At 73.5% G+C, this 56128-nt stretch carries 53 protein-coding genes and 2 pseudogenes (1 of these 55 cut by a window edge); 18 read left to right on the top strand and 37 right to left on the bottom strand.

Annotated elements, in window-relative coordinates; translation table 11 throughout:
• The 3 genes and pseudogenes from ABZU53_RS24960 to ABZU53_RS24950 form a co-directional block, all read right to left on the bottom strand.
• Window positions 1-209, bottom strand: a pseudogene (locus ABZU53_RS24960) (alpha/beta hydrolase); its annotated part reaches 712 nt to the left of the window's first position; the annotation flags it as partial.
• Between the two features lie 9 nt (window positions 210-218).
• Entirely contained in the window at window positions 219-1430 is a 1212-nt protein-coding gene (locus ABZU53_RS24955; RefSeq protein WP_355067805.1) for a cytochrome P450, read from the bottom strand.
• 67 nt (window positions 1431-1497) lie between these two features.
• Entirely contained in the window at window positions 1498-2775 is a 1278-nt protein-coding gene (locus tag ABZU53_RS24950; protein ID WP_355067824.1) for an SGNH/GDSL hydrolase family protein, read from the bottom strand.
• A 310-nt stretch (window positions 2776-3085) separates the two neighbouring features.
• Here ABZU53_RS24950 and ABZU53_RS24945 point away from each other — a divergent pair, with 310 nt between their 5' ends.
• The 3 genes from ABZU53_RS24945 to ABZU53_RS24935 all read left to right on the top strand — a co-directional run bounded on the left by ABZU53_RS24945 (window position 3086) and on the right by ABZU53_RS24935 (window position 7029).
• Window positions 3086-4651 (top strand): AMP-binding protein, encoded by a 1566-nt coding sequence (locus tag ABZU53_RS24945; RefSeq protein ID WP_355067803.1) that lies wholly within the window; start codon window positions 3086-3088, stop codon window positions 4649-4651.
• Window positions 4648-5871 (top strand): MFS transporter, encoded by a 1224-nt coding sequence (locus ABZU53_RS24940; RefSeq protein WP_355067801.1) that lies wholly within the window; start codon window positions 4648-4650, stop codon window positions 5869-5871. Before ABZU53_RS24945 ends, ABZU53_RS24940 begins: the two co-directional genes overlap by 4 nt.
• 234 nt (window positions 5872-6105) lie before the next feature.
• Window positions 6106-7029 carry an aminoglycoside phosphotransferase family protein gene (locus ABZU53_RS24935; protein ID WP_355067799.1) on the top strand — a complete coding sequence of 308 codons (924 nt, stop codon included), beginning with the start codon at window positions 6106-6108 and terminating at the stop codon, window positions 7027-7029.
• Window positions 7030-7063: 34 nt separating this feature from the next.
• Here the strand turns inward: ABZU53_RS24935 and ABZU53_RS24930 are convergent, their stop codons facing one another.
• Window positions 7064-7639 (bottom strand): hypothetical protein, encoded by a 576-nt coding sequence (locus ABZU53_RS24930; RefSeq protein WP_354860695.1) that lies wholly within the window; start codon window positions 7637-7639, stop codon window positions 7064-7066.
• 301 nt (window positions 7640-7940) lie between these two features.
• Here ABZU53_RS24930 and ABZU53_RS24925 point away from each other — a divergent pair, with 301 nt between their 5' ends.
• Complete coding sequence (locus ABZU53_RS24925; RefSeq protein ID WP_354860697.1) at window positions 7941-8897, top strand: exo-alpha-sialidase; 957 nt, start codon at window positions 7941-7943, stop codon at window positions 8895-8897.
• A 9-nt stretch (window positions 8898-8906) separates the two neighbouring features.
• The gene (locus ABZU53_RS24920; protein WP_355067797.1) at window positions 8907-9578 is read left to right on the top strand and encodes an SGNH/GDSL hydrolase family protein; all 672 of its coding nucleotides are present in this window, start codon (window positions 8907-8909) and stop codon (window positions 9576-9578) included.
• Between the two features lie 71 nt (window positions 9579-9649).
• Here the strand turns inward: ABZU53_RS24920 and ABZU53_RS24915 are convergent, their stop codons facing one another.
• The 12 genes from ABZU53_RS24915 to ABZU53_RS24860 all read right to left on the bottom strand — a co-directional run bounded on the left by ABZU53_RS24915 (window position 9650) and on the right by ABZU53_RS24860 (window position 20926).
• Window positions 9650-11014 (bottom strand): hypothetical protein, encoded by a 1365-nt coding sequence (locus tag ABZU53_RS24915; protein WP_355067795.1) that lies wholly within the window; start codon window positions 11012-11014, stop codon window positions 9650-9652.
• Complete coding sequence (locus ABZU53_RS24910) at window positions 11011-11979, bottom strand: transketolase C-terminal domain-containing protein (protein ID WP_355067794.1); 969 nt, start codon at window positions 11977-11979, stop codon at window positions 11011-11013. The genes ABZU53_RS24915 and ABZU53_RS24910 overlap by 4 nt, the downstream gene beginning before the upstream one ends.
• 28 nt (window positions 11980-12007) lie before the next feature.
• Window positions 12008-12979 carry a thiamine pyrophosphate-dependent dehydrogenase E1 component subunit alpha gene (locus ABZU53_RS24905; protein ID WP_354860703.1) on the bottom strand — a complete coding sequence of 324 codons (972 nt, stop codon included), beginning with the start codon at window positions 12977-12979 and terminating at the stop codon, window positions 12008-12010.
• The gene (locus tag ABZU53_RS24900; protein ID WP_354860704.1) at window positions 12976-13767 is read right to left on the bottom strand and encodes a DUF3050 domain-containing protein; all 792 of its coding nucleotides are present in this window, start codon (window positions 13765-13767) and stop codon (window positions 12976-12978) included. The genes ABZU53_RS24905 and ABZU53_RS24900 overlap by 4 nt, the downstream gene beginning before the upstream one ends.
• A 1-nt stretch (window position 13768) precedes the next feature.
• Window positions 13769-14698 carry a phytanoyl-CoA dioxygenase family protein gene (locus ABZU53_RS24895; RefSeq protein ID WP_355067792.1) on the bottom strand — a complete coding sequence of 310 codons (930 nt, stop codon included), beginning with the start codon at window positions 14696-14698 and terminating at the stop codon, window positions 13769-13771.
• Entirely contained in the window at window positions 14695-15786 is a 1092-nt protein-coding gene (gene hppD / locus ABZU53_RS24890) for a 4-hydroxyphenylpyruvate dioxygenase (RefSeq protein ID WP_355067790.1), read from the bottom strand. The genes ABZU53_RS24895 and hppD overlap by 4 nt, the downstream gene beginning before the upstream one ends.
• 71 nt (window positions 15787-15857) lie before the next feature.
• Window positions 15858-17096 (bottom strand): beta-ketoacyl-[acyl-carrier-protein] synthase family protein, encoded by a 1239-nt coding sequence (locus ABZU53_RS24885; RefSeq protein ID WP_354860709.1) that lies wholly within the window; start codon window positions 17094-17096, stop codon window positions 15858-15860.
• Window positions 17097-17118: 22 nt separating this feature from the next.
• Window positions 17119-18735, bottom strand: a complete 1617-nt coding sequence (locus tag ABZU53_RS24880; RefSeq protein WP_355067789.1) for a class I adenylate-forming enzyme family protein — start codon at window positions 18733-18735, stop codon at window positions 17119-17121.
• Entirely contained in the window at window positions 18732-19226 is a 495-nt protein-coding gene (locus ABZU53_RS24875) for a beta-ketoacyl synthase chain length factor (protein ID WP_354860712.1), read from the bottom strand. Before ABZU53_RS24875 ends, ABZU53_RS24880 begins: the two co-directional genes overlap by 4 nt.
• Before the next feature lie 98 nt (window positions 19227-19324).
• Entirely contained in the window at window positions 19325-20422 is a 1098-nt protein-coding gene (locus tag ABZU53_RS24870; RefSeq protein WP_355067787.1) for a beta-ketoacyl synthase N-terminal-like domain-containing protein, read from the bottom strand.
• Window positions 20415-20660, bottom strand: coding sequence for an acyl carrier protein (locus ABZU53_RS24865; RefSeq protein ID WP_354862636.1), 246 nt, complete (start codon window positions 20658-20660; stop codon window positions 20415-20417). The genes ABZU53_RS24870 and ABZU53_RS24865 overlap by 8 nt, the downstream gene beginning before the upstream one ends.
• A complete protein-coding gene (locus ABZU53_RS24860; RefSeq protein WP_354862635.1) occupies window positions 20660-20926 on the bottom strand; it encodes an acyl carrier protein in 267 nt (88 codons plus the stop codon). Before ABZU53_RS24860 ends, ABZU53_RS24865 begins: the two co-directional genes overlap by 1 nt.
• Before the next feature lie 30 nt (window positions 20927-20956).
• On the opposite strand from ABZU53_RS24860, the gene ABZU53_RS24855 reads away from it, so the two are divergent.
• Window positions 20957-21679: a 4'-phosphopantetheinyl transferase superfamily protein gene (locus ABZU53_RS24855; RefSeq protein ID WP_355067822.1), complete on the top strand. Its 723-nt coding sequence runs from the start codon at window positions 20957-20959 to the stop codon at window positions 21677-21679.
• Here ABZU53_RS24855 and ABZU53_RS24850 read toward each other — a convergent pair.
• Window positions 21577-22968, bottom strand: a complete 1392-nt coding sequence (locus ABZU53_RS24850) for a class I adenylate-forming enzyme family protein (RefSeq protein ID WP_355067785.1) — start codon at window positions 22966-22968, stop codon at window positions 21577-21579. The two genes, ABZU53_RS24855 and ABZU53_RS24850, sit on opposite strands and share 103 nt — an antisense overlap.
• A gap of 299 nt (window positions 22969-23267) precedes the next feature.
• Window positions 23268-23945: a TetR/AcrR family transcriptional regulator gene (locus tag ABZU53_RS24845; protein WP_355067784.1), complete on the bottom strand. Its 678-nt coding sequence runs from the start codon at window positions 23943-23945 to the stop codon at window positions 23268-23270.
• Between the two features lie 73 nt (window positions 23946-24018).
• On the opposite strand from ABZU53_RS24845, the gene ABZU53_RS24840 reads away from it, so the two are divergent.
• Genes ABZU53_RS24840 through ABZU53_RS24830 form a run of 3 tightly spaced genes read left to right on the top strand, consistent with a single transcriptional unit; the run spans window position 24019 to window position 25289 of the window.
• Window positions 24019-24219: a hypothetical protein gene (locus ABZU53_RS24840; protein WP_355067782.1), complete on the top strand. Its 201-nt coding sequence runs from the start codon at window positions 24019-24021 to the stop codon at window positions 24217-24219.
• An 18-nt stretch (window positions 24220-24237) separates the two neighbouring features.
• Complete coding sequence (locus ABZU53_RS24835) at window positions 24238-24897, top strand: hypothetical protein (protein WP_355067780.1); 660 nt, start codon at window positions 24238-24240, stop codon at window positions 24895-24897.
• Window positions 24894-25289, top strand: a complete 396-nt coding sequence (locus ABZU53_RS24830; RefSeq protein WP_355067779.1) for a DoxX family protein — start codon at window positions 24894-24896, stop codon at window positions 25287-25289. Before ABZU53_RS24835 ends, ABZU53_RS24830 begins: the two co-directional genes overlap by 4 nt.
• Window positions 25290-25447: 158 nt before the next feature.
• Here ABZU53_RS24830 and ABZU53_RS24825 read toward each other — a convergent pair whose 3' ends face one another.
• Genes ABZU53_RS24825 through ABZU53_RS24790 form a run of 8 tightly spaced genes read right to left on the bottom strand, consistent with a single transcriptional unit; the run spans window position 25448 to window position 33367 of the window.
• Entirely contained in the window at window positions 25448-26698 is a 1251-nt protein-coding gene (locus tag ABZU53_RS24825) for a beta-ketoacyl synthase N-terminal-like domain-containing protein (protein WP_355067777.1), read from the bottom strand.
• Window positions 26695-27969, bottom strand: coding sequence for a beta-ketoacyl-[acyl-carrier-protein] synthase family protein (locus tag ABZU53_RS24820; RefSeq protein ID WP_355067775.1), 1275 nt, complete (start codon window positions 27967-27969; stop codon window positions 26695-26697). The genes ABZU53_RS24825 and ABZU53_RS24820 overlap by 4 nt, the downstream gene beginning before the upstream one ends.
• A complete protein-coding gene (locus ABZU53_RS24815) occupies window positions 27966-28370 on the bottom strand; it encodes a cupin domain-containing protein (protein ID WP_354862623.1) in 405 nt (134 codons plus the stop codon). The genes ABZU53_RS24820 and ABZU53_RS24815 overlap by 4 nt, the downstream gene beginning before the upstream one ends.
• Complete coding sequence (locus ABZU53_RS24810; RefSeq protein ID WP_355067773.1) at window positions 28363-29145, bottom strand: SRPBCC family protein; 783 nt, start codon at window positions 29143-29145, stop codon at window positions 28363-28365. The genes ABZU53_RS24815 and ABZU53_RS24810 overlap by 8 nt, the downstream gene beginning before the upstream one ends.
• Window positions 29142-30584 carry an acetyl-CoA carboxylase biotin carboxylase subunit gene (locus tag ABZU53_RS24805; protein ID WP_355067771.1) on the bottom strand — a complete coding sequence of 481 codons (1443 nt, stop codon included), beginning with the start codon at window positions 30582-30584 and terminating at the stop codon, window positions 29142-29144. Before ABZU53_RS24805 ends, ABZU53_RS24810 begins: the two co-directional genes overlap by 4 nt.
• A gap of 19 nt (window positions 30585-30603) precedes the next feature.
• Window positions 30604-31266: a biotin/lipoyl-containing protein gene (locus ABZU53_RS24800; RefSeq protein WP_355067769.1), complete on the bottom strand. Its 663-nt coding sequence runs from the start codon at window positions 31264-31266 to the stop codon at window positions 30604-30606.
• Window positions 31263-33032: an acetyl-CoA carboxylase carboxyltransferase subunit alpha gene (locus ABZU53_RS24795; RefSeq protein WP_355067767.1), complete on the bottom strand. Its 1770-nt coding sequence runs from the start codon at window positions 33030-33032 to the stop codon at window positions 31263-31265. Before ABZU53_RS24795 ends, ABZU53_RS24800 begins: the two co-directional genes overlap by 4 nt.
• Window positions 33029-33367, bottom strand: coding sequence for a TcmI family type II polyketide cyclase (locus ABZU53_RS24790; RefSeq protein ID WP_354862797.1), 339 nt, complete (start codon window positions 33365-33367; stop codon window positions 33029-33031). Before ABZU53_RS24790 ends, ABZU53_RS24795 begins: the two co-directional genes overlap by 4 nt.
• Before the next feature lie 446 nt (window positions 33368-33813).
• On the opposite strand from ABZU53_RS24790, the gene ABZU53_RS24785 reads away from it, so the two are divergent.
• The 5 genes and pseudogenes from ABZU53_RS24785 (at window position 33814) to ABZU53_RS24765 (ending at window position 38681) form a co-directional block, all read left to right on the top strand.
• The gene (locus ABZU53_RS24785; protein WP_354862796.1) at window positions 33814-34617 is read left to right on the top strand and encodes a BTAD domain-containing putative transcriptional regulator; all 804 of its coding nucleotides are present in this window, start codon (window positions 33814-33816) and stop codon (window positions 34615-34617) included.
• Between the two features lie 102 nt (window positions 34618-34719).
• Window positions 34720-35067, top strand: a complete 348-nt coding sequence (locus ABZU53_RS24780; protein ID WP_354862794.1) for a TcmI family type II polyketide cyclase — start codon at window positions 34720-34722, stop codon at window positions 35065-35067.
• 25 nt (window positions 35068-35092) lie between these two features.
• Window positions 35093-35733 (top strand): annotated as a pseudogene (locus tag ABZU53_RS24775) (NAD(P)-binding protein); the annotation flags it as partial.
• A gap of 396 nt (window positions 35734-36129) precedes the next feature.
• Window positions 36130-37182, top strand: coding sequence for a hypothetical protein (locus ABZU53_RS24770; protein ID WP_355067765.1), 1053 nt, complete (start codon window positions 36130-36132; stop codon window positions 37180-37182).
• Window positions 37183-37475: 293 nt separating this feature from the next.
• Complete coding sequence (locus ABZU53_RS24765; protein ID WP_355067763.1) at window positions 37476-38681, top strand: low temperature requirement protein A; 1206 nt, start codon at window positions 37476-37478, stop codon at window positions 38679-38681.
• Between the two features lie 43 nt (window positions 38682-38724).
• On the opposite strand, the gene ABZU53_RS24760 is transcribed toward ABZU53_RS24765, so the two are convergent.
• A complete protein-coding gene (locus ABZU53_RS24760) occupies window positions 38725-39552 on the bottom strand; it encodes a hypothetical protein (RefSeq protein WP_355067761.1) in 828 nt (275 codons plus the stop codon).
• 252 nt (window positions 39553-39804) lie between these two features.
• Between ABZU53_RS24760 and ABZU53_RS24755 the strand changes: the two genes are divergently transcribed.
• Complete coding sequence (locus ABZU53_RS24755) at window positions 39805-40011, top strand: hypothetical protein (RefSeq protein WP_007460667.1); 207 nt, start codon at window positions 39805-39807, stop codon at window positions 40009-40011.
• Between the two features lie 230 nt (window positions 40012-40241).
• Here the strand turns inward: ABZU53_RS24755 and ABZU53_RS24750 are convergent, their stop codons facing one another.
• The 4 genes from ABZU53_RS24750 to ABZU53_RS24735 all read right to left on the bottom strand — a co-directional run bounded on the left by ABZU53_RS24750 (window position 40242) and on the right by ABZU53_RS24735 (window position 47118).
• Complete coding sequence (locus ABZU53_RS24750) at window positions 40242-42335, bottom strand: amino acid transporter (protein WP_355067759.1); 2094 nt, start codon at window positions 42333-42335, stop codon at window positions 40242-40244.
• Between the two features lie 100 nt (window positions 42336-42435).
• Window positions 42436-42825, bottom strand: a complete 390-nt coding sequence (locus ABZU53_RS24745; protein ID WP_355067757.1) for a hypothetical protein — start codon at window positions 42823-42825, stop codon at window positions 42436-42438.
• Between the two features lie 490 nt (window positions 42826-43315).
• Entirely contained in the window at window positions 43316-44086 is a 771-nt protein-coding gene (locus ABZU53_RS24740; protein ID WP_354862756.1) for a DUF5995 family protein, read from the bottom strand.
• Between the two features lie 134 nt (window positions 44087-44220).
• The gene (locus ABZU53_RS24735; RefSeq protein ID WP_355067756.1) at window positions 44221-47118 is read right to left on the bottom strand and encodes an AAA family ATPase; all 2898 of its coding nucleotides are present in this window, start codon (window positions 47116-47118) and stop codon (window positions 44221-44223) included.
• A gap of 192 nt (window positions 47119-47310) precedes the next feature.
• Between ABZU53_RS24735 and ABZU53_RS24730 the strand changes: the two genes are divergently transcribed.
• Entirely contained in the window at window positions 47311-49566 is a 2256-nt protein-coding gene (locus ABZU53_RS24730) for an adenylate/guanylate cyclase domain-containing protein (RefSeq protein WP_355067754.1), read from the top strand.
• 3 nt (window positions 49567-49569) lie between these two features.
• Here ABZU53_RS24730 and ABZU53_RS24725 read toward each other — a convergent pair whose 3' ends face one another.
• Both ABZU53_RS24725 and ABZU53_RS24720 read right to left on the bottom strand, forming a co-directional pair.
• Window positions 49570-50115 (bottom strand): YciI family protein, encoded by a 546-nt coding sequence (locus ABZU53_RS24725; RefSeq protein WP_355067752.1) that lies wholly within the window; start codon window positions 50113-50115, stop codon window positions 49570-49572.
• A 59-nt stretch (window positions 50116-50174) separates the two neighbouring features.
• On the bottom strand, window positions 50175-50993 hold the full coding sequence (locus ABZU53_RS24720; RefSeq protein ID WP_355067751.1) for a class I SAM-dependent methyltransferase: 819 nt from the start codon (window positions 50991-50993) through the stop codon (window positions 50175-50177).
• Between the two features lie 21 nt (window positions 50994-51014).
• Between ABZU53_RS24720 and ABZU53_RS24715 the strand changes: the two genes are divergently transcribed.
• Window positions 51015-51212, top strand: coding sequence for a hypothetical protein (locus ABZU53_RS24715; RefSeq protein WP_354862749.1), 198 nt, complete (start codon window positions 51015-51017; stop codon window positions 51210-51212).
• Window positions 51213-51235: 23 nt separating this feature from the next.
• Here ABZU53_RS24715 and ABZU53_RS24710 read toward each other — a convergent pair whose 3' ends face one another.
• The 4 genes from ABZU53_RS24710 to ABZU53_RS24695 form a co-directional block, all read right to left on the bottom strand.
• On the bottom strand, window positions 51236-51802 hold the full coding sequence (locus ABZU53_RS24710; RefSeq protein ID WP_355067749.1) for a dienelactone hydrolase family protein: 567 nt from the start codon (window positions 51800-51802) through the stop codon (window positions 51236-51238).
• Between the two features lie 55 nt (window positions 51803-51857).
• Window positions 51858-52964: a nucleotide disphospho-sugar-binding domain-containing protein gene (locus ABZU53_RS24705; protein ID WP_355067747.1), complete on the bottom strand. Its 1107-nt coding sequence runs from the start codon at window positions 52962-52964 to the stop codon at window positions 51858-51860.
• A gap of 63 nt (window positions 52965-53027) precedes the next feature.
• Entirely contained in the window at window positions 53028-54335 is a 1308-nt protein-coding gene (paaK, locus tag ABZU53_RS24700; protein WP_354862246.1) for a phenylacetate--CoA ligase PaaK, read from the bottom strand.
• Between the two features lie 78 nt (window positions 54336-54413).
• On the bottom strand, window positions 54414-54863 hold the full coding sequence (locus tag ABZU53_RS24695; RefSeq protein ID WP_238660760.1) for a MarR family transcriptional regulator: 450 nt from the start codon (window positions 54861-54863) through the stop codon (window positions 54414-54416).
• A 136-nt stretch (window positions 54864-54999) separates the two neighbouring features.
• Here ABZU53_RS24695 and ABZU53_RS24690 point away from each other — a divergent pair.
• The coding region (locus ABZU53_RS24690; RefSeq protein ID WP_355067744.1) for an MFS transporter at window positions 55000-56128 on the top strand (1129 nt) is incomplete at its 3' end.

Below are 56128 nucleotides of genomic sequence, written 5' to 3'. Positions count from 1 at the left end.
GGCCGGTACACCCGGATCGGCAGGTCACCGCCCGGCCCGGGGATCCGCTCGTCGCGTACCTCGGCGACCTGCTCGACCGCGCCGCCGCCGGCGCGGATCGCGGCCAGGTCGGCGGCGCGCGCCTCGCCGAGGGTCTGCGTGTAGAGCGGCGGCGTGCCGGCGGCGACGCGGGCGGCGCGGTAGGCCGCCACCTCCGGGTGCAGGGCCATGCGGGTCTCCTATCCGCCGGTGCTGACCAGCAGCTTGTCGATGCCGCGCAGGAAGAGGCTGCCGCTGTACGTCGGGGTCTCGGTGACCGCGAGCCGGGGGAACCGGGCGAACAGGCGGGGCAGGGCGAGGCGTCCCTCCAGCCGGGACACCGCCGCGCCGAGGCAGAAGTGCAGGCCCACACCGAAGGCCAGCGACGGCGGGCCGGGGCGGGTGGGGTCGAAGACGTCCGGGTCGGGAAACCGCGCCGGGTCCCGGTTGGCGGCCCCGATGATGATGAGCACGTTGTCGTCGCGGGCGACCGGCACGCCGGCCAGCACGGAGTCCTGCGGCGCGGCCCGGGCGAGGAAGTGCACCGGGCTCTGCAGGCGCAGCACCTCGTCGACGCAGCCCCGGGCGAGGTCGTCGTCGGTGGGCAGCGCGGTGACCGCCCCCGGGTGGGCCAGCAGCAGCGGCAGGCCGTTGCTGAACATGTAGACGGTGGTGACGAAGCTGGCGTTGAACAGGACGATCAGGTTGCTGATCAACTCCTCCTCGGTCAGCTCCACCTCGCCCGAGCCGACGGCCTCGACCAGAGCGCTGATCAGATCCTCGCCGGGCGTGCGGCGGCGGTGGGCCAGCAACTCCCGGTAGAACGCCCGCAGCTCCTGCGCCGCCGTGTTCGCGGCGGCCAGCCGCTGCGGGGTCTTCCCGGCCACGTCCAGGAACTCGTCGATGCGCTCCACCCGGTCCCGGTACCAGGGCAGCTCCCCCGCCGGGATGCCGATGAACTCCGCCATCACCAGGGCGGGGATCGGGTACGCGAAGTCGGCCACGAAGTCGACGACGCCGCCACCGGCGTCGGCCATCCTGTCCAGCAGCTCGTCGACGACCCGCAGGATCACCGGCTCCAGCGCGCCGAGGCGGCGCGGCGTGAAGGTACGGGAGAAGACGTGCCGCATCCGGGTGTGATCGGGCGGGTTGATGAACATCATCGAGGTCTGGAAGGTGCGCAGGATCTCGTGCTCCTCCCAGCCCGGCGGCGGCTGCTTGGTCCACTGCGGATCGCGCAGCAGCCCGTCGATCAGGTCGTACCCGACCGCCACCGCCGCCACCGTGCGGTGCTCGGCGCGGGGCGGCACCGCGCTGACCGGCCCGAGCCGGTGCAGCTCGGCGTACCACGGGTACGGGTTCTGGCGGCCCTCTTCGCTGTAGAGGCCGGTGAGCAGGTCCTGCACCGTCACGACGTTCTCCTCCCCAGGATGTCGGCGCCCGGGGGCGGCGGGATCGGCCGCCGCCCCCGGGCCGGTGTCACAGGTTGAGCAGCCGCAACGGGACGGCGTCGGCCATTGCCTGGTTGCCGGCGTCGTTCGGGTGGATGTGGTCCCCCGAGTCGTACGCGGGCAGCAACTGGCTGGGCCGGGCCGGGTCACGCAGCACCCGGTCGAAGTCGAGCAGCCCGTCGAACTCCCGGCTGCCGCGCAGGTACGCGTTCACTGCCTGCCGGGTGGCCTCCTTCTCCGGCGTCCACACACCCGGGGCGCCGTGCCCCTCGTACGGGGTCAGCGTGGCCACCAGGCTGGTCAGCCCGCGCTGCTGGAGCTGCTGGTTGATCTGCCGGAGGGTGGCGATGATCGCCTCCGGCGGGTCGTTGGACATCCAGATGTCGTTGATGCCCAGGTGCGTGACGACCGTACGGACCCCGGTCTGGGGAAAGACGTCCTCGTTGAGGCGGGCCGCCGCGTTCGGGCCGAGCTGGAAGTAGCCGGGGTAGTCGCCGGCGCCCGGCTCGGTGCCCTCGTGGTTGAGGCGGTTGCCGGCCAGGCTCAGGTTGAGCACGCCCGGGGTGCGCCGATCCGGACGGTCGGCGAGCAGCCGGTCGGCGAGCAGGTCGGGCCAGCGCCGGTTGGCGTTGACCGTGCTGCCGTTGCCGTCGCCGATGGAGTCGCTGAGCACGACCAGCGCCCCCGGACTGCCCTTGCGCTGCACGTCGATGCCGGACAGGAAGAACCAGCAGCAGGTGGGTCGGATGGTGAACCCGCCGCCGTCGGCGGCCCCGGTCAGGTCGCCGGCGCCGATGAAGTTGGTCTGCTGGGACTGCCCGTGAAAGGTGGTCGGCCCGGTCGGCGTCGGGAAGTGCAGGGTGACCACCAGGTCGCTGTCGTCCGCGACGGTGAAGGTCAGGGGGTCGCTGAGCAGCTCGGCGCCCCGGTTCATGGTGGCCGAGGCGGCGCCGGTGAACGTCAGCGCGCGCAGCGAGGCCGGGTCGATGTCGGAGACGTCGTCGACGGTCGCGGTGTTCGGCCGGGCGACGGTGGCGCGGCCCACCCGGACCGCCTGCTCGCCGTAGAGGTTGCTCAGCCGTACGCGCAGGGCCGGGCCACCCACGGAGACGTGCACGACCATCCGGACGCTCTGGTTGTTCAGGCCGGTGTTGGTCAGGCCGACCGAGTTGCCCCGGGTGACCGCGGCGGCCCAACTGCCCGCCCACTCGCCCCGGTCCGGCCGGGCCGCGGCGGTCGGGGATCCGCCGGCGCTGGCGACGACGGCGGGTGTTGCCGTGACCAGCAGCGCCGCGGCCGCGGCGATGACATGCCATCTCTTCGGGGTCGACATTGAACCTCCATCGTGTGGCAGCCCAGGGCCGTCCGCTGACGGCTCCCGCCTGGACGATGGTCCAGAAACCTAGCCGCCGCCGATGACGGGCGTCAATCAACCTGATCGACGCGATCAAATGTCCACCGGGCCTGCCGGATCGCCCTTCGGCCCGGTCCCGCCGCGCCCTCGCCGGCCTAGGCTCGCAGGCGGCGGCGGTGCGGTCGCCGAACGCGCGCCCACCGCCCGCGACGTCACCGGGAGCTGCCCGGAGACCGCCGCTTCTCGGATGGGGGTTTGCCGGATGACTGACGGACCCGGGCACGCGACCTATGTGGACAGGGCACTGGATCTCTTCGCCGACTTCGGCGACCGGGAGGCGCTGGTCGGCGGTGGCCGCCGCTTCACGTACACCGAGGCCGCCGCGCTGGTGCGTGCGATGGCCGCGGCGCTGACCCGGCACGGCGTACGGCCCGGCTCGGCGGTGCTGGTGACCGTCGCGAACGCCGTGGAGGGGCCGCTGCTCCAACTCGCCCTGCACCTGACCGGCTGCCGGACGATGTGGGTCGCCCCGGTCACCGCCCGCCGGGAGGTCGACGAGTTCATCCGGCTGGCCCGCCCCGACGCCCTAGTCTACGACGCCCGCGACCCGGCCAGCCTGGGGCCGGAGCTGGCCGCCGCGCTGCCCGGCGTACCGGTGTGCTGCCTGGGCCCCGGCGGCGCCGGCCCGGACCTCACGGCCGACGCCGAACCGAACCCGGCGCTGGCGCTGCCGGCGGCCGTCCGCGCGCCGGAGTCGTTCCTGCAGACCAGCGGCACCACCGGCACCCCCAAGCTGGTGCACCACACCGAGAGCTTCTACGCCCAGATCCGCACCCTCGCGGCCGACTTCCGCGCCGCCGGGTTCCCCGTGCTGCGGCACCTGTCGCACTCGCCGATGTGGCTGGCCAGCGGGCAGATCACCACCCTGTTCAACCTGTTCACCGGCGGGGTGCTGTACCTGCGCGACGACTGGGACCCGGCGGCGTTCGTGGCCACCGTGCAACGGGAGCGGATCAACTCGACCTTCGTCACCCCGCCGATGCTCTACGAGCTGCTGGACCATCCGGCGCTGGTGGGCGCCGACTTCTCGGCCATGTTCATGTTCAACGTGGGCGCCGGGCCCGCCGCGCCCGCCCGGCTACGCCAGGCCATCGCGCGCTTCGGCCCGGTACTGCGCATCGTGTACGGCCTCAGCGAGGCCGTGGTCATCACCGCTCTGCCCGGACTGACCGACGATCCGGAGCACCCGGAGCGGCTGCGCTCCTGCGGGCGGCCCTACGGCGACGTGCGCATCGAGATCCGCGACGACGACGGCACGGTGCTGCCGCCGGGCCGCGACGGCGAGGTGTGGGTGCGTACGAAGCTGAGCTTCGCCGGCTACCACGGCCAGCCCGAGTTGACCGCGCAGACGCTCGTCGACGGGTGGGTCCGCACCCGCGACATTGGCCATCTCGACGGCGACGGCTTCCTCTATCTGGTCGACCGGGCGCACGACATGATCGTCACGCACCGGCGGAACTGGGCAATCTTCTGCCGCCCCATCGAGGACGTCCTGGCCGGGCACCCGCAGGTGCGGGCCGCCGCGGTGATCGGCGTGCCGGACGAGACGGTGGGCGAGGTGCCGTACGCGTACGTGGTGACCGCGCCCGGCGCGACGGTCACCGGGGCGGAGCTGATCGACCTGGTGACCGCCGAGCTCAACGAGATGTGGGCGCCGGCCGGGGTGGAGTTCGTCGACCGGTTGCCGGTGAACCGGTCGGTGAAGGTGGACAAGCGGGCGCTGCGCGCGCAGTACGCCGCGCGCCGGGCGGCGGCGGTCGGGACGTGACCCCCCGCCGGCAGCTGGTCGTCCTGGTCAGCGCGGACCTGGTCTCCAACCTGGGCACCCGCATCTCGGTGGTGACCATCCCCTGGCTGGTGCTGGTCACCACCGGCAGCCCGACCAAGATGGGTCTGGTCGCGTTCGCCGAGACGCTGCCGTACCTGCTGTCCAGTGCCCTGGGCACGCCCTGGGCGGACCGGATCGGCCTGCGCCGGACGTCGATCCTGTGCGACGCGGGCAGCGCGGTGGCCATGGTGGTCGTCGCGTTGACCCCGTGGCTGGGCTTCGCCCCCCTGGTGGCGCTGGTCGCGGTGGCCGGCGCGCTGCGGGGCATCGGGGACCGGGTCAAGCACGTCATGTTCCGGCCGGTCGCCGAGGCCGCCGGGGTGCCGCTGATCCGCCTGACCTCGGCGTACGACGGGTTGAGCCGGGTGGTGACGCTGTTCGGCGCCGCCGTGGGCGGCCTGTTGATCGCCGCCTTCGGGGTGAGCCAGGCGATCCTCATCGACGCGGTCAGCTTCGCGATCTGCGCCCTGCTGATCGGCCTCCTGGTCCGACCCCCGGCCGCCCCGGCGCAGCCCACCGCCCCGGTCGGCTACCTGCGCGCGCTGCGCGACGGGTTCGGCTACCTCGGTCGGGACCGGCCGCTGCTGGGCATGCTGGTCGTCGTCTCGGCGCTGAACATGGTCGCCAACGCCAGCGTGGCCGTCTACATCCCGTTCTGGGTCGCCCGAGAGCTGCACGGCCCCAGCGGGCTCGGCCTGGTGCTGGCGGCGTTCTCGGCGGGCGCGCTGCTGGGCAACGTGCTGTTCACCGCGCTCGGTCCCCGGCTGCCCGGCCGGCTGACGTTCCTGCTCGGGGCGACGGTCGCCGGCACGCCTCGACTGGTCGCCCTGGCGATCAGCGACGAGTTGCCGGTCGTGCTCGTGGTGACGTTCCTGTCCGGCATCGGCATCGCGGCGGTCAACCCGCTGCTCGGGGTGGCGCTCTACGAGCGGGTGCCGGCGGATCTGCAGACCCGGGTGCTCGGCATCGCCGGATCGCTGGCCTTCGTCGGCCTGCCGGTCGGCGCGTTGCTCGGCGGCTGGTCGGTGGACGCGCTCGGGCTCACCCCGGCGCTGCTGGCCATGGCCGTGGCGTGCCTGCTCGTCACCGCGTTCCCGCTGGTGGCGAGGGCGTCCAACCCGAAGGCGCCGACGCGGCCCACACCTGCCGCCACCGCCTGATGCCCTGCTGCCCAGCGGCTCGCAACCGTCTCGTGCGCCCCCTTTGCTCTGCTTACACCCACGCAACACTTTCGGGGCGTCGGTGTTGCGGCGGTTGAAGCAGAGCAAAGGAGGCAGTTGAGGTACGGCCAGGCCCGCACCTCCCGGACACCTGTCCCGAGCGCTGGCCCGGCCGGTTCCACTGTCGGCGCAAATCGGTTGCGGGCGGCCGGCGGAGCCCGCAGGCTCGGGCGGATGAGCGCACAGCCCGCACCCGACGTGCCGGACGTTGACGAGACGACGGCCCGGCGCATCGACGTGGGCCTGGTCCGCCGACTGGTCGCCGAGCAGTTCCCCCGGTGGGCCGAGCTGCCGGTACGCCCGGTCGAGGTCGGCGGCTGGGACAACCGGACCTTCCACCTGGGTACGGAGATGACCGTGCGGCTGCCCAGCGGGGAGGGCTACGCGTTGCAGGTCCCCAAGGAGCAGCGCTGGCTGCCGGTACTCGGCGGGCAGCTGCCGCTGGAGATCCCTACCCCGCTGGCCCACGGGCGACCCGGCGCCGGCTACCCGTACCCGTGGTCGGTCTACGGCTGGATCGACGGCCGGACCGCGCGACCCGAACGGATCGACGACCCGACCCGGTTCGCCACCGACCTCGCCGCCTTCCTGTGCGCCCTGCGCGCCGTCGACACCACCGACGCCCCGGCGGCCGGCCCGCACAGCGCCTGGCGCGGCGGTCCGCTGTCCACGTACGACCCGGAGACCCGGGCGGCGATCGAGACGCACCGCGACCGGCTGCCCGTCGACGTGGTCACCGACATCTGGCAGGCCGCTCTCGATGCCACCTGGTCCGGGCCGCCGGTCTGGTTCCACGGCGACGTCGCGGAGGGCAACCTGCTGGTTCGCGACGGTCGGCTCGCCGCCGTCATCGACTTCGGCTGCTGCGGTGTCGGCGACCCCGCCTGCGACACGGTGATCGCCTGGACCCTGCTGCGCGGCGCCGCCCGGGCGGCGTTCCTCGACGCGCTCGACGTCGACACGGCCACCTGGGCGCGCGGGCGCGGGTGGGCGCTGTGGAAGGCGCTCATCACGCTGGACGCCCCGGAGCCGGCCACGGCGGCCTGGGCCCGGCGGGTGCTCGACGAACTGCTCGCCGAGCACGCCGTGTGCCGCTGATCCCCTCCGCACCGGGCCGGGCCGGGGCGACTCGTCAGGGACCGGTTCGGATCGGGGTGGAGTGTTCGGTCCGGCAGCGCGGGCAGCGCAGTTTCGCCCCGGCGGCGGCGCTCGGCACGCGCAGTCGCTGCCCGCAGCCGCAGGTGAACTCCCGGGCCGAGCGCAGGTACTCGGCGCGGTCGCGGCGTGGCCAGCGGCCGTGGCAGCGGGCACACCACTTCGGCGGGTAGCTGTGATACCAGGCCAGCCCGAACGCTCCCCCGACCATCAGGCTGCCGGGAACCAGCAGGCCCAGCGGCGCGAGCAGGGCAGGCCACAGGGCGCCGACGCCGTCGGACAGCACCGCGCCGACCACGACCAGCACGACCACCGGCACGCCGAGCAGGGTGAACCCGAAGCCCCACGCGAAGGCCAGCAGCGACAGCAGGAACACCGCCCACATGCCGCCGGGCGCCCACCGCCGGACGCCGTACCCGCCGCAGCGTGGACAGTTCGGCGAGGCACGGTGCGGTACGGCCCGCAGCGCCTTCGGTGCGAGCCACTCGGTCAGTTTGCCGAGGATCGCCTCGACCAGCTTGCTCGCCAGGGCCTGCAGAAAGGCGCTGAGCATCGACACCTCCCTCCGACCGGCACGCCAGCCCAGGTCGGCTGGCCCCCGCCATCGTGGCGGACCCGTGCCAGCGCACCGCCCCACCGCGCCGACGCTGCGCCTCGATGACGCCGATCCGACAGGGTCAACGGACCTCGTCGTTCGTCGTCCGTTCTTCTGCTGGCCGCGCGGGCGTCGGCCGGGGCGGCTAGCGTCGGCCCGTCGCGGCCGCGTCGGAGCCCGTCGGGCCGGAGAACGGCCGACCCGGCCGCGCGTCGGCCCCGGGAGTACCGCTCTTTCCGCAGCCAGGAGGCCGCCGCGCATGACGTCGTCGTCACCCACCCACCGCCGCACCGCCGAGGTCACCGCCGTGCGGCGGATCGGCGACAGCGCGCCGCACAGCGCGTTCACCGACCTCGTCCGGTACGCCGGCATGTGGTTCTGCGCCTTCCGTGAGGCGCGGACGCACCTCTCCGGTGACGGCGTGATCCGGGTGCTGACCTCGGCGGACGGTCGGGCGTGGAACTCCGCGGCGGTCATCCGGCAGGACGGCGTCGACCTGCGCGATCCGCGGTTCGTCGTCCGGCCCGACGGACGCCTGCAACTGTTCGCGGCGGCGGCGACCGGAGAGACGAGCAAGACGTTCGACACGGTGACCTGGCTCTCCGGGGACGGGCGCAGCTGGGGCGACCCGGTTTCCGTCGGCGAACCGGGCGTCTGGGTGTGGCGGGCCGCCTGGCACCACGACGCGATGTACGCCGTCGGCTACGCCACCCGGGGGCCACGGTTCGCCCGGCTCTACCGCAGCGTCGACGGCGTCGACCTGCGCCAGTGGGTGCCGACGCTGTTCGAGGGCGGCTACCCCAACGAGTCGGGTCTGGCCTTCGCCCCGGACGGCACCGCCCACTGCCTGCTGCGCCGCGACGGCGACAGCGCCACCGCGCAGCTCGGCCGGGCCCGACCGCCGTACCGGGAGTGGACCTGGACCGACCTGGGGGTGCAGGTGGGCGGGCCGGCGCTGCTCCGGCTGCCCGACGGACGGCTGCTGGCCGGCGTACGGCTGCTCGACGGCGACGTCCGCACCGCGATCTGCGCCGTCGACCCGGAGCGCGGCGCGCTGACCGAACTGGTCGCGTTGCCCTCCGGCGGCGACACCAGCTACCCGGGCCTGGTCTGGCACGACGATCTGCTCTGGGTCAGCTACTACTCCTCCCACGAGGGGCGTACGTGCGTCTACCTGGCCGAGGTCAGCCTGGCCGAGGAGGCGGCGGTCGGTTAGCGTGCCGGCATGCCATCGACGCTCGACGAAGCGACCGATCCGTACTGCCTTCGCCCCGGGGAGGCCGGCGAACTGCTGCGCGGGCACCCGTGGCGGCGGTTCGTGGCGATCGGCGACAGCGTGGTGGAGGGCATGTGCGAGCCGACGCCGGGCTACCCGGACGTGCAGTGGGTCGACCGGGTCGCCGCCGAGCTGGCCGCCGTCCGCCCCGAGCTGGCGTACCGGAATCTGGGTCGGCGCGGGCTGCGCGCGCACCAGGTGCGGGCCGCGCAGCTCGCCCCGGCGCTGGCCTTCGAGCCGGACCTGGCGCTGGTGGTCTGCGGCGGCAACGACGCCTTTCATCCGGCGTACGACGCGGACGCGGTGGACGCCGAGCTGACCGCGATGATCAGCGCGCTACGGGACACCGGCGCGGACGTGATCACGGTGGGCATGTTCGACGTGTCGCACAGCCCGGCCGTGCCCGAGCACGTGCGGGCCGGCCTCGGGGAACGGATGCGACGCCTCTCCGCGCACACGGCGCGGCTGGCCGAACGCCTGGGAACGGTCCACGTGCACCTCACGGACCACCCACTGACGGCCGACCCCACCCTCTACAGCACCGACGGCCGCCACGGCAGCGCCCGCAGCGACGCGGTAGCGACAGCCGAAACCCTCCGCGCCCTCCGACCGCGACGGTGATCATGAAGTTATTGCCGTCCCCCGCGGCGTGTCGGGGCAATAACTTCATGATCAACCGGTGGGGGCCGGGGTCAGGGTCGGTCGGACAGGAGGATTCCCGTCAGGAGGACTCCGTGGGCCAGGTTGAGGATTCCGTCGCCGCCGGGAAAACCGACCCTCGCCAGGCCGCCGGAGGCGCGGCGGCCGAACAGGTAGGGGGCCAGGGAGTACGGGACGTCGGCCGTCACCGTCTCGCCGGTCTCGATCTGCACGAAGTCCATCGGCACCCGGTCGGCCGGCAGATACCGCTGCAGGATGTTGCCGCCCCGGTCGACGGCCGCGCGCAGGCCGTCGGCCCAGTCCGTCGGGCTCAGCTCGGGGCCGATCAGCACACCGTGCCCGGCTGAGCCGTCCGCCGGTTTCGCCACCAGCTCGGCCTGCTCGGCGATCGCCCCGTCGAGCACCGCGACGGTCAACGGCACCGTGTACGGCACGTGCCGGCGGATCAGCGTCTGGTCGTCGGCGGGCAGGGCGTCCACGTCCTCCCACAGCCAGGCGAAGGTGGTCTTGTTGCCGAGCAGCCAGGCCGCCGCCGACACGAACATCGGCAGCGTGCCGGCGGCCAACGCGCCGGCCACCGCGTCCAGGCCGGCGGTCGGGGTGACCCGGTTGGGCACGAAGAGGCGGAACAGCGCGTCGACCGGCGCGCCGTCGACCACGAGCCGGTCGTCGGCGGCCAGGGTGGCGGTGGACAGGGGCGCGATGACCAGGTCGATGCCGAAGTCCCGGGCCCGTACGGCGAGCGGGCTGAGGATGCGGATGAACGTCTCCGGGTCGTCCAGGCCCGGATAGTCGGCGTCGAAGTCCATCAGCAGCGCCAGCCGGGCGCCGTCGGGCAACCCCAGCTCCTCGCGGATCGCCACGAAACGCTGGTCCAGCAGCGACGGCGCGGCGCGTACCGGCAGCTCGTCGAGGATGCCGTGCTCGGCGTAGAGCTGCGCGAACCGCTGGATGACGGTGTCGGCGTCGAATCCTCCCCCGAGGCTGCTGTCGATGTTGTACTCGACGAACTTCGGCACGCCCTCGGTGAAGATCACATCGGGCCGGTACGCGGCCAGCAGCGCCTCGGTCAGCGGCTCCGACTCGTCCAGCAGTCGGGTCTCCCCCGCCGGGACGCCGAGCAGCCGGCGCAGCTCACCGGCGGTGTCCACCCGCCGCCGGCAGGCGTTCAGGATGAGTTGGGCCAGCCGGTCGCAGACCTCGTTCAGCTCCCGCCAGGCGTCGGCGGTCAGGACCGGGGGGCGGGCCAGCCGCCACTCTTTGTTGTAGGTCGCCCGCCCGTGGAAGACGCGTTCCCAGGCGGCCGCGCCGCTGGCCACCATGGCCCGGCGGGCCGGCTCCGGCAGGTCGGTCCAGGCCCCGTCGGCCGACGGCCACGGGTAGTTCGGGTCGATCATGATGAGTCCTTCATGGTCAGGTGGATGGCGGTGGCGAGCTGCTCCCGGGACGGCTGCACGGCGCGGTCCAGGGCGGGGGCGAACGGCAGCACCGCGCCGTCCGGGCGGGTGACCCGGCGCGGCGGGGCGAGCAGCCGGACCCGCTCCACCACCGAGGCGATGATCTCGGCGGCCATGCCGCAGGAGCGGTTGGCGTCGTCGAGCACCACGAGACGCCCGGTGCGGGCCACCGACTCGGTCAACCCGTCGATGTCGAAGGGGTACAGGGTGCGCGGGTCGAACACCTCCACCGAGACCTGGTCGGCCACCTCCTCGGCGACCGCGAGCGCGTCGTGCACCAGGTGCCCGATCGCGACCACCGTCACGTCGTCGCCGAAGCGGTGGATGCGGCCCCGGCCCAGCGGCACCGGCTCCAGATCGGACACGTCGTCGCGCCTGTCCATCGCCCCGGCCGGGGCGAACACCACCACCGGGTCGTCGTGCCGGATCGCGCTGACCAGCAGCCCGTACGCGTCGGCCGGGGTGGCCGGCACGACGGTGACCACGCCGACGTGGGCGAAGAGGCTGTACGGGTGGTCGGAGTGCTGCCCCGCCCAGCCGGTACGCGACCCGGAGCCGGGCACCAGGTAGGTGACCGGCACCGCGCACTGCCCGCCGGTCATCAGCGGGAACTTGTGCGCGTGGTTGACGATCTGCTCGAAGACCAGGAACAGCAGCGACGGGATCTGGAACTCGATCACCGGCCGGAGCCCGGCCAGCGCCGCCCCGGTGGCGAAGCTGGTGAACGCCTGCTCGGACAGCGGGGTGTCGCGGACCCGGTCGACGCCGAACCGTTTGGCCAGCCCGGTGGTCACCAGCGACGCGCCGACCTGGATGTCCTCGCCGAGCAGGAACACCGCCTCGTCGCGGGCCAGCTCGTCGGCCAGCGCCCGGGTCAACGCCCGGCGGTACGACAGTCGGGGCACCTCAGCCACCTCCGGTGCGCACGGTCATTCAGCCACCTCCGGTGCGGGCGGTCAGGCCGCTGGCGTACAGGTACGCCAGCGCGTCGGCCGGGTCGGGATGCGGGCTGTCCAGGGCGAAGCGCACCGCCGCGTCGAGGGTCGCCTCGACCTCGGCGTCCACGGCCGCGCGCTCGGCGTCGGAGAGCCGTTCGCCCTGGATGCGCACCGGGTCGCGGGCCCTGCCCCGGCTCACCTCGTCGGGCGGGCGGTAGTCGAGGCGTACCGCGTGTTCGAAGGTGTGGTGGGCGTCGAAGCGGTAGGTCCGGGCCTCGATCAGCTCGGGGCCGCCGCCGGCGCGCATCCGGTCGACGGCGGCGGCCGACGCGTCGCGTACCGCCTCCGGGTCCTGGCCGTCGACCTCGACGGCCCGGATGCCGAAGGCGGCGGCGCGGCCGGCGATGCTGCCGGCCACCGCGCCGGCGACCGGCATGGTGGTGGCGTAGCCGTTGTTCTCGCAGACGAACAGCACCGGCACCCGCCACAGCGCGGCCAGGTTGAACGCCTCCAGCAGCATCCCCTCGTTGACCGCGCCGTCGCCGAAGAAGCTCACCCCGACGGTGTCGCGGCCCTGCCGTCGGCGGGCCCACACCGCGCCCGTGATGATTCCGCCGGAGGCGCCGACGATGGCGTTCGCGCCGAGCACGCCGATGCTGAGGTCGGCGGCGTGCATCGAGCCGCCCCGCCCGGCGTTGAGGCCGGTCAGCCGGCCGCACAGCTCGGCGAGCATCCGGGCCGGGTCGGCGCCGCGGGCCAGCACGTGCCCGTGCCCGCGGTGGGTGCCGGCGAGCACATCGTCGGCCCCGAGCGCGGCGCAGACGCCGGCAGCGATCCCCTCCTGACCGAGGTACGGGTGGATGCCGCCGACGATCTGCCCGCCGTGGACCAGCTCCACCGCACGCTGTTCGAACCGGCGGATCAGCCGGACCGTGCGGTAGAGCCGGACCGGGTCGGCGTCGGTCACGCCGGCCCCTTGACCGCTGCGAGGATGTCGTCCCAGAGCCGGGCGCGGGCGGCCAGGGCGGTGTTGACCGTGTCGGCGCACTCCTGCCACTTCGTGTCGTCGTCGCCGCACAGGTCGGCGAGCATCTGCATGGCCATCGGGGTGTGCTGCTCGCCGTCGACCTCGATGTGCCGTTCCAGGTAGTCGACGAAGGTGTGCAGCCGGTTGCTGCGCTCGTTGACCGCGACGACCTGCGTGAACATGTCCGGGATCAGGTCCTCCCGGCCGAACGCGAAGGCCGCCGCCTGACAGTGCACCGGGGTGGACTCGATGATGTGCCAGGTGGTCGCGGCGAACCGCGCGGACGCGGCCGGCGCCCCCGCCTCGGCGAGCGCGTCGGTCACCGGCCGGCCGGCGCGCAGCAGGTCGACGAGGGCGTTCACGGCGGTGGTGTCCGCGCCGGCCTCGGCCATTCCCCGCACGTACAGCTCGAAGTGACTGATGTAGCCCTCGCCCAGCTCGTCGCTCTCCTCCACCATGACGATGTCGTTGATGAGGCGGCGGCTGCCGGTCGGGCCGGTCGGAATCCAGGGGACGGTCACGCAGGTCAACTGCCGCTGCAACGACTTGAGCAGCGACATGAAGTCCCAGACCGCGAAGACGTGGTGCTCCATGAAGGTGACCAGCGCCTCGTGGGTGTCGAGGTTGGCGTAGAGCGGGTGCTTGACCACGGCGTCGCGTCGCTCGGTCACCGCCTGTTCCAGCCGTTCGATGCCCGGGTGCGTCCTACCCCAGTCGTACCGTGACATGTCAGCCTCCCTGCTGGGCGCGGTGGCGCCAGATGACCGGGCAGTAGTCGGGGTCCGCGTAGTCCGGCCGCCCGTCGTGGGTGCGGCGGACCAGCACGTCGTGGTTGTACGCGGCGAGCGAGCCGTCGGAGAGCGGGTACGCCCGCCAGGCGTTGTCGCCGTCCTGCAGGTGCAGCGAGATCGCCTGTCGGGGGCGACCGCTGACGTTGGGGCCGCTGCCGTGGTAGGTGCGGCAGTGGTGGAAGCTCACGTGTCCCTTGGGGATCACCATCGGGATCTTGCGGATCTCGGCGCCGTTGTGTGCGGCGTTCTCGGCCAGCATCTCCTCCAGCTGGCTGCGGTCGCGGTCGGCGAAGTGCCGCACGACTGTGTCGTCGGCGCCGATCTCGGACCACCGGTGCGAGCCGTCGACCATGGTGATGGTGCCCATCTCCTGGCCGCAGTCGTGAAAGGGGATGAACGCGGTGAGCATCTTCTCCGACGACGACGACGCCCAGTAGTGCTTGTCGAAGTGCCAGGGCACGATGTTGCTCGGCTCGCCGGAGATCGGCGGCTTGTAGATCAGCGTGGACTGGAAGACGCGGATCTCGTCGGCCTCGGCGAGCCGGGCGGCGACCGCGCCGATCAGCGGTTTACGCAGGATCGCGCCGAGGCCGTCGTGCTCGTGGTGGACGTAGTCGTTGTGCCGCTGCACCGGCCCTTTCGCGGGCTCCCAGTAGGCGAGCTTCGGTGGACGCACCGGCAGCCGCCGGTCGCGTTCGCCGTCGTAGTAGCGCTGTGCGGCGGCGGCGAGCGCGTCCACCTCGTCGTCGGTGAACAGCTTCTTCGACAGGTACCAGCCGTGCTCGGCGTAGTGCCGCACGTCGTCGTCGGAGGGCAGCAGCGCCCTCTCCTGGGCGGTCAGCGTCGGTTCGTACTCGGTCGCGGTCATGCCCCCACCCCCTGTGGTGTGGCCGCCGCGGCGGCCAGTTCCCGCTCCTTGGCCTCGTACAGCGCCTTGATGTTGCCGCTGCCGAAACCGCTCGCGCCCCGCCGCTCGATCAGCTCCAGGAACAGCGTGCGGCGCACGTGCATCGACTCGGCGAAGATCTGCAACAGCTGCCCGCCGTGATCGGAGTCGACCAGCACTCCCAGCTCGCGCAGTCGTTCCAGCGGGGCGTCCACCCGACCGACCCGCGCCTCCAGGGCGTCGTAGTAGCTGGCGGGGGTGCCGGCGAAGCGGACCCCGCGCCGGCCCAGCGACTCCACGGCGGCGACGATGTCGTCGGTACGCAGCCCCAGGTGCTGTACTCCCCCACCGGCGTGCTGGTCGAGGAACGCGTCGATCTGCCCCGGCCGGCGGGCCCGGTCGGGCTCCAGCAGCACCACGGTGACCTGCCCGGACGGGCTCTGCACCACCTTGGAGTTCATCCCCTGCCCGTCGACCTCGATGTGCTCCTCGAAGATCTGCGCGAAGTCGAACAGCCCCTCGAAGTGCCGGACCGTCTCGTCCAGCTCGCCGGACGGCACGCAGACCGCCAGGTGGTCGACCTCGGCGAGGACCGGCTTCCCCTTCTCCGCCGTGAACGGCGTCGGCGTGATCACGCCGGGCAGGAAGTCGGCCCGGCTCCCCCGGCGCTGCACCAGGCGGTGCCGCACGTCGGCGAAGCCCGCCACCTCGGCGGTCACCACCTCGGCGTCCGCGCCGGTCAGCGTGGTAGGTGGCGTCACGCCGGTCGCGCCCCGGCCCACCAGCTCGGCGTACGCCTCGACGACGTCGTCGACCTCGACCGCGACGACCGCGATGCCGTCGCCGTGGCGCTGCACGTACCGGGCCGCCGGATGCTCGGCGCTCAGCCCGGAGGTGAGCAGCAGGCGGATGTCGCCGTGGCAGAGCAGCAGTGAGCGCTGCCCGGTCAGGCCGGTCTCCGGGCCACCCTGGCCGCAGATCTGAAAACCGACGGCGGTGCTGAAGTAGAAGGCCGCCTGCCGGGCGTCACCTACGTAGAGTTCGATGTGGTCGATCCCACGGATGTCCATGTTTCAGTGCCCTTCCCCATGCTTCCCCCGTGTTGCCGTCCGGACGCCCCCCGTCCGGGATGCCGCGTCGCTCACCTCCTCGGCTCGGCGACCCGCGCGAGCAGCAGGCTCACGTTCTGGCCGCCGAACCCGAACGAGTTGGTCAGCGCGTACTCCGGGTCGGCCTTGCGGGGGGTGCCACGGATGTGGTCCGCCGGGCAGGCCGGGTCCGGGTCGTCGAGGTGGTACGTCGGTGGCAGCAGCCCCCGACCGAGCGCCAGCGCGGTCGCCGCGGCCTCCAGCACCCCGGAGGCGCCGAGCAGGTGGCCGGTGAGCGCCTTGGTGGAGCTGACCGGCACGCCGCCGTCGCCGAAGACGTCCGCGAGGGCGGTGGCCTCGGCGATGTCGCCGAGCTTCGTGCCGGTGCCGTGCGCGTTGACGTAGCCGACCGCGGCAGCGGGCACGCCCGAGCTGCGCAGCGCGCCGCGGATGCACGCGGCCGCGCCGGCGCCGTCGGGGCGCGGGGCGGTCGGGTGGTACGCGTCGGTGGTCGCGCCGTAGCCGGCCACCTCGGCGTACCCGGTGGCGCCGCGTGCGGCGGCGTGCTCGGCACGTTCGAGCACCAGCAGCGCCGCGCCCTCGGCCAGCACGAACCCGGAGCGGGACGTGTCGAACGGCCGGCTCGCCCGGGACGGGTCGTCCCCGGCGCGGGCCAGCGCCCGCGCGTTGCCGAAGGTGTCGGCGAAGGTGGGGAAGAGCGGCGCCTCGCTGGCCCCGCAGACCACCACGTCGGCCTCCCCCGCCCGGATCAACCGGACCGCGTCGGCGACCGCCTGCGCGCCGGACGCGCAGGCCGTGCCGACCGACGAGCTGTAGCCCCGGATACCGTGCGCGATGGCGATCCGCGCCGCCGGCATGTTCGGCAGGATGCCGGTGAGCAGGTACGGGCTGACCGCCGCGCGGCCCCGGGCGGCGCGGGCGAGCACCTGGGTCTCCAGGGTGGCCATCCCGCCGACCCCGCCGACGATCACGCCGATCCGGGACTCATCGACGTCGCGGCCCACCTCGATGCCGGCGTCGGCGAGCGCGTCGGCGGCGGCGAGCAGGGCGAGCACCACGATCCGGTCCAGCACGCGGCTCTCCGGCCCGGACACGACGCTGCGCGGGTCGATGTCCGGCAGCAGACCGGCGACGTCCAGCGACTCGCGCGCCGGATGCCCGTCGGGCGGCCGAGTCAGCCCGGAACGGCCGGTGGTCAGCGCGTCGAAGGTCTCCTCGGCGCCCCGCCCGACCGGGGTGAACAGGCCCATCCCGGTGATCAAGGCCGTCACGACGGCGCTCCGGATCGCCCGCTCACGACGACGCCTCGCTCAGGTAGCGCTCGCGCAGGGCCACCTTGCGGACCTTGCCGGTCACGGTGACCGGGATGTCGTCCGAGCGCACCGGCACCACCCGGCGCAGCGTGGCGCCGACGTCCGCGCCGAGCGCGGCGCGGACCCGTTCGGTGCGGTCCTCGGCCTCGTCGGCCCCGGCCGCCAACTCCAGCAGCACGTCGGTGGCCACACCGCCGGCCTCTGCGACGATCACCACAGTGCAGTCGGTGACGTCCGGGCAGGTGGCGAGGATCTTCTCCTCGGACAGGGCGGTGAAGAACCGCCGGCCGTCTCCGGCGTCGACCGAGTCGACGGCCCGGTCCAGGTGGTAGTAGCGGCCGTCGGCGTCGGCCCGGACCAGGTCACCGGTGAGGTACCAGCCGCGCTGGCGGAACCGGTAGGTGGTGACCGAGTCGTTCCAGTAGCCCCGGAACAGCGACGGCGAGTCGACGCCCAGGAAACCCACCTCGCCGACCGGCACCGGCTCGCCCTCGGCGTCGAGCACCGCGACCCGGGCGAACTCGTACGGCCGGCCGATGCAGCGGCCGTACCGGTCGGTGTCGGCGCGGTGGGTGACGTGGAACATGGAGTGCCCCATCTCGCTGGAGCCCAGCCCGTCGATGAAGACCGAGCCGGGCACCCGGGCCACGCCGTCGCGGGTGACGGTGTCCCGCCAGCCGGTCGCGACCAGCCGGCGGATGTGCGGCTCGTGCGAGCAGTCGCCGGTGTTGAACCACAGCCGCACCGAGTCCAGGTCGTACCCGGACAGGTCGAAGCGGGCCAGCTCGGCCCAGGTGACCGAGAAACCGAACACCCCGTCGGGGCGCCAGCGCTGGATGGCGTCGAGCACCCGCTCGCCGCCCTGCTCGGACAGGAGGAACATCTCCGCGCGGTTGCCCAGCGCCTGGTTGACCATCAGCACGGTGGCGGTGTGCGGTGCGGGCAGCGCGTTGAGGATCCGGCGGGTGCCCTGCGCCTGCGGCATGGTGAGCAGGTGCCGGGTGGCGGCGAAGAGGCTGGCGTGCGAGTGCAGCACCGCCTTGGGCACCCCGGTCGTCCCGGAGGTGTGGGTGATCACGATCGGGTCGTCGGGGTGGTGCCGGTAGTGCGCCGGGGCCGCGGCCGGGTCGCCCGCGCCTGCCTGCGCGGGCGTGCCCAGCAGCGGTACGCCCAGGTCGTGTCCGGCCAGCAGCGCGGTGTGCGCGTCGTCGGCGAGCACACCGACGCCGCGTAGCCGGCGGATGTACTCGGCGGCGATCTCCGGGCGGAGCTTGCCGTTCATCAGCGCCGGGATCGCCCCGAGCCGGGCCAGTGCCAGGAAGCTCAGCACCATGTCGGCGGCGGCGGTGGCCCAGACGGCGACCGGGTCGCGGGGGCGTACCCCGCGCTCGTGCAGCCAGGCGGCGCGGGCGGCGACCCGCTCGTCGAGCTGGCCCAGCGTGAGCGGCGCCTGCGCCGGGTGCCCGTCGACGGCGGTGTCGAAGGTCAGGCCGGGCCCGTCCGTGTCGGCGCCGTGCGCCAGCACCCGGGCCAGCATGTTGCCCGCGCCCAGCTCGGTGTCGGCGGCCAACGCGCCGCGCAGTCCCGGTGTCCTCATGGTCGTGCTCCTCCCCCCAGCAGCACCGCGACCGCCTCGGTGGACGTGTCGGGCGCCTGTTCGATCAGGACCAGCAATACCTCGTCGGCGTCGCCGTCGTCGCGCAGCAGGGTCGCCTCGGCGGTGCCGTCGGCGTACGGGTCGCCGGTCGGGCTGAGGCAGACCACCGGGCCGCGCAGCCCCCAGCGGGCCGCGAGGTGCCCGGCGACGCTGTTGGGCACGGACTGGTAGAAGAACAGCGGGCCGACCCGTCCGCCGGCCTCGACCGTGGCCCGCACGTGCTCCGCGCTGGCCCGGTCGCCGCTGGCGGTGACCAGCACGATCGCCGTCCGCGTCCCGGTGGGCACCGGCCCCGTCCCGTACCGTCGGCGCAGGCACCGCTCGGCAACGGCCACCACCACCGGCGCGAACCCCGAGAACACGAACCCCGGAACTCCCGGCACGTCCCCGTCCCCGTCCTCGGGCCAGCGAGCCCGGGCGAGCTCCCGCACCCCCGCCTGCCGCGATCGTGCGATTTCGGTAGTCGTTTCGCGTGCTTCCTGGGATTCGTCGGGACGGAAGGTGCACGATCGCGGGGAGGTCGGGGTGGTCACGGGGTGCCGACCAGGAGGGCGGTGTTGGCGCCACCGAAGGCGGCGTTGAGGGTCAGGGCGTGGGTCGCGGCTGTCCTGCGTGGACGGTCCGTGATGACATCCAGGGGGCACGCCTCGTCCGGGCCGCGCCAGCCGGCGTTGACGGGCAGTTCGCCGTGGCGCAGCGCCAGCGCGGTGACCACCAGTTCGAGCAGCCCGGACGCCTCCAACGCGTGCCCGTGCAGCGCCTTGGTGGAGCTGACCGGCACCTGCCCGGCGTACCCGTCGAGGGCCTGGCGCAGCGCTGCCGCCTCGGCGGCGTCGCTCTGCGCGGTGCCGGTGGCGTTGGCGTTGACGTAGCCGACGGCCTGCGGTGGCAGCCCGGCCCGGCGCAGCGCGGCGCGTACCGCGTGCGCCAGCCCGGTGCCGGACGGGTCCGGCTGGCAGGGGTGGAACGCGTCCCCGGCCCGCCCCCAACCGACCACGGTGGCCACCGGCTCACCGTCGCGTCGACGGGCCACCGCGCTGGACTCGAGCACCACTGCGGCAACCCCGTCCCCGAGCAGCAACCCACGTCGGCCGGCGCTGAACGGGCGTACCGCCCCGTCGTCGGAGAGAGCCCGGCCGGCGTCGAAGAGCGCGAACTGGTCCGGTTCGACGAGGTAGCCGGCGGCCACGACCGCCCGGTCCAGGTCGCCCCGGGCGATCAGCGTGGCGGCGTCGGCCACCGCCGTGCTCGCCGACACGCAGGCGCTGGTGTAGACGCGGGTCGGACCGGACAGTCCGCCGCCCTCGGCGAGCCGAGCCGCCAGCGCGGACGGGCCGGGCGGGCCGCCGTGCACGGCGAGCAGCAACGCGCACCCCGCCCGCCGTACGCCGGTCAGGCCGGCCGCCGCGCAGGCCGCGTCGATCGCCGCGGCCAGCTCGTCGGCGAGGGTGCCGACGTCGGGCAGGGTGGCGGCCACGGCGACCCGGCGGGCAGTGGTGTCGAAGCGGCGTACCGGGCCGAACGCCGGCTCGCCGGCCAGGACGCCGGCGAGCTGCGCGTCGGCGCCCCGACCGAGGGCGCTGACCGCGTGCACACCGGTGAGCTGGGCGACGGGTGGCTCAGCCATCTGCGGTAGCGGCCAGCGACGCCCGGAAGACCACCAGGGCGTCGTCGACGGTACGGATGCCGGCCAGGTCGTCGTCGGTGAGGTCGAGCCGACGCTCGTAGCGCTGCTCGATGAGGTGCACGAGCCAGGCGAGTTCCATCGAGCCGATCCGGTCGGGGACCTCGGCGGCGGGTTTCGCGGTGAGTTCGGCGAGCATGGTCAGCAGGTCAGCTCGCCCCAGGTCGGGCTGACCGGACATCAGGCGTTGTCGCTCGTCGCCTCGGCGACACGGTCGGCGACCATGGTGGTGAACTCGCCGACCGTCATGAGGGCCAGCTTCTCCGACTCGTCGTCGGCGAACGTCACGCCGTAGCGGTCCTCGACGCGGACGGACAGGTCGGCCAGGGCCAGCGACTCCAGGTCGACGCCGGACGGGCCGAGCGTGGTGTCGTCGTCGAGCCCCTCGACGTCGTAGTTCATGTCGGCGAGCTGCTCGACGACGAAGGCACGGACCTCGGCTCTCATGGATACCCTCTCTGCGTGGGCCAACTGACGGTGTCCGATCGGGACACCGCGTACGTGTGGGTCGGTCGGGACACCGGCGGTCGGCCGGGTCCCGCCGTGCGGTTGCTGCGGCGGGCGGGCGCGGCGCTGCTCGGCCGCGCCGAGGCGGAGGTGGTGCTGGCACACGGCCCCGCCGGCAACCCGGTCGTACGGGTCGCCGCTCTGGCGGACCCGGGGCCCGTCGAGCTGCCGGTCAGCGTCAGCCGGGCCGGTCAGGTCGTGGTGGTCGCCGCCCGTGCGGCCGGCCCGGTCGGCGTGGACGTGGAGGAGATCCGTCCGCTGCCCGCGCTCGCGCTGGCCCGCCGCTGGTTCACGCCGGCCGAGCTGGCCTGGCTGGCCACTCGACCCGAGGCCGGCCGGGCGGCGGAGTTCCTGCGGCTGTGGACCGCCAAGGAGGCGGTCGGCAAGGCGCTCGGCCTGGGGCTGCGCGCCGGCGGACTGCTCCGGGAGATGCCCCCACCGGTCGGGCCCGGGCTGCCGCTGCGGCCGGTGCCCGGCGGCGAACCCCTGCGGGTCGGTCATCCGGAACTGGGTGGCGGTCTCGTCCTGGCCGTCGCGGTACGCGCCGAGGCGGGCGTCGACGTCGACGTCGAGGTGGTGCAGCGGGCCGGTCACGACGTCGCCGACCGCAGCGCGCCGGTCGAACGGACCAGCTTGCCGGTGGTGGTGCGGGGCAACGCGTCGAGCAGACGCAGCACCCGGGGCCGCTTGTAGCCGGCCAACCGCTCGGCGAGGAGCTTGTCCAGCATCTCCTCCGACAGCGGGCCGTCCGGCTGGACGTACGCGGTGATGCCGTCGTCCCACACCACCACGGCGGCGGCCACGCCGGGCAGCTCGGCGACGGTGGCCTCAACCTCGGTGAGGTCGACCTTCATTCCGCCCACCGAGACCTGCGAGTCGAGCCGGCCGCGCACGGTGACCAGGCCGGATTCGGCGTCGACGATGCCGGCGTCGCGGGTGTGCAGCCAACCGTCGGCCCAGCGGGTCGGGTCGCTCAGCCCGACGTACGGCGACGCCGGGCAGGACACCCGCAACTCGCCGTCGGTCTCGCGGACCTCGATGCCGGGCGCCGGGGCGATCGACGGCCGGTGCGCTCCGTGCAGGTCGGTGCCGATCACCCCGACCTCGGTCATCCCGTACATGTTGCCCAGCGGCACCCCGTACCGGTCGGTGAACGCCTGGGCCACGGCGGCCGGCACGAGTTCGCCGCCGGTGGTCATCCGCCGCAACTGCGGCAGGGGCCCGGACGGCCGCGTGGAGGCGAGTAGACCGATGTGGAACGGCACACCCAGCACGGTGGCCGGTGTCGGGTCGGCGGCGATCGCGGCCAGCACGGCGTCACCGCTGAGCCGCTGTGGCGGCACCAGCTCGACCCCGGCGTGCAGGCCGTAGAGCAGGCCGCCGACGAGCCCGAGCACGTGCACCATGGAGGGCAGCAGGATGATGCGCTCGCCGGGCAGCGGTACGCCGTCGATGCGGGTGTAGCGGCCCACCTCGGCGACCAGGTCGGTGGCCGTACGGCCGATCACCTTGGACGGTCCGGTGGAGCCGGAGCTGAGCTGGATCACGGCGTGCCCGCTGACCGCCGGCCGGTCGGCGTAGCGGGTGATGCTCTCGGTGACGTCGACGAAGACCTTCAGCGCGCCGCCGGAGGTCCGCAGCGGCGCGATCACCACCTGCGGAGTGAGCCGGGCCAGCGCCCGATCCACCTCGTGGTCGGTCAGCCGGTGGTCGAGCAGGATCGCCTGTGCGCCAGTGCGCCAGGTGGCCAGCAGGTTCACCACGTACGCCAGCGACGGCGGCAGTCGTAGCGCGGCGGCGCCACCGGGGCGCAGGCCGGCAGCGATGAGCAGGTCCTGCGCGGCGGTCACCAGCCGGTGCAGGGTGACCCGGTCGATCGATTCCGGCAGGCGGAGACAAACATCGGTCGGATGGCCGGAGAACAGGATGTCGTCCACCCATCCGGGGTCTTCAGCCGTAAGGTTTCCTGTCGATTGATCCATCGCCCTCGCCGTTCAACCCGCAGCACAAATTAGGGCATAGCAACCGTTTGTGAACAACTTTCGGGGTGCTGACGGAACCCTACGACAGCCGCGCGGAGCATCGCTAGATGCAAATGGCTAGATCAAACAGAGCGCCCGGACCGATTGCCACATACCGGTGCCCACCGTCACTCGGACCGCCATCACGGCCCAACGTGCATGATCGACTCGGGTTCCGTGAAGCCGGGTTAGCGGATTCCGCGTTCTCCGGGAACCCGAGCCGATGTGGGAACGCAGTCGGTGAGTGTGGACGAGCTCGGTCAGTCGTTGGCCCCAGGTGCGGTCGACGTGTCCGCCGGCGCAGGAAGCAGTTGGCCGATGAGGATTTCCGTCAGCCATTGTTCGTACCGCTGCGGAGACCAGCCTCGGTCGCTGACGAGCAGGCGGTAGACCTCCGGGGACGTGAGCGCGTTGATGATGTCGTCGGCGTCGCGTTCGCGCAGCGTCGGCCGTAGGGCGCCGGTGCGCGCGAGGGATCGCGCGAACTGCGCGTGGCCGTGTTGCCTCTGCCGCGTCAACTCGGCGAGCAGTGCCGCGGCATCGGGATCGGTGCCAGCCGCACTGACCAGAATCCGGTGAACAGGCTCGGCCCTGGACATGATGCCGCAGGCGAGGCCGGCCAAACCTGACAGCTGGCTCCTGGGGTCGCGGTCGGCGAGAAGCGCACGGACCATGGGCCGGTCGGGCAACGCTACGGCCCGGTCGTCACCGGCTATCGAGATGTCGAGCAGTGCCTTGAGGATCCCGAGCTTGGAAGAGAACAACCGGTACACCGTCGCGGGCGGTACGTCCGACACCTTGCTGATCGTTTCGATCGTCGTTGCGGCGTAGCCGCGCTCAAGGAACAGGTCCCGCGCGGCCGCGACGACCGCGGCGCGGGCCAGGCGGGTCCGCGCCTGACCGTCGCGGGACCCTTGTCCGCTGACCCTGGTCGCCACATGATCGAGACTACCACTCTCATTTCAAGAGTAGTACTCTTGAAATGAGAGTTCTACTCCACAGGAGACACACATGGCGAGCACCGCGACCCTCGGCCCGGCGCGGACGCTGCGCCCGGTCGAGCGGGTTCATCTCGCCCGCCTCGCGCCGGCCCGGGGTGATCGGGCGGGATCGCTGAGCGGCGGATCACCGGACCGTCGTGGTCAATACCAATCGGACCAGTCCCGGCCGTTTCAGGCCATGCCCGCCGTCGCGTCGGCAGAGGTGGATTGACGTCAGAGGAGGCCAGCAATGGCACCGTACCTGCCCCCGATCGACAAGCCGCGGGGCCCGATCATGAAGATGGTGTATGCCGTCAGCCGCCGCCAGTTCGGCAAGGTGATGACCCCGATCAAGGTGCTGCCCCCTCGCATGCCACTCGCGTTCGGGTCCTTCTACGGCAAGCTACCGAGACTGGACCGGAAACTCCGGCTTGCGTCGCAGACCGCGCTGCTCATCCGCGAGCAGGTGGCGAGTACCAACATGTGCATGTTCTGCATGGACGCGGCCAGGTGGTACGTCATGACCAAGACGCCCGACGACCTGGCGCGGCTGGACGCGCTGCCGGAGTACCAGACCAGCCCGCTGTTCACCGATGCCCAGCGCGCGGCCCTGGACTACGCAACCGAGCTCACCCGCGACAAGAAGGTCGAGCCCACCACGTTCGCCCGGCTCACCCGCCACTACACCGAGCGCGAGGTCTGCGACATCGTCTGGCTGGTGGCCAGCGAGCACCTGAACAACATGACCAACATCGGCCTGGGCATCGGATCAGACGGCTTCTGCGAGCTGGCCCAGCGGGCCGGGACGAAGGGCCGGGACCGCGCCCTGCCGGCCCCGCCGTCAGACGTGGCCCGCCACCGGACCGACGACGACGCTGCCGCCGGCACTGCCCGGGAGCAGCAGTCATGACCACGGCACCCACCACCGCCGCCCGAGGTCTTGGCCGGGCCAGTACCTACTGGGTCACCACCGCAGCCGTCGTCGCTGAATGCGCCATCGGCGGCACGATGGACCTGCTCCACATGCCGCCGTTCTACCCGGCGATGATCGACCTCGGGTATCCCAGCTACCTGGCCACCATCCTGGGAACCGCGAAGCTCATCGCCGGGGTGGTGGTGCTCGCGCCCCGCCTGTCACGGCTGAAGGAATGGGCCTACGCCGGCATCCTGATCAACATGATCGGTGCGGCCGCCTCAAACGTCGCCACGCGTCAATCGGCCACCGCTCTCATCCCACCTGCCATGGTCGCCGGGCTGGCGCTGCTGTCCTGGACGCTGCGCCCACCAACCCGACGGCTCTAGTACGGCATCCGTGTGCTCCTCGGATCGACTCGAGGTCGCCGATGTGGGGGCATCCGGACGCTCGGATACCCCCACAGCGCCGATCTGGAGTGGATCACCGCCGCTGGATGGGGTCTACCGGGCCCGGACCAGGAAGACCACGCGGGCCCGCTGCTCGCTCATGGCGTCTCTCCCCTCGCCGGCGCGGCCCCCCGCAGGACCAGCGCGCTGTTGAACCCGTCGAAGCCCCGCGCGCAGACCAGCGCGAGCCGACTGCGCGGCCGGCGATGCTCGCGCAGGAAGTCCAGCTCGCACCCGTCGGCCACCTCGTCCGGGGCTGCGGACGCGGGCAGCGTGTCGTGCGCGAACGCGAGCAGCGCGGTGGCCACGTCCAGCGCCGAACCGCCCTGGTGTGCCCGGCCGGTCAACGGCTTCTGGGTGGTGACCGGGGGCGGCCGATCGGCGAACACGGCGCGCAACGCCTCGGCCTCGCTGCGGTCGTAGCGGAGCACACCGAGAGCGTCCGGCAGCACCACGTCGATCCCGGCCGCCGCGACACCCGCCCGGTCCAGGGCCAACCGCATCGCGCGGGCGTACTGGCCCGGATCGCCGGCGCTGTCGGCCGTGGTGTGCGCGGCGTCGTGGGTGGCGCCCCAGCCGCTCACCTCGCCGTAGATCCGGGCGCCCCGCGACAGGGCGTGCCCCAGCTCCTCCACCACGAACACCGCGCCGCCCTCGGCCGGCAGGTAGCCGCTGGCCGCCGCGTCGAACGGCCGGTACGCCCGCTCCGGGTCGGCGACGTCGCTGAGCAGCCCGGAGCGCAGCTGGCAGGCCAGCGCGTACGGACTCAGTGGACACTCGGTCGCCCCGGCGATCACCACGGGCGTGCCCCGGCGTACGGCGCGGGCGGCGTGCGCGAGGCTGTCCAGCCCGCCGGCCGTCTCCGCGACCAGCACCCCGCTCGGCCCCTTGAACTGGTGGTGGATGGAGAGCTGCCCGACGCTGGCCGCGTAGAACCAGGCGATCGACTGGTACGCGCCGACGGTGCGCGACGTCCCGCCCCACAACCGCTGCAGCTCCCGCTGGCCGAACAGGTTGCCCCCGGACGAGCTGGCCAGGGCCACCGCGTAGCCGTACGGGTCGGGTGCCCGCTCGGGCAGGCCGGCGTCGGTAAGCGCCAGCCGGGTGGCGGCGAAGCCGAGGTGCGTCCACCGGTCGGTCTGCACCAGTTGCCGGCTGTCGGCGTAGGAGTCGGCAGTGAAGTCGGGGACCTCGCCGCCGAAGCGGGTCGGGTAGCCGGCCGGGTCGAACAGGGTGATCGGCCCGGTGCGCCGGGTGCCGGCCAGCACGGTGCGCCAGTGCGCGTCCACGCCGACGCCGCTCGGCGCGACCACCCCGATGCCGGTGACGACCGCCCGGGCGGCGCTCACGCCGCCACCGTCGGAGGCAGTCGACAGAACACCATCGCCGACTGGAAGCCGCCGAACCCGCTGCCCACCGACAGGGCCACGTTGACGGGCACCTCCCGCGCCTCGTTGGGTACGTAGTCCAGGTCGCACTCCGGGTCGCGGGTGCTCCAGTTGGCCGTCGGCGGCACGACGCCGAACTCGATCGCGAGGGCGCAGGCGGCCATCTCGATCGACCCGATCGCGCCGAGCGAGTGCCCCACCATCGACTTGATCGAGCTGATCGGCACCCGGTACGCGGCCTGGCCCAGCGCCCGCTTGAACGCGGCCGTCTCGTGCCGGTCGTTCTGCCGCGTCCCGGAGCCGTGGGCGCTGATGTAGGAGACCTGCTCGGGGATGATCCCGCCCTGCCGCAGCGCGTCGGTGACGGCGAGGCCCATCTCCAGCCCGTCCGGGCGCAGCCCGGTCATGTGGTAGCCGTTGCTGCGGCTGGCGTAGCCGGCGACCTCGCAGTAGATGTGGGCGCCCCGCCTGCGGGCGTGCCCCGCCTCCTCCAGCACCAGCACCGCCGCGCCCTCGGCCAGCACGAACCCGTGCCGGTCGGCGTCGAAGGGACGGGAGGCGTGCGCGGGGTCGTCGTTGTCGGGGCTGGTCGCCTTGATCGCGTCGAACGAGGCGACGGTCACCGGTGAGATCGGCGAGTCGGCCGCGCCGGCCAGCACGATGTCCGCCTCGCCGTCCACGATCAGCTGGTGGGCGTAGCCGATGGCGTCGATGCCCGACGTGCAGCCGGTGGAGACCACCTGCGCCGGGCCGTGCAGCCCGTGCCGGCAGGCCACGTCGGCGGCCAGGCTGCTGGGCACCAGCGCCTGGTAGAGGTACGGGCCGCCGAGCGCCGCGTCGACCAGCCAACGCCGGCCATGGTCGCTGACCCGCACGTACTCCTGTTCCAGGGCCATCGTGCCGCCCACGGCGGTGCCGAGCACCACCCCGGCGCGGTCCCGCTCGGCGTCGCTGAGCACCAGGCCGGCGTCGGCGATCGCCTCGGTGGAGCAGGCCAGCGCGAACTGCACGTACCGGTCGGCGCGGCTCCGTTCGGCGTCGGTGAGCCCCGCGGCGACCGGGTCGAAGTCGCACTCGGCGGCGATCTGGGAGCGGAACGGCGACGGGTCGAAGAAGCTGATCCGCCGGGTGGCCGTACGTCCCTCGGTGATGGTCTTCCAGAAGCGGTCCCGGCTGGCGCCGCCGGGAGCGACCACCCCGATGCCGGTCACCACCGTGCGACGCCCGCTCACGACCCGCCCCGTTGCTCGACCAGCTCCGTGTCGACGTGTCCCAGCTCCGGACGCGGGGCCAGCGGGCCCAGGTGGAAGACCACCTCGGCCGGCTCGGACCCGGTGTTGCGCAGCCGGTGCCGCACGTTGACCGGCACGAACAGCGCCTCCCCGGCCGCGACCTCGGTGGGCTGGTCGTCCAGGTCGACCGTGATCGCGCCACGCGCCACGTACAGGAACTCCTCGCTGTACGGGTGGTAGTGCTCGGCGATCCGCTCCCCGGGCGCGAGGGTGGCCACCCCGAGGAAGCCGGAGGTGCTGCCGACGGTGCGGGGCCCGAGCAGCACCCGCAGTTCGCCGCCGCGCCGCCGGTCGGCCGGTACGTCCGCCGCGCCGATCGGCCGGGTGCCCAGGTCACTCATCGCCGGCCCCCGTCGACTCGCCGGTGGCAACCGGGCTGTCCTGCGCGGCGCCGGCCGCCGGGCTGTTCTGCTCCTCGCGCTGCCGGGCGATCCGCTCCACCCGGTCCTTGATCACCGCGAGTTGGATGACGCTGTTGGCGTTGATCCGCTCGGTCATCCCGGCGTTGTCGACCGGCGCGGTGGGCTTCATGGCGAAGTCCTGCGTCCAGGTCATCCGGGTGCCGCCGGCCTCCTCGGTGTAGCGCCAGTGGATCCGCATGTACTCGAACGGCCCGGTCTCCACCCGGTGCGCCCGCACCTGTCGGCTGACCGGGTCGGCGGTGCGTTCGCTGACCCAGCTCCACGCCACCCCGGACTCGTCGGGGTGCATGGTGAGCCGGAACCGCACGGTGTGCCCGTCGCGGTGCAGGATCTCCACCACGGCGTACTCGGTGAACAGCTCGGTCCAGTTCGCCACGTCGTTGGTGACGTCCCAGACCAGCGCGAGCGGCGCGTCGATGACCACCGAGTTCTCGGTGTGCCCGGGCGGGTCGGTGCGCCGGGCGACCAGGTCGGCCACCGCCGGGATGCTCAGCTGCCCGGCCTGTTCGGGGATGCTCACCTGCCACCGGTCGGCGACGACCGCGGAGAGTTCCAGCAGGGCGAGCGAGTCCATGCCCAGCTCTTCAAGTGACGCGGCGGGCGCGTGGGCGGCGGCGTCGGCGTCCAGTCCGCAGTGCGCCACCAGGATGTCGGTGATCTCGGCGGTCATCGGGCGACCATGGGTGACGGTCATCGGGTCCTCCGGTTGGATACGTCGGGCTCCGCGGCGGGCGCGGCGCGGGGTGTGGGGGTGGCCGTCGGCCGCTGCCCGGGCACCGGCGGCGAAGTGGCGAGCAGGCGGTCGACCAGGCCGGTGGTGTAGCGGCCCTTGCGGAACGCGGCGTCGTCGAGCACCCGCCGGACGAACGGGATGGTCGTGTGCACGCCCGGCCCGGCGATGTCGAACTCCTCCAGGGCACGCTCCAGCCGGTTGAGCGCCAGCTCCCGGTCGGGCGCCCAGACGATCACCTTGGCCAGCAGCGAGTCGTACCAGGGGCCGACCAGGTAGCCGGCGCTGGCGTGGGTGTCCACGCGGGTGAACGGGCCGCCGGGCGGGGTGAACCGCTCCAGGCGGCCGGGCGTCGGCGCGAAGCCGCGCTCCGGGTCCTCGGTGTTGACGCGGCACTCCACGGCGACGCCGTGCAGCTGGATCTCCTCCTGCCGCCACCGCAGCGGCACCCCGGCCGCGATGTGCAGCTGCTCGTGCACCAGGTCGATCCCGGTGACCATCTCGGTGACGGGATGTTCCACCTGGATCCGACAGTTGATCTCCAGGAAGTGGAAGCGTTCCTCGGCGTCCACCAGGAACTCCAGCGTGCCCGCGCCGACGAAGCCGACCTCCAGGGCACCCCGCAGCGCGGTCTCGGCGATGGAGTCGAGCGCCGCGGCGGACAGCGCCGGAGCAGGCGCCTCCTCGATGAGTTTCTGGTGCCGGCGCTGCACCGAGCAGTCCCGGGTGCCCAGGTGCACGCCGTTGCCGTGGGAGTCGCAGAGCACCTGCACCTCGACGTGCCGGGCCTCGGTGAGGTACCGCTCGACGTACACCCGGTCGTCGCCGAAGGCGGCCTGCGCGGCGGCCCGTGTCCGCGCGTACGCCCGGGCCAGCTCGGCCGGACGGCGCACCACGGTCATCCCCCGGCCCCCGCCCCCGGCGGCGGCCTTCACGATCACCGGGTAGCCGACAGCGTCGGCGACCTCGGCCGCCGCGGCGGCGGTCGCCACCGGCGCGACGCTGCCCGCCGGCAGCGGCAGCCCGGCCCGGCTCATGAGGGCCCGGGCCGAGGACTTGTCGGCCAGCGCCGCCATCACCGCCGGCGGCGGGCCGATGAACGTCAGGCCGTTGTCCGCGCAGATCTCGGCGAAGTCGGCGTCCTCGGAGAGGAAGCCGTACCCGGGATGCACGGCCTGCGCGCCCACCTGCCGGGCCGCCTCCACGATCGCGGCGGCGTTGAGGTAGCTGCGTCGGCTCGACGCCGGCCCGATGCGGACGGCCTGGTCGGCGAGGCGCACGGCCGCCGAGTCGGCGTCGGCGGCGGAGTAGACCACCGCCGTGCGCACACCCAGCTCCCGACACGCCCGCAGCACCCGCAGCGCGATCTCACCCCGGTTGGCGATCAGCACGGTCTCGAACATGGTTCACCCATCCCCGCCGTCAGGCCGGATCCAGCTCGACCAGTGGCTGGTCGTACTCCACCGGCTGGCCGTCCTCGACGAGGATCGCGGCCACCCGCCCGGCCCGGTCGGCGGTCACCTCGTTCATCAGCTTCATCGCCTCGACGATCGCGACCGGCTGCCCGGGGCTGACCAGGTCGCCCACCGCGACGAACGGCCTCGCGCCGGGCTCCGGCGCGCGGTAGAACGTGCCGACGATCGGCGCCCGGACCGCCGCGCGCCCGGGGACCGGCGGCCGGATCAGCGCGCCCGGCGGGCCGGGCACGCCCGCGCCCGCCGACGGTGTGGCGCCGGCCGGCGGCAGTGCCCGGGGTACGTCCGGGTGCCACTGGACCTCCAGCACCGTCGTCCCGCTGCACAACCGGATCCGGCGCACCGGACCGGGGAGTTCGGCGAGCAGGTGTTGCGCCTGTCGACGCAGCCCGACCAGCACCTCCTCGCCGTCCGCGTCGGTCCTCGGGTGCCCGTCCGCCGGCTGACGTCCGTCCGGGCGGACACCGTCGCGGGCGTCGGCCGGCTCGGGGCCGCTCTGCGCCGCGCTCGGGCTCTCGGCGTCGGCGCGGCCCTCGGCGTCGGTTCGGCCGTCCACGTCGGGTCGGCCGTTCGGGCCGTCCACTGTGGAGAGCGTGGGCGCGGCGGTCATCGGGCACCCGCCCGGGCACCGGCGCGAGGGGCGCCGAACCGGCGGAACCGCTGCCGCCGCAGGCGGACCAGCATGGCGGGCGGCACGTCCAGCAGCGGCAGCAGGTTCGCCAGCAGCGCGGCGCGCAGCCGTCGGGCGGTCTCCGCGGGGTCGTCGTGGGCGGCCGTCGCCGGTTCGGGGACGATCTCGTCGACGACGCCGAGGCGACACAGGTCGGGTGCGGTCAGCCGGAGCGCGCGGGCGGCCTGCGGCGCGGCGGAGCGGTCCGGCCAGAGGATGGCGGCGCAGCCCTCCGGGCTGATCACCGAATAGACGGCGTGTTGGAGCATCAGCACCCGGTCGGCGACGGCGAGGGCCAGCGCGCCACCGCTGCCGCCCTCACCGGTGATCACCGCGAGGACGGGGGTGGGCAGGACGGTGAGGGTGAGGATGTTCTCCGCGATGGCGGCCGCCTGGCCCTGCTCCTCGGCGCTGATTCCCGGGTCGGCGCCGGGGGTGTCGACGAGAGTGACCACCGGCAGGCCGAGGCGGGCGGCGAGACGCATCAGTCGCAGCGCCTTGCGGTGCCCGGCGGGGCTGGCCATCCCGAAGTTGCGGGCGACCAGGTCGGCGGTGGTGTGTCCCTTCTGGTGGCCGATGACCATGACGTGCCGGCCGGCCAGCCGGGCGACACCGCCGACGATGGCGGGGCAGTCCCCGCCGAGCCGGTCGCCGTGCAGCTCGACGAACCCGTCGAAGACCGAGTCGAGATAGTCCAGGGTGGTGGGTCGGCCCGGGTGACGGGCCGTGCGCACGGTGTCCCACGCGTCGCGTACCGCAGGTGTCGGGCCGTCGTCGGCCGGCCGCTCCCCGACCGGGCGGTGGCCGTCGGCCTCCGCCGGCGGGACCGTCGGGGCCGCGCCGGCCAGGCTCTCGTGGTGTCGCGCCGGCTCCTGACGGGGTACGGGCGCACGCGCCGGACGGCCGGCGCGGGCCGCGGCCAGCAGCGCCGCCAGTCGACCCCGCAGCGACCGGCGTTGCACCACCATGTCCACCTGACCGTGGCGCAGCAGGAAGTCGGCGGTCTGGAAGCCCTCCGGCAGCGCCCGGCCGGTGACCTGGCGGATCACCCGTGGTCCGGCGAAACCCATCCGGGCGCCACTCTCGGCGAGCACCAGGTCGGTGTTGGTGGCGAACGACGCCGCCACCCCTCCGTAGGTCGGGTCGGTGAGCACGCTGACGGTGAGCAGACCCGCCTCGCGCAGCGCGGCGATGGCCTGGCTGACCGTGGCCATCTGCATCAGCGACAGGGCGCCCTCCTGCATCCGTGCCCCACCGGACGCGGTGACCAGGATGAGCGGCACCCGGTCGTCCAGCGCCCGCTCGGCGGTTCGGGTGATGAGCTCACCCACCGCGCAGCCGAGGCTGCCGCCGAGGAAGCGGAAGTCCATCACGGCCAGAGCGGCCGGCTGTCCGCCGATGGTGGCGGTCCCGCAGAGGACCGCCTCGGCCAGGCCCGTGCTGGCCCGCGCGGCGCTGAGCCGGTGCGGGTACGGCAGCACGTCGACGAAGTCGAGCGGGTCCGCCTCGGGCAGCCGGTCGGGCAGGAGGCGCAGGGACCCCGGGTCCACGAGCTGCCGCAGGCGTTCCGGGGCGCCGAGCCGGGTGTGCTCACCGCACTCCGGGCAGACGTCCAGGTTGCGTCGCAGCCGCTTGCGGTAGAGCAGGCTCGCACAGCCGGCGCAGCGGGACCAGAGTTGCTCCGCGTGCCCGGCGGGGGCGGTCACGAACGCCCCCCGGCGTCCGGGGCGTCGAACCGGTAGAAGCAGTGCGCCATCGCGTCGCGCGGCGAGCGCCAGGTCGGCAGGTACGGCGAGACGTACGGCCGCAGGCGGTCGCTGACCCGGACGAACTCAGGGTGACCACGGGCGGCCTCCACCGCCTCCTGCGCCGGATGCTCGGTGTCGAGCAGGTGCACGTAGAGGTCGTGCAGTCGGTACAGCGAGCGGTGCCGGACGCCGACCAGGCGCGGCAGCTCGGTCGCGTCCGACTCGGCGAAGATGTCGGCGACCTGTTCCTCGGCGGTCGGTACGACCTTCGCGACGATCAGCGATCGGTCCATGGCTGGGCCTCCCCCCAACGGCGTCCGGGCCGGCCGGTGAACCTCCGGACGTGCTGGACGACTGCCGCCACGATGCGGCAGTCGTCGTCACGGCGGCGTCACCGCAGCGGACCGACCGGCAGCGCTGCACGGTGACGCTGCGTTGACGCAACCTGTGTATGAGCTATGCGTCCCATGTATGCGGCCCCGACCCGAGAGTGTGATGTTCTAGCAGTTCAGAACGGATCTCACGGTTGAGCACGGCTGAGGGAAGGCCAACATCGGCGTTGACTCACCGTGACCACTATTGATAATCTTCACGGTGGTTAACCCGGCGGCTCCGGCGGGCGGTGCCGCGCCTTCACAGCCGTGGTCGCATTCCGTCGACGGGGTCGACGGCGGCGAGGTGGCAGCCGATCCGGGACACAGCAGACAGTCGGGACGAGCGTTCCGCAGGGGGTGCCGCCGTGGCCGCTGAGCCGTCCGTGCCGACCGCCGCAGGTCCCGACGAGGCCGACCTCGCACTGCACCTGCTCGGCGGTTTCCGGCTCCTGCGCGCCACCGCGCACATCGTGGTGCCGCGCGGTCTGCAACGGGTGATCGCGCTGATCGGGCTGCGTCCCGGCGCGACCCGCAGCCAGCTGGCCGGGCTGCTCTGGCCCGACGTGTCGGAGGACCGGGCGCTGTCGTCGCTGCGTACCGCGCTGTGGCGGCTGCGGCAGGACCCGTGTTGCCCGATGGTCGTGGCCGGCGACACGGTCCGACTGGCACCGGCGGTACGGGTCGACGTGGACGACCTCGTGCAGACGGCCGCGCGCGTCCGCAACGGGGACGACCCGCGGACCACCGCCGGGGCGCTCGCCGCCGGCCGGCACGACCTGCTGCCCGGCTGGTACGACGACTGGGTGCTGCTGGACCGGGAACGGCTGCGACAACTGCGCCTGCACATGCTGGAGCAGGTGGCCGCGCAGCACCTCGCGGCGGGGCGGCACGGCGAGGCGCTGGATGCCGCGTTGGAGGCGATGGCCGCCGAGCCGCTGCGCGAGACGCCACACCGGCTGGTGGTGCGCATCCATCTCGCCGAGGGCAACGCCTTCGAGGCCGTGCACGCCTTCTACGTCTACCGTGACCTGTTGCGCCGGGAGCTACGCCTGGAGCCCAGCCCGGCGATGAGCGCCCTGCTCGACGACACGCTCGCCCCGATCCGGGCGGCCACCCGCCCGGCGGCCGTCGGCCGGGAGCCCGCCGCCCGGCCGTCATCGGCCGGGTGACGCACGTGACGGTGACGTGACACACCCTGCGGCACGGTGGGCGCAACGAGCACGTGACCACCGGCCCACGGGCCGGGATCGGCCACCGGCGGAAGGGTTCCTATGAGTCGTCTACTGATCGTCAACCGGATCATCCCGGGCGCGGAGGAGCGGGTCGCCCAGATCTTCGCCGAGTCCGACGCCACCGAACTGCCCGGTCTGACCGGCGTCACGCACCGGTCCCTGTACTGCCTGCACGACGTGTTCGTGCACCTCATCGAGACCTCGGACGTCGACCCGGGCGCCCTCGCCGCCGCCCGCAACCACCCGCTCTTCCAGCAGGTCAACGAGCGACTCGCCGCCCACACCTCGCCGTACCTGTCGACCTGGCGCTCCCCCCAGGACGCCATCGCCGACTGCTTCTACCGCTGGGACGCGGCCGACGTGGCGGCGCCCCACCCGGCCGGCTGACAGGTCCAGCGCCCCGCCGCACGTCCTGATCATCGGCGCCGGCACCGGCGGGCTGCGCCTCGCGCACGGGCTGCGTCGCGCCGGGATCAGCGTCGCCGTCTACGAACGGCACCACCACAGCGCCGAAGGGCTGCTCGGTTACCGGGTGGGCATCGGCCCCACCGGCAGCCGGGCGCTGCGCGAGTGCCTGCCGCCGAAGCTGTCGCCACGTTCCTGGCCACCTGCGCCCGGCCGCCGAGCTACTTCAACGTCGTCACCCAACGGCTGCGCCAGACCGCCTCGTGCGAGTTGCGGCCGGCCGTCGACCCGGTGCGCACCGAACACTCGGTGGCCCGGATGGTGCTGCGCCAGGTGTTGCTGACCGACCTGGGCGACGTGGTGCGTTTCGACAAGACCTTCGTCCGGTACGAGCAGCACGACGACGGCACGGTCACCGCGTACTTCGCCGACGGGACCAGCGCCACCGGCGACCTGCTGGTGGCGGCGGATGGCACACACTCGGCGGTACGCCACCAGTACCTGCCACACGCGGTCACCCGCGACGCCGGCATCATCAACATCGCCACCCGCATTCCGCTGACCGCGCAGACCCGCGACCTCGTACCCGAGCGGGTCCGCAAGGGCATCTCGCTGATCTTCGGCGTGGTGGGACAACTCGCGTTGCTCGGCGCGCGCGGCTACTTCGGAGTGACCAGTCGGGTGCCCCCGCTGCGGTGCCGCTTCGTCGACGACTTCCACACCTACGAGGGCGACGAGGACTGAGCGCGGCACCACCGACCCGGGCACGGCGACACGGCGCCGACCCGGGTCGCTGCGTGTGCGGCGGTCACCCCGGGGCCCGGCCCTGGTCGTCGCGCGGAACGCCGTCGAACGGCGCACGGGGCCCGCCGGTTCCGTCCTGCCGTGGCTGCGACGCTGCGTCACCCGTCAGGCACCACCCGAGGTGACCGTCCCGACCATCGTGCCGACGACCGGTCCTCTCTGTCATCGGCAAAGCACGTGTGCAAAGCTGCGGCGAGTTTTTCTCGTGACTTTTTCGATGAAATGAGAGGGAGGTTCGCCGTGGAGTGGTCTATCGGACACTCGCTGATAGTGGTACTGGCGTTGTTGCTGGGCCTGGCCGCCGGATGGTTGCTGCGCGGCCGGCAGGACACGCGGGCCAGCGGGCAGGGTCAGTCGATCGTGGACGGTGACCCCGTCGCCGGCCTGGCCGTGATCGACGCTCCGGTGCCGCCGGCCGCCACCGACGAGGCCTCCCCGGCGGCGGCCGTGGACGCCCCCCCGGCCGCGGTCACCGAGGAGCCGACCCCGGTGGACACGGTCAGCGCACCGGCTGCGGTGACCACGCGGGACGACTCCGCCCCGGACGCCGTCGACACGGGCGACATGGCCCTCACCGACGCCCCGCCGCCCGTCCCCGCCACCGAGCGGACCGACGCGGTCGACGAACCGCCCGCGGTCGCGGCGGAACCGGAGCCGGTCGCGGTCGACGAGCAGCCCGCCCCGGCGACGGTGATCGCCCCGCGGCAGCCGATGGACGACAGCATCGACACCCTGCCGTCCGAGGCGTCCCACGCCGAGGCAACCCCGGCGGAGGTCGCGCAGGCGGAGACCAACCCGGCCGAGACCACCGAGGCCGAGGCCATCCCGGCCGAGACCAGCCCGGCGGAGACCAGCCCGGCCGAGACCACCGAGGCCGAGGTCACGCAGGCCGAGACCACGGACGCCGAGGTCACCCCGGCCGAGGCGACGCCGGCGGTTGCGGCGGGCGCGACCTCGGCGGACGTCGAGGACGCCGAGCCGGTGCGGGCCGCCCCGCCGGTCCGGATGGCCGAGACCACGCCGACGCAGGCGGACACCGAACCGACGGGCCCGGCGGACGACTTCCGCCGGATCCAGGGGGTCGGGCCGAAGATGGCGGCCGCGTTGCAGGCGGCCGGCGTACGCACCTACCGCCAGCTCGGCGAGCTGGACGAGCCGGCGCTGCGCGACCTGATCCGGACCGCCGGTCTACGTGCGGCACCCGCGTTGGCCACCTGGCCCCAGCAGGCGCGGGTGCTGGCCGGTGCCGGTGACCAGGCGACCGCGGTGTTGCCGGGTGGCAGCCAGGGCTGAGAGCCGACAGCGAACCCCCGGGCGCCCGTCTTCCCGACGGTCGGCCCGGGGGTTCCGTCGTTGTGGCGGAGCAGCCGGGGGCCGAGAGCCGGGGCCGTGATCGACCCGATGTCCCGAAAACCGGGCCATCCACCCGCCCGGACACCCCGGCCTCAGGAAAGCCGAGTCGATCAACCGCCTCCCCGGTCGGGGGACGACCAGACGAATCCGGAGTGGCGCGTCCGACCGCTGGCTAGCGTCGGTCGAGGTGGGCCGGATGGCTCGCCGCGTCCACCGGCACCGCAGGAGCAATCGTGCACCTCTCCGCGCCGGAGCCCGGGGACCGCAAGAGCCGACCGCCGGTGCGCGACCCGGATGCCCCCCGCCGGGTGACGCTGCTCGAACTCTTCTTCGACCTGGTGTACGTGGTCGCGCTCGCCCTCATCTCGCGGGGCATGGTCAACCAGCTCGACTGGCATCGGGCCGGTCAGTCGTTGATCCTGCTGGCCGCCGTCTGGTGGACGTGGGCGATCACCACCCTCGTCACCGACCTGTACGACCCGGACCGCACCGAGATCAAGCTGCTGATCAGCGCCGTGATGTTCGGCGCCCTGTTGATGACCACCGCGATCCCGGAGGCGTTCGGCGCACGGGGAATCGTCTTCGCCGCCACGTACGTGGCCATCCACCTCGGGCGCGGGCTGTTCCTGGTGCCGGCCGTGCGCCGGGAACCGCAGACCCAGCGCAGGGCCGTGCGCATCTTCGTCTGGTTCGCCGTGTCGGCGATCCCCTGGATCATCGGCGGGTTCGTCAGCGGCGACGCCCGGCTGGCGTGCTGGGCCATCGCGCTCGCCATCGACTACGGCGGCTTCCGGCTCGCGTACCCGGTGCCCGGGTTGGGGGTGGTGCCGGAGCCGCAGCGCAACGTCACGGCCGAGCACCTCTCCGAGCGGTACCAGCAGTTCTTCATCATCGCCCTCGGCGACGCCATCCTGACGATCGGCACCATGTTCAACCTGGCCCACTCCGCGGCGCAGAACATCGCGTCGTTCGCCGTGGCGTTCGCGACCACCCTGCTGCTCTGGCGGATCTACGTCCACAAGTCCGGCCAGCTGCTGCCGACGGCGATCAAGATGTCCGGGGCGCCGGGCAAGTTCCTGTTCACCGCGCCGTACACCCACCTGCTGATGATCTCCGGAGTGGTGGTCACGGCCTCCGGGTTCGACCTGGTGCTGCACGACGACCCCGGCCGTACGCCGCCGGCCTGGGTGGCGGTGATCCTCGGCGGCCCGGCGCTGTTCCTGGTCGGCCGGTCCTCATTCGAGTACGAGGTGTTCAGCCGGGTGTCGCCGTCGCGGGCCGGCGGCCTCCTGGCGCTGCTGACGATCGCGCCGGCGGCGATGTACCTGCCGCCGCTGTGCGCCTCCCTCGGCGCCCTGCTGGTGTTGGCCGGCGTCGCGTACGCCGACTATCGCCGCAGTCGCGGCAAACCGCCGGAGTCCCCCGCCCCGCCGCACTGACTCCCCGCACCGGCCAGCACCGGCAGGCCGATCCGGTGGTGGCTCACACCAGCGCTTCCGCGTACCCCCGGACCTGCAACCGTCGCCCGGCGGTGCTGCCGAGGCGCACCTGAAGGCCCAGCGGAGCGGCGGCCCGGCGTACGTCGTCCAGGTGCAGCGAACCGTGCCGGTCCACGGTCAGTACCGGCGGCTCCTCCAGCTCGCACTCCGGCGCGTGGAAGGAGAGCAGGGTCACCGAGGTGGTGAGGTAGCCGGGGTAGGCGGCGCGAGCGGCCGCCTCGTCCGGGTGGGCGAGCACCACCAGGTCGTCGAGGTGGGCGAAGTCGGCGGCGAGCGCGCCGGCCTTCCAGTGCGCCGGCTCCTCGACCATCCCGGTGTGGTGTCGGGACCGGTTCGCCGACGTGATGTAGAGGTGATCGGTGCCGGTCTCGGCGAGCGCCCGCTCGAAGAACGTGTTGGACGGGCAGGTCAGACCGGGAGCGATGACCTGGGTGGTACGCAGGCCGTGGTCGAGCTGGGTGAGGTGTTCGGGCAGCCGGTCGGCGGCGGGGCCCCGGAATCCGAACGGCCCGGCGCCGTAGAGGGCGTCCATCAGCGCCCGCACCCGGCCGATCGGCAACCGGGGCGAGATCCGGGACCAGTCGAACATTCCCGGGACCCGTCCGATGGCGGTGGTGATGCTGCCGACCTGGTGAACCGGGCGGCCCTTGGCCAGGTTGACCCGGCGGACGGTGGTCGCGTCCGGCCGGGTGACGATCGCGTAGAAGTTGGCGAACGCCACCGCGACGACCGCGCCGCCGGCGAGCGCGCGGGCCGCGACCGCTACGTCCTCGGGGCGGTCGATGGACAGAAATGGGGTCGGCGCGTTCATGGGTCCTCCTCGGCGGGGCCGTGAGGCAGTTCTACGTCCGGTCGCCCGTACCGCGGCCGGGTCGGTCGGCGATCCGATAGCCGACCGTCGGGACGCGATGCGGGCGGCCGATGCCGACGCGGTACCGACGGCGGACGGCATCGGCCGGACGGAGGATCCGGCGTAGGGGCCGGACGCCCACCGTTAGCCGCGCGACCCGATTGGGTACAACGCCTGCACCTCAGATCCACCACATTCCTTCAGGAGGCAGCGATGCGCGGCACCTCGATACTCGGAGTCATCGTCGTGATCTGGCTGGTGATCGGCGCCATCGCCGGCGGCCAGCGGGGCTACTACAGCGGCGACGACACCAACTGCGCCGAGGCCGGCACGATCCTGGTCACGATCGTGGCCGGACCGCTGAACTACATCGGGGCCAACCCCAAGGTCGACTGCAAGCTGCCCGAGCCGTCCAAGTAGGACGAACACGGTCCACCGGCCCGCGCCCGTCCAGGGCGCGGGCCGTTTGCCGCCCGGGGTTGAGGGGCACGGTGCCCGCCGCGGGCACCGTCACACCGCGCAGCGCGTCCTAGGAGGCTGGTTCGGAGGCGTGGGCGGCGTTTGTCGGTCCCGAGCCAATACGGACAGGAAGGTGTGAAACGTGAACAGTGCTGCCATTCATCTTCAACGGCACCAGACGGTGCGCGCGCTCACCCGCCGACGTGGATGCCGGGCCGACGCAGCGGGTCGGGCTCGATACGGCGAATGATCTCCCGTACCACCGGCGGGGTGTCCCCCTGGCCGAGGATCAGGTAGCGCAGCAGATGCGCGATCGGGCTGCCCTCCGACCACTCGAAGTGCGCGTGCGGGCGTACCCCGGTGGCGTCGCGCAGCGCCAGCAGGATCGCGGCGATCGCGTTCGGCGCGGCCGGGCTGCTGGCCCGCAGCACCCGGAAGCCGGCCACCTCGACGCCGTGCACCCGCAGCACCTGGCTGAACCCCGACGGATCCACCACGTCGATCTCCAGGAACAGCACGTCGGCGGCCCCGGGCACCGGGTTGATGCTCCGCTGCGCCCGCTCCTTGATCGTGTACTCCTTCGCCGAGCCGCTCTGCCGCTTGTTGGCGATGAGGTGCAACTGCCCGTCATGAGCCAGCGAATCGGCGACGAACCGGCGGGCCGGCTCGTCGAACTCGATCCGCTCGGCGCGCAGCTCCGTCGTCCGGGTGACGCGGGAGATCAGCGACACCACGATGATGCCCAGGATGAACAGCGCCGAGATGGTGATCCCGTCCGGTTGCTCGACGACGTTCTCCAACAGCGCGTACAGCAGCACCAGGGTCAGCACCGTGAAGCCGATGCCGGCGGCGCGCTGGCGGTGCCGGACCGCGGAGATGGTCACCGCCACCGCGCCGGAGACCATCATCGCCAGGATGCCGGTAGCGTACGCCCCGGCCTGGGCGTTGACGTCGGCCCGGAAGGCGATCGTGATGGCGACGCTGACCACGGTGTAGACGATCACCACCGGGCGTACCGCGCGCGCCCATTCCGGGGCCATGCCGTACGAGGGCAGGTAGCGGGGCACGATGTTGATCAGGCCGGCCATGGCCGAAGCGCCGGCGAACCAGAGGATGAGCACGCTGCTCACGTCGTAGACGGTGCCGAAACCCTCGCCGAGATAGGTGTGCGCCAGGAAGGCCAGCGCCCGACCGTTCGCGGGGCCGCCCGGGCGGAACTCGGCGGCGGGAATGAGCGCGGTGGTCACGAAGGTCGTCGAGATCAGGTACACCGACATGATCAGCGCGGCGGTGGTGAGCAGCCGGCGGGTGTTGCGGATCCGGGCGGCCAGCCTGGCCGCCGGGTCCGGGCCGTCGGCCGACACCAGCGGCATCATGCTGACGCCGGTCTCGAAGCCGGACAGCCCCAGCACCAGCAGCGGGAACGCCAGCACGGCCGTGATCAGGACGTGGCCCGCCCCGCCGCCCGCGGTCAGCGCGGTGGTCCAGTCCGACACGATGGCGGGGTCCTCGACGATCCGGGTCACCGCGACCACCACGATCACCGCGTTGAGGACGAGGAAGACCGCCACCAGCGGGATGGCCACCACGACGGCCTCGCGGAAGCCGAGCAGGAACACGCCGCCGAGGACGAGCAGCAGCGCCATGGTGACCAGCACCGGCACCGCCGGGCCGTGCAGGGCGTCCGGCAGGTACGGGTTCTCCAGCAGGTGCACGGTGGCGTCGGCCGAGGACAGGGTGATCGTGATGATCCACGAGGTGGCCACGAACCCGAGCAGCACGAGCACGAAGATCTTGCCCCGCCAGAACGGCAGCAGCCGTTCCAGCATCGCGACCGAGCCCTGCCCGTGCGGGCTCTCCTGGGCCACCCGGCGGTACATGGGCAGCATGCCGAACAGGGTCAGCGCGACGATCAGCATGGTCGCCAGCGGGGACAGCGCACCAGCGGCCACCGCCGCGATGCCCGGCAGGTAGGACAGGGTGGAGAAGTAGTCCACGCCGGTCAGGCACATCACCTGCCACCAGGGGTGCCGGCGGCTCTGCCCCTCTTCGGCCTCCGGGCCGGGCGGCTGCACCTGGTGCTGGAAGAGCCACCGGCGCAGCGGGCTGGCCGGCGGCGCCGACCGGGCCGGACTGTCGACCCGCTCGGGCACCACGACACCCCGCCGGCCGCCGGAGTGCGGGCGGGCCGGGTCGCGGGCGGCGCGCAGGGCCGGGTCCGGTCCCGTCGGCGTATGGCGTCGTCCGTTCCAGCGTCGCGGTCTCGCCCGGTGCTCGTCAGCCATCGCCCGTCCCACCCTCGCAGGTCCTGATCCGACGGTAGGTGGTGCCCGGCGGTCCGACCGGCGGAACCGGGTACGCGGATGGCCTGCTCAGGGCAGGTCCTCATCCGGCGAGCAGCCGAGCGAGGGCCGGCGGGTCGGCAACGGTGACCGTGGCCGCCGGATGCCGGGGCCAGCCGCCGGGCGCCAGAGCCGGCACCGGTACGCCGAAGCGCAGGCAGACCCCGCCCGCCGTGCTGCTGCCGAAGCTCACGCCGCCGTCGACCAACGACAGGTGCGGGCCGATCACCCGCCACCAGCGGTACGGGCCGCCCACCTCGGCGCCGAGCACGTTGTCCCGGCCGGTGCGCAGCCGCCACGGCCCGTACCGGATCAGGAGGTCCTGGTCGGTGACGGCGACCCAGGCCGTCGCCGGCCGCACACCCAGCAGCGCCAACGGCGGACGGAACGCCGGGTCGAAGCGGAACGGAAACCGGGCCAAAGCGGCGGTCATCGCGCACCGGGACGGGCGGCGGGTCGCGGTACCGGGCCGCCCGGCCGCAGCGGACCGGGCCGCGCGGGGCGGGGTCGGGCGGCGGGCCGACGCCGGGCCAGGACGGTCATGGCGCGGGCGTACCCCGTACGAGCCGACCGACACCCCCGGCCGGTGCCCCGTTGACGACCGAGCACACCGCGGCCGGTCCGGCCCCCCACCACCGTGCGGTGGCCCGTACCCCCGCGTGGCCGCTGGGCCGGCCGGCGGCCCGTCCCGTCACCGCCGACCGGCACAGCGAGCCCGGCCCGCACCCGCTCCCCCGCCGCCGGCCGGCAACCCCCGGGCCGGCCGACGACGGCAGACGGTCGACACCCCCCGAGCCGACCGGCTGACTCCCCGCCGCCGCCGGTGAACACCGGTCGACCCGCGGGTGGTGGAGCTGGTGGGGCGGACGCGCCCCCGCGCTCCGCCGCCCCCACGGGCGGAGCGCGGGGACCCCCCGTCCCGGCTACTGCAGGAACGCCCCGAGGGGCGAGAGCAGCAACCGGCCGAGCGCCGCGGCGTTGTCGTCCAACCGCGTGCGCTCACACTCGCGGGCGTCCGGATCGTGCCGGCACCGCCAGATCTTCTGCGCGTTGCGCCAGGCGACATCGCGGGTGTACTCGACCAGTTCCCCCTGGTACCAGTCGTCGATGTCGCCGTTGAGCATGTCGATGAGCAGCTGCCACCGCTCCAGATAGCCTCGGCGCAGGCCGGGGATCTTGTCCGCGAAGATGTTGTTGATCTCCAGGTAGTCGTGGTGCTGGTCGGTGCCGTCGACCGGCTCCGACTCCAGGTGGTCGAACGTCGTCACCAACGCGAACGGCAGATCGAAGTTGATGTGCGCGTTCACACCTGCCGCCGCCGACGGCAACGGGCGAGCGTCCGGCCCGCGCATCCGCGAGAACAGACACGACCACGCCTTCGGCGTGCCGGGGCTGGAGTCGGTCCACAGCCGCAGGGCGTCGAAGTAGCGGGCCGCGAACTCGACATCCAGCCGGGAGAGGAACACCGGGTCGACGAAACGGTCGTCGTACAGACCGTCCAGCACGCTGCTGGTGATCGTCAGGTAGAGCTTGTTGAAGTCGGCGAGCGGGCAGCTCGCCTCCAGCGGCGGCAGCCGCACCAGCATGTCCTGGAGCTTGGTGAGGTGATCGACCACCGCTGGCACGTCCGCCGGATGGTCGGCCAGCAGGTCGACGATGTCCCGGTGCACGGGCCCCCAGACGGGTTCGGTCATCTCTCCTCCATTGTGGTCGTGACGCCCCCGCGACGCCGTCGACGGGGCTCAGCCTCTCAGCCGAGGGCCGCCGCCGGGATCAGTAGAACGACGTATCCCGGCGCGCACACGCGCCGGGATACGTACCGGTGCCGTCAGCCGCGGGAGTTGCGCAGCATGATCGCGCTGGCCTGGACGCGGGTGCGGACCTGGAGTTTGTCGAAGATGTGCGACACGTGCACACCGATGGTCCGCTCGCTGATGAACAGCCGCTGCCCGATCTCCTTGTTGGTCAACCCCTCGGCGACGAGCGCGAGCACCTCCCGCTCGCGCGCGGTGAGAGCAGCCAACTCGTCGCCGACCGGCTCGGCCGACGCGGCGGCGCGCGCGCCGTCGGCGACGCGCTCCTGCAGCGACACCCGGGCCCGCCCCGCCAACTCCCGGATCTCCGAGGTCAACGGCACCGCGCCCAACCCCTGCGCCACTCCGTACGCCTCCCGCAGGAGCTTGCCCGCGGTGGCCACCCGACTGCGCCGGGCCAGCAGAGCCTCCGCCTGCCGCAGGCGGGAGTACGCCGCCGGATAGGGGTGGTTACGCCGGTCCCACTCGGCGACCGAGGTGGCCCACAGCTCGGGGTCGCTGCCGTTGAGGCGGCTCACCTCGGCGGCGCACAGGGCCAGGAAGCCCTCCACCACCGAGCGCACCGGTCGGGCCGCTCCGGCGCTCTTGCGGGCCATCCGGTCGGCGACGTCCCGCAGCCGGCGTACGGCCGTCGGGTCCACGTCCACGGTGCGGCTGGAGTGCGCCTCCGCCTCGGCGCGCAGCCCGTGCCAGACCAGGGCGGACAGGATCATCACGTCGTCGGAGCGGCTCTCGGTGAGGCCGCGCTGGACCGCCAGCCGCGCCACGTCGTGCCGACCCTCCCACATCGCCAACCCGGATCGCAGGGTGAGCAGCGGGATGACGTGGCGCGCTCCACCGCCGGCGAGCAGGGTCGCCACCGCGTCGAGGTCCCGACCGGCGGCCTCAATGTCGCCGTAGCCCACCGAGAGCCGGCAGCGGGCGAGCAGCAACTCGACGGCGTCCGCGCCGGACGGTCGGTGCCGCAGGGCCACGGCGACCACCTTCTCCGCCTCGGCCCACTGGCCCACCCGGAACAGCCCGTTGATGGCGATGGCCAGCAGCCGGGTGCCCCAGGTGCGGCCCAGCCCCAGCTCGGCCACCCGCTCCGCGCCCCGCCGTGCCACGACCACGCCCTCTTCGAGGATGTTCAGCGGCCCGGTCAGCAGCTCCGCCAGGTGCAGGTAGGCGCAGGCCACGTCCTCGGGCTGGCCAGCGCGCTCGGCGGTGTCGAGGGCGTCGCGCATGACCGCCAGACCGGCGTCCGGGTCTTCCAGAAAGGCGTCGCTGAAGCCCAGCGCCGAGCTGGCCAGCACGACCTCGGTGGCGGAATCCTCCGCGTTCTCGGCCAGCGCCAGCGCCTCCCGTGCCCGCTCGCCGGCGTCGGCGTAGCGGCCGAGGTGCAGCAACAGCTCGGCCAGCCGCGCGGCGGCGGCGGCCCGGTCCCGCGGCGAGCAGTCCGCCGCCTCCAGCGCCCGCTCGTACTCCTCCTCGGCGAGCGCCGAGCGCCCCGCGGCAGCCAGGTAGCGAGCCCGGCGAATGTGCAGCGCGCAGCTCGGCCCACCGCCTCGCAGCGCGGCCAACTCCTCCAGCAGGGCCAACGCGCGGGCGTGCTCCCCACAGTGGTGGGCCGCCTCGGCGGCGTTGCCGAGCAGCTCGATCCGGTCCACCTCCAGCGAGCCGGAGTCGCCGGCCAGGTGCAACGCCGCCGTCCAGTGGCGGTGCGCCTCGGCGTAACCGTGCAGCCGCTCGGCCTCCTGCGCGGCGGCCACCGCCGCCGGCAACGCCCGCGCCGGCTCGCCGGCCAGCCGCCAGTGATGCGCCAGCCGGGCCTGGTGCAGTTCGCCCGGCGCCGCGGTCAGCGCCTCGGCGTAGCGGCGGTGCAGCCCGGAGCGTTCGGCCGGCAGCAGCTCGTGCGCCAGCACCTCGGCGACGAGGCGGTGCCGCAGCCGGTAGCCGTCGTCGGCACCGACCAGCAGCCGGTGCGCGACCGCGGCGCGTGCGGCGTCGATCAGCTCGTCCTCGGGCAGCCGCAACACCTCGGCCAGCAGCCAGTGCTGCACGGGCTCGACGCCCGCCGCCACCGCGTGCACCACGGCGTGCGCGTGCTGCGGCAGCGCGTCGACCCGGTCGAGGAAGATCTCGCGCAGCGTCTCGGACAGCCCGTCCCGCCCGTCGCGCAGGTCGCGGGCCAACTCCTCGATGACGAACGGGTTGCCGCCGCTGCGCTGCCACACCTGCTCGGCCGCGTCGGGCGGAAGCGCCCGGCCGACCACCGCGGCGGCGAGCTGCTCGGTGCCGGCGCGGTCCAGCGGGGACAGGTCGAGCACCCGGACCGTCCGCAGCCGGCGCAGCTCGGTGAGCACCCGGCGCAGCGGGTGCGCGCCCTGCAACGATTCGGCCCGCACCGCGGCCAGCACCGAGAGCTGGAGGTCACCGAGACCGGCCAGCAGATAGAGCAGGAGCTGGCGGGTGCTGCGGTCGACCCACTGGAGGTCGTCCAGGATCAGCACCAGCGGTCGCCCCTCGGCGATCAGGTGCAGGCCCCTGGAGACGCGTTCCAGCAGGGCGCCCGCGCCGTCCGGGCCGCCCGTCTCGTCGGCGAACATCTGCAACAGCCCGCGCACCGCCGAGGAGGTGCGCGCCTGCGCCGCGGACAGGTCCCCGTCGAAACGCCGCAGCGCCTGCAGCAACGGGTGCAGCGGCGAGGCGTCGCCGATGTCCAGGCAACTGCCGGTCAGCACCAATGCGCCCTGGTCGCGCAATCGGGCACCGATCTCACCGAGGAGGCGGGTCTTGCCCACACCGCTCTCACCGGTGAGGAAGACGGCGGCCGTCTGCCCCTGTGCCACGTCACCAAGCAGCGCCGACCGAACCGTCTGCACCAGCTCGGCCCGGCCCACGAGCGGTGCGGTGTCCACATCGCTGGCCATGGGACGCAGCCTAATCACACGCCCCCGTACCGTTCTACGGCCATCTGCCGCTTGTGGTACTCCTCGCGTCGACATTGCGACTAAAGGTTGCGGGTGGCCGACATACGTCGTTCTGCCGATCCCCCGTCAGCCCAGGAATGCCAATCTCCGAGGGTCGTCAGCCATCAGCGGGGGAAGGACCGGTGCGCACCCATGATCACTATCGTCGCCGACACGCAGCGGACCGACCGCCCACACTGGCCGGTGGCCGAGGAGAGACGGACGGTCACCGTGCTGTTCGCCGACATCGTCGGCTCCACCGCACTTGTCGACCGGCTCGACCCGGAGGACGTCCGCGCGCTGCAACGGGCGTACTTCGACACGGTCGCCTCCGTGCTGCGCCGCTGGCACGGCGTGGTCGAGAAGTACGTCGGCGACGCGGTGATGGCGCTGTTCGGGGCGCGACACTCCGACGGCTTCGACGCGTACCGGGCGGTGCGGGCGGGGCTGGAGATCCAGGCCGCGCTGGATCGCCGGCCGATCCTCGGCGACATCACCCTGCGGGTGCGCGTCGGGGTCGCCACCGGCGAGGCGGTGGTCGACCTGGGCGACGCGGTCAGCGGCGGCCACGGCGTGGCCAGCGGCGCGGTGATCACCACCGCGGCCCGCCTGCAGGAGTACGCCGCACCCGGCGCCGTCGCGCTGTGCGCCGCCACGGCGCGGGCCACCGCCGGTCTCATCGTGCAGCGTCAACTGGCGCCGGTGCCGGTCGCCGGCCGGGTACCGCCGATGCCGGTGTGGCATGCCGCCGGCCTGGCGCGACCGGGCGCCGACCGACACGACGGCCCGCTGATCGGGCGACGTCGCGAACTGGCAAGCATCACCGACCAGGTGACCCGGGCGCTGCACGAGCGCGAACCGCGCTGGGTGTCCCTGGTCGGCCCGAGCGGCAGCGGCCGCAGCCGACTGCTGCACGAGCTGGCCCGCGCGCTGCGCACGGTGGACGGGATGCCGGTGCGCTGGTGCGTGGTGGGCTGCCCGCCGTACCCCGACCAGGTGCTCGCGCCGGTCGCCGAGCTGGTCCGCGGCGTCGCCGGCATCCGCCACGGCGACGGCCCGGCGGCGGTCCGCGACCGCCTGACCGACGCTCTGACACCGCTGTACCCGCCGGACCGGGTCGCGGCGGCGGTGGTGGCGCTGCAATCGCTGCTGACCACCCCGGACGGTTCGGCCGAGGCGCTGGCCGCCGCGGCGGTCTGCCGGGACGTGCTGCTGCGCCTGGCCGCCCACCGACCGCTGGTCGTCGCCGTGGACGACGTGGACCGTGCCGCGCCCGTCGTGAGTCACTTCCTGCACGCGCTGTTCACCGCGGCGGCGGCACGCGGGCTGCCGCTGGCGGTGCTCACCGTGCATCAGCCGCAGTGGGCCGACACCCGACCCGGCCCGGCCCGCCGCGTGCCGATCCGTCCCCTGGCCACGGTGCAGTCCGGGCGGCTGCTGCGCCACCTGCTCACCCGGGCGGGGCAACCGGTGACCCTGGCCGACCGGCTGCTGCCACTGGTGGCGGGCCGTCCCGGCCACGCGGCGGCGTACGTGCGGTCAATCGTGGACGGCGCCGACCGGGTGACGCTCCCGCTGCCCGACGCGGTCCGCCGGGCCGTCGGCGCGGAGCTGGACCACCTCGACGGTGAACGACGGGCGGTGCTGATGGCCGCTGCCACCACCGGCGGTCCGGTCTCCGGCACTGCGGTCGACCGGGCCCTCGGTTGGGCGCCTGGCCAGTCCGCATCGGCCCTACGCGGGCTGGTCGCGGCCGGGCTGCTGCTCCCCCGGCGCGCCGGGGGGTACGTGTTCGCCGCGCCCGCGCTGCGCCAGGTCGCCGCCGAGCGGTTGCCCCGCGCGTTGCGGGCCGTCTTCGGCCGCCGTGCCGCCGAAGCACCGCGCCTCGACACCGTCCGCCCGGACGCCCTCGACCCCACCTCGGTCCGTCGCGCCGCGGACCGTTCCGCCGCAGATCACCCTGTCGCGGACCGCCCAGCCGACATGGCGCGTCTCGACGCCGTTCGCTCCCGGGCTGGCCGCCTCGGCGCCGTCTTCGCGGTGGTGGCCCCGACGGTCTCATCGCGCCGCACCGAACCGCCGCGCCGACGTCTCCCGACGGCGACGATGGCCACCGCACCGGCCGCGCCGAGTCGCGGGGCCATCCGCCCGGCGGGTGCCCGCCGCCTGCGCGCCGTCGCGTCCGCCAGTGACGTGCCTCCGACCCGAGCGTCCGCGACGCCGACCAACACGGGCGGGCACTGGCTTGCGGACGTGGTCCGGGCCCCGGCGACGATCCGTGCGGTGCCTACCGTGCCGGGGCCACCCGAACGCGGCGGACCCGCCGGCGTCGGCCCACCGGCCAGGGTCGTGCGCGCCGCACCTCGCCCCCCGTTGATCCACTGGCCGAACGGCCTGGCCGCCGCCTGAGGGTCAGACCGGTCGCCCGCCGAACTGCCAGTGGTGCACCTCGACGTCGGCGTACCGCTCCACGGTCAGGATGGCGCGCGCCGCGTCCGGGGTCGGCGCCCGAACCAGCGCGGCGGTGCCGAGCCAGGTGTCGCCGTCGTCGGACAGCAGCGGCCCGTACGCGATCAGCTCGTCCCGGTCGGGCGGCACGGCCAGGTCAACGGCCGGCCCCGCGCCGAGGCCGAGCACCAGATACCGGTTGCCGCCGGTCCGACCGCCGGGAAAGTCCCACATCGTGCGGCCCAGCGTGTTGCGCCACCGGCGCAGCAGCACATCCCGGTACACGCCGGCCTGGTAGTTCGGCTCGTCGAAGGCGAACGCCCGCGCGGCGCCCGGGTCGGGCACGTCGACGATGTGCACGCTGCCGGTGGCCGTGTCGCCGGACAGGGTAGGGCCACGCGCAATCATCTCCGCCGCGAACCGGTCCATGTAGGTCCAGTGCTCGGCCAGCAACTCGTCGCGCAACGTCGCCGAGTCGGGCCGGTCGCGGTGGTAACACAGGAACTCCATGCCGCCCATTCTCGACGCCGTGCCCCACCCCCCGGCGGGGCGGGCACAGCCGAGTCGTCCTACGGCACGGACGCCGAGGCCAACAGCGCGGCGGTGGGCAGCGCGAGCAGGCCATCCGGGTCGCGGTAGGCGGCGGTCAGCTCGTCGTACGCGGCACGAATGCGGGCGATCACCGCCGGCGGCTGGGTCTCCATCAGCAGGCCGGGCCCGCTGATGCCGTTCGCCGGGCCGCTCCACCACGCCTCGGGGTCGGTGCGGTGCGCCCAGGTGATCGTCTCGCACCGCACGTCGGCGAGGCCGGGGGCGTCGAGCAACCCGGCGAACCCCTCGGGGGTACGGGGAAAGTCCCGCTCCGCGTCCACCCTCGGCATCGAGGTCGGGCGGTCGACCCCGGCAGCGTCGAAGACCTCGCCCCAGAGGCTCTGCGCCTCGGGCGGCGGGTGGGGCCAGATCGTCGCCGCGATCCGTCCGCCCGGCCGGACGACCCGTCGGAGTTCGGTGATCGCGGCCACCGGGTCGCCCACGTGATTGATCACGAAGTTCGCCACGGCCGCGTCGAACTGCCCGGAGTCGAACGGGAGATGGGGCAGAGCCGCGAGGCTAACCTCGTCGGCGGACGGGAGCCGGCTGCGGGCCAGGTCGACCATGCTGGGCTCCGCGTCGACGGCCACCACACTGGCGCCGCGCGCGCACGCCAACCCGGCGACGGTCCCGGAACCGGTGCCGACGTCGAGCATTCGGGTTCCGGCATCGACGTGGGCGGCGTCCAACAGTGCCGGGGCGGGATGGGCGCACAGCAGCGCGAAACTGCCGTCGTACGCCGCCGCCCGCCCGGCCCAGCGCGACCGCTCGTGGTCGTCGAAGGCTGTGGTCGTCATTCCCGCACCCCCGTGAGGATCATGATTGCCGCCACGATAGCGCCCCGTCGAGGGTCCGACGGCCCCCGCCAACGCGCCGTGCTCGCGCTGCTGCTGGCGGCCCGGGGCGAGGTCGTCTCCGTCGGCCGGATGATCGAGGAGCTGGGGCGGGGTGACGCGCCACCGCGGGCGATCGTCTCTCTCTCCACTCCCCCGCGCATCGGCGCCACCACCCGCTGAACGTCGGGTGGCCCGGCCGGCGCTCAGTCGGCGGTGAGGAAGGCCAGCACCCGGGGCCAGACCTGCGCGGCGGCGTCCGGGGCGTACTCGGCGAGGTCGGGGTCGGTGAACAGGTGTCCGGCGCCGGGATAGCGGAACACGGTCAGGTCGGTGCCAGCGTCGGTCATCGCCCGCTGCCACTCGTCGACCTCGTCCGGCGCGTCGTACGGGTCCGGGTCGGCGACGTGCAGCTGCACCGGCAACCCGGGCCGCGCCGTGTCCGGCGCGCCGCCGGTGCCGTGCAGCAGGAGCAGGCCGGCGGCGTCGGGGCGCTCGGCGAGCAGCGCCCCGGCGACGCCGGCGCCCATCGAGAAACCGGCGAGGACCGTCTGCGGCGGCAGGTCGCGCAGCGCCGCGCGGGCCCGGTCGAGCACCACCTCGTGGCCGATCTTGTCGAGCAGCGCGAAGCCCTCCTCGACGGTGTCGGCGGCCGGGACGCCGTACAAATCGGGGGCGGTGACCTGGTGCCCGGCGGCGCGCAACCGGTCGGCGGCGGCACGAACGGCCGGCCGCAGCCCGTACACGGAGTGGAACAGCACGACGTGTCGCATCAGGCCATCCTGCCGCAGCCGGGCGTGGGCGCGGCTGTGGCACGCGGGGCGGGGATCAGACCAGCGCCGTCAGCCGGGCCACCAGGGCCGTCGGCGGTGGCATCGCGGCGATCTCCTGGCTGACCTGCCCGGCGGCCGTCCGCAGGCTCTCGTCGGTGAGCAGTTGGGTCAGTGTCTGCGCGGTGATGTCGGCCGGACGCAGCGCGAGGCCGGCGCCCCGGCGGGCCACCAGCTCGGCGTTGTGCCGCCGGTCCCCCGGGCCCACCGTGGCCAGTTGCGGCAGGCCGGCGGCGAGGGCGCCGTAAACGCTGCCCGCCCCGCCGTGGTGCACCAGCGCCGCGCTCGCCGGTAACGCCTCGTCGAGCGGGATCCAGTCCACCACCCGGACGTTGCCGGGCAGCGAACGGGCCGAGCGCTCGTCGGGCCGGACCAGCACGATCTCGGCGTCCACCTGGGCCGCGGCGGCCACCACGGCGGGCATCGGGCCCCGGTCGCCGGGGCCGGTCAGGGTGCTGCGGGTGACCAGGATCCGCTGTCGCTCGCCCGGCTCGCGCAGCCAGGCCGGCAGCTCACCACCGCCCACGTAGGACGTGTAGCGCATCGGCCAGCCGGCCTGGGCGGCCACGCTGGGCGGGGCCACGGCGAGGGCGGCGGCGGGTGGCGGCAGCTCCACGAGGCCGTGCCGGCGCAGCGCGGCCCCGAGCCGGGCGGTGGTCGCGCCGACCAGGTCCCGGCCGTCGAAGAGGGTGTTCTCCTGGCGTACGGCCGGCACGTCGAGCAGCGCCGCCGCCACCGCGCCGGCGACCGCGAACGGCTCGTACACCACCAGATCCGGTCGCCACCCGGTGGCCAGCGTGACGACCGGGTCGGTGAGCTGGTCGTTGAGAGCGCCGAAGAGCAGCCCGGCGCCCCGGGTGCCGGCGGTGCCGGCCAGTTCGGCGCGCGCGATCAGCGGATGGCGGGGAAGGACCCGCAGCGCGATCCGGCCGAAGTCGAAGCCGGGCGCGACGTCGTGCACGGCCAGACCTGCGCCGGCGGCGGCCATCGCCCCACCGCCGGTGGCCACCAGCACGTCGTGGCCGGCGTCGCGCAGCGCGACGGCCAGCGGCACCAGGGGAAAGACGTGCCCGACGAGCGGGGCGGAGACCACCAGCACGCGCATCTCGCGGATCCTATGTCGACACCGCCGGGCGCGGTGCCCCGTTGACCCCGCGCCGCCGCGCCGTCAGTCGCCGTCGCGCTGGTCGACGATGCGGCGCATCTTACCCATCGACCGTTCCACCGAGTCCGGGGCGAGCACCGCCACCGCGACGCTCACCCCGATGGTGTTCTTCACCAGCTCGACCAGCGCCGCGCCGGCCCGCTCGGCGGCGTCCACGGCCACCCCGACGCGCCGCTCCACCCGTACGGTCAGGGTGTCCAGCCGGCCGCGCCGGTCGAGGACGCACTGGAAGTGCGGCGACAGCTGCGGCGTGCGCAGGATCAGCTCCTCGATCTGCGTGGGGAAGACGTTCACCCCGCGAACGATCATCATGTCGTCCGTCCGGCCGGTGATCTTCTCGATCCGGCGCATCGGCCGCGCGGTGCCGGGGAGCAGCCGGGTGAGGTCCCGGGTGCGGTAGCGCACCACCGGCATCGCCTCCTTGGTCAGCGAGGTCAGCACCAGCTCGCCCCGCTCACCGTCGGGCAGCACTACCCCGGTGACCGGGTCGATGATCTCCGGGTAGAAGTGGTCCTCCCAGAGGTGCAGCCCGTCCTTGGTCTCGACGCACTCGGTGGCCACGCCGGGGCCCATCACCTCGGAGAGCCCGTAGATGTCGACCGCGTGGATGTCCAACCGCTGTTCCATCTCGCGGCGCATGTCCTCGGTCCACGGCTCCGCGCCGAAGATGCCGACCCGCAGCGAGGTGGTGCGGGGGTCGACGCCCTGGCGCTGCATCTCGTCGACGATGGCGAGCATGTAGCTGGGCGTGACCATGATGACCTCGGGTTCGAAGTCGCGGATCAGCAGCACCTGCCGTTCGGTCATGCCGCCGGAGACCGGGATGACCGTGCAGCCGAGTTCCTCGGCCCCGTAATGGGCGCCCAGACCGCCGGTGAAGAGCCCGTAGCCGTACGCGACGTGCACGCGGTCGCCGGGACGGCCGCCGGAGGCGCGGATGGACCGGGCCATCAGCCGGGCCCAGGTCCGCAGGTCGTCGCGGGTGTAGCCGACCACTGTGGGTCGACCGGTGGTGCCGGAGGAGGCGTGCAGTCGGGCGACCCGCTCCCGGGGTACGGCGAACATGCCGAACGGGTAGTTGTCACGCAGCTCCGCCTTGCCGGTGAACGGGAAGCGGGCCAGGTCGGCGAGGTCGCGGCAGTCGTCGGGGTGCACGCCGGCGGCGTCGAACGCCCGGCGGTAGTGCGGCACGTGGTCGTACGCGTGCCGCAACGACCAGCGCAGCCGTTCGCGTTGCAGGGAGCGCAGCTCGTCGATGTCGGCGCGCTCGATCGGCTCCAGCTCTTCGGGACGAGGGGTGCGGTCCTGCATCGCCTGCCTCCTTGCGCGACGGTCCCGGTGCGGGCTGCGGGTACCGTACGCCCGCCGTCGCCCGGGCCGGCGGGGCGGTCAGCGGGCGGCTGGCAGCCGGTGCAGGGCGTCGACCAGTGGCGCCAGCTCGGGGGTGGCCTCCGCCTCGGCGAGCGCGTCGGTGAGCACCCGGTCGTGGGTCGGTCGGGTCTGGGCGAGCAGCTCGGAGCCGGCCGGGGTCAGCTCGGTGTAGATGCCGCGCCGGTCGTCGGCGCAGAGGATCCGGGTGAGCAGCCCTCGCTGCTCCAGGCGGGTGACCAGCCGGGTGGTGGCGCTACCGGAGAGCGCGGCGGCGCGGGCGAGCTGGCTCATCCGCATGTGCCAGCCGTCCTGGCGGGAGAGCGCGTCGAGCACCGTGTATTCGACGACGGAGAGGTCGTGGCCGGCCTGCAGGGCCCGCTCCAGGGACGTCTCGATCAGCCCGTGCAGGGCGGCGAGGGTGCGCCAGCCCTGCGCGCGGATCTCGACCGCGTCGTCGGCGATGCCCATGGCGGCCTCCTCGGTGTGATCTGAAGGGGCCCCAGGCTACCACGCTTGCGCCGATATCAAGCGCGTGCAAGTATTTCTTTGCCGGCGCGTGTAATTGCACGCGCCGCATATCTGTTCCCCTCCCGATGGGAAGACGATGTCCGTACGCCACAAGTCCCTGCCGCCCGGCCTGATCGCGCTGGCCATCGGCGCCTTCGGCATCGGACTCACCGAGTTCGTGATCATGGGGCTGCTGCCCGAGGTGGCCGCGGACTTCGCGGTCACCGAGCCGGTGGCCGGCTGGTTGATCTCCGGCTACGCGCTCAGCGTGGCCGTCGGCGGGGTCGCCCTCACCGCGGCGGTCACCCGACTGCCCCGCAAACCGGTGCTGCTCGGCCTGATGGTGCTCTTCATCATCGGCAACCTGCTCTCCGCCGTCGCCGGCGACTACGCCGTGATGATGGCCGGTCGGATCGTCGCCGCGCTCTGCCACGGCGCGTTCTTCGGCATCGGCGCGGTGGTCGCCGCCGGCCTGGTCGCACCGGCCCGCCGGGCGGGCGCCATCGCCATGATGTTCGCCGGCCTGACCATCGCGAACGTGCTCGGCGTGCCCTTCGGCACCTTCCTCGGGCAGCACTTCGGCTGGCGGTCGACGTTCTGGGCGATCACCGCCATCGGGGTGGTCGCCCTGATCGGGCTGGCCCTGCTCATTCCCACCGGCGACACCGCGGACGCCGACCGCCCGGCGGGCGGGCTGCGCGGCGAGTTGCGGGCCTTCACCCACCCCCAGGTCTGGCTCTCCCTGGTGATCACCGTCCTGGGCTTCGGCGGGATGTTCGGCGCGTTCACCTACATCGCCTACACGCTCACCGAGGTCAGCGGCTTCGCCACCAGCACCGTGCCGTGGCTGCTCGTCCTCTTCGGAGTGGGGCTCTTCGCGGGCAACCTGCTCGGCGGCCGGGCGGCGGACAGGTCACTGTCACGCACCCTGGTCACCGTCCTGGCGGTGCTCACCGTGGTGCTCGTCGGCTTCGCGCTGACCGCAACCAACCCGGTGCTGACCATCGTCGCGCTGGTGCTGATGGGTGGGTTCGGCTTCGCCACCGTGCCGCCGCTGCAGATGCGGATCATGCGCTACGCCCACCAGGCGCCGACCCTGGCGTCCGGGGCGAACATCGCCGCGTTCAACCTCGGCAACGCGTTGGGCGCCTGGATCGGCGGGGTGACCATCGCCGCCGGACTCGGCTACACCTCGCCGATCTGGGCCGGCGCCGCGCTCACCCTGG

This window comes from Micromonospora sp. NPDC005194 (genome assembly GCF_040608335.1).
In the GTDB taxonomy this organism is placed as follows: domain Bacteria; phylum Actinomycetota; class Actinomycetes; order Mycobacteriales; family Micromonosporaceae; genus Micromonospora.
This window is presented reverse-complemented; position numbering and strand designations above follow the sequence as displayed.

Coding starts and splice junctions, on each gene's coding strand:
- ABZU53_RS24800 (WP_355067769.1), bottom strand. CDS start 31,266: ATGACCGCCGCGCCCACGCTCTCCACAGTGGACGGCCCGAACGGCCGA.
- ABZU53_RS24835 (WP_355067780.1), top strand. CDS start 24,238: ATGGCACCGTACCTGCCCCCGATCGACAAGCCGCGGGGCCCGATCATG.
- ABZU53_RS24780 (WP_354862794.1), top strand. CDS start 34,720: ATGAGTCGTCTACTGATCGTCAACCGGATCATCCCGGGCGCGGAGGAG.
- ABZU53_RS24760 (WP_355067761.1), bottom strand. CDS start 39,552: ATGAACGCGCCGACCCCATTTCTGTCCATCGACCGCCCCGAGGACGTA.
- ABZU53_RS24870 (WP_355067787.1), bottom strand. CDS start 20,422: ATGGCTGAGCCACCCGTCGCCCAGCTCACCGGTGTGCACGCGGTCAGC.
- ABZU53_RS24740 (WP_354862756.1), bottom strand. CDS start 44,086: ATGACCGAACCCGTCTGGGGGCCCGTGCACCGGGACATCGTCGACCTG.
- ABZU53_RS24920 (WP_355067797.1), top strand. CDS start 8,907: ATGCCATCGACGCTCGACGAAGCGACCGATCCGTACTGCCTTCGCCCC.
- ABZU53_RS24730 (WP_355067754.1), top strand. CDS start 47,311: ATGATCACTATCGTCGCCGACACGCAGCGGACCGACCGCCCACACTGG.
- ABZU53_RS24895 (WP_355067792.1), bottom strand. CDS start 14,698: ATGACCGCGACCGAGTACGAACCGACGCTGACCGCCCAGGAGAGGGCG.
- ABZU53_RS24915 (WP_355067795.1), bottom strand. CDS start 11,014: ATGATCGACCCGAACTACCCGTGGCCGTCGGCCGACGGGGCCTGGACC.
- ABZU53_RS24790 (WP_354862797.1), bottom strand. CDS start 33,367: ATGGACCGATCGCTGATCGTCGCGAAGGTCGTACCGACCGCCGAGGAA.
- ABZU53_RS24930 (WP_354860695.1), bottom strand. CDS start 7,639: ATGCTCAGCGCCTTTCTGCAGGCCCTGGCGAGCAAGCTGGTCGAGGCG.
- ABZU53_RS24745 (WP_355067757.1), bottom strand. CDS start 42,825: ATGACCGCCGCTTTGGCCCGGTTTCCGTTCCGCTTCGACCCGGCGTTC.
- ABZU53_RS24945 (WP_355067803.1), top strand. CDS start 3,086: ATGACTGACGGACCCGGGCACGCGACCTATGTGGACAGGGCACTGGAT.
- hppD (WP_355067790.1), bottom strand. CDS start 15,786: ATGGACATCCGTGGGATCGACCACATCGAACTCTACGTAGGTGACGCC.
- ABZU53_RS24860 (WP_354862635.1), bottom strand. CDS start 20,926: ATGAGAGCCGAGGTCCGTGCCTTCGTCGTCGAGCAGCTCGCCGACATG.
- ABZU53_RS24880 (WP_355067789.1), bottom strand. CDS start 18,735: ATGAGGACACCGGGACTGCGCGGCGCGTTGGCCGCCGACACCGAGCTG.
- ABZU53_RS24755 (WP_007460667.1), top strand. CDS start 39,805: ATGCGCGGCACCTCGATACTCGGAGTCATCGTCGTGATCTGGCTGGTG.
- ABZU53_RS24815 (WP_354862623.1), bottom strand. CDS start 28,370: ATGAGTGACCTGGGCACCCGGCCGATCGGCGCGGCGGACGTACCGGCC.
- paaK (WP_354862246.1), bottom strand. CDS start 54,335: ATGCAGGACCGCACCCCTCGTCCCGAAGAGCTGGAGCCGATCGAGCGC.
- ABZU53_RS24725 (WP_355067752.1), bottom strand. CDS start 50,115: ATGGAGTTCCTGTGTTACCACCGCGACCGGCCCGACTCGGCGACGTTG.
- ABZU53_RS24935 (WP_355067799.1), top strand. CDS start 6,106: ATGAGCGCACAGCCCGCACCCGACGTGCCGGACGTTGACGAGACGACG.
- ABZU53_RS24720 (WP_355067751.1), bottom strand. CDS start 50,993: ATGACGACCACAGCCTTCGACGACCACGAGCGGTCGCGCTGGGCCGGG.
- ABZU53_RS24710 (WP_355067749.1), bottom strand. CDS start 51,802: ATGCGACACGTCGTGCTGTTCCACTCCGTGTACGGGCTGCGGCCGGCC.
- ABZU53_RS24925 (WP_354860697.1), top strand. CDS start 7,941: ATGACGTCGTCGTCACCCACCCACCGCCGCACCGCCGAGGTCACCGCC.
- ABZU53_RS24735 (WP_355067756.1), bottom strand. CDS start 47,118: ATGGCCAGCGATGTGGACACCGCACCGCTCGTGGGCCGGGCCGAGCTG.
- ABZU53_RS24810 (WP_355067773.1), bottom strand. CDS start 29,145: ATGACCGTCACCCATGGTCGCCCGATGACCGCCGAGATCACCGACATC.
- ABZU53_RS24805 (WP_355067771.1), bottom strand. CDS start 30,584: ATGTTCGAGACCGTGCTGATCGCCAACCGGGGTGAGATCGCGCTGCGG.
- ABZU53_RS24900 (WP_354860704.1), bottom strand. CDS start 13,767: ATGTCACGGTACGACTGGGGTAGGACGCACCCGGGCATCGAACGGCTG.
- ABZU53_RS24705 (WP_355067747.1), bottom strand. CDS start 52,964: ATGCGCGTGCTGGTGGTCTCCGCCCCGCTCGTCGGGCACGTCTTTCCC.
- ABZU53_RS24695 (WP_238660760.1), bottom strand. CDS start 54,863: ATGGGCATCGCCGACGACGCGGTCGAGATCCGCGCGCAGGGCTGGCGC.
- ABZU53_RS24840 (WP_355067782.1), top strand. CDS start 24,019: ATGGCGAGCACCGCGACCCTCGGCCCGGCGCGGACGCTGCGCCCGGTC.
- ABZU53_RS24865 (WP_354862636.1), bottom strand. CDS start 20,660: ATGTCCGGTCAGCCCGACCTGGGGCGAGCTGACCTGCTGACCATGCTC.
- ABZU53_RS24750 (WP_355067759.1), bottom strand. CDS start 42,335: ATGGCTGACGAGCACCGGGCGAGACCGCGACGCTGGAACGGACGACGC.
- ABZU53_RS24830 (WP_355067779.1), top strand. CDS start 24,894: ATGACCACGGCACCCACCACCGCCGCCCGAGGTCTTGGCCGGGCCAGT.
- ABZU53_RS24715 (WP_354862749.1), top strand. CDS start 51,015: ATGATTGCCGCCACGATAGCGCCCCGTCGAGGGTCCGACGGCCCCCGC.
- ABZU53_RS24850 (WP_355067785.1), bottom strand. CDS start 22,968: ATGGATCAATCGACAGGAAACCTTACGGCTGAAGACCCCGGATGGGTG.